The following is a 56,222-nucleotide window of genomic DNA, read 5'->3' on the forward strand; positions in this document are numbered from 1 at the left end:
CAACTTCTTTTTGCATTAATAAACCGCAAACCGCCGGAATATAGTGGGTTACCCCTTCCGTTGAAGCGTGAGCACGGTGTGCCGTTCCAAAAGCGTCGTTAACAAACAACTCCGCCAACCCGGCTAGCTCCCTGGCAAAGGAAGGGTCGTTTTTCTCCTCTTCTCCATGGAAGCGGACATTTTCCAATAAGAGGACTTGCCCATCTTGCAGCTTACTAACTGGCTCCAGGGCCGAATCCCCAATACAGTCCTTTGCGAAAACAACCTCTTGCGCTAACAAATCACTAAGATGTTTGGCAACAGGTGCTAAAGAGTACTTGGGATTAACCTGGCCTTTTGGACGCCCCAGATGGGAAGCAAGAATAACTCTTGCTCCTTCCCTGACTAAATACAAAATCGTTGGCAAGGAGGCTTTAACACGCTTATCGTTGGTAATTTCCCCCTGTTCATTTAACGGAACATTGAAGTCCACTCGAACAAGTACTCGTTTTCCACGCACTTCTACGTCTTTTACACTCTTTTTATTCATGCCAAAATCCCCTTTCACTTGACCCAAGGGTTCGGGGCCGTAATTTTTTCACCCTATAATCAGTCCCTTATTCCCGCTAAGATGTTCTGGGCATCAAGTGATTCTTAGCTTCAGATGGAGTTTGCCTAAGAGGAATACTTACTCCATCTGAAGCTAAGAAGAACTTATCCAGGGACGTAGCAGCCGTTATCTCATCCTCACCGCTAAAGTTGTTCTGTGTAGTTTGCGGTTCGGCGAAAGCAACCTGCGCCGTTATGCTTTTCTTTGCTGCAGGCGGCTTGGGCGAAACCCTCACCCGGGTTTCGTCACTGGATACTTTCGTACTTTCAAGAAGAGTCTTTACGGCTGGTGAAGTCATCGGATAAACTCCAGTTCATCTGTAGCACCAGATAAATATGTATTAGTATACCAAAAGTTCCTACTCTTATGAACTTTAATTAGCCTATTTTGTATCATTCTCTAAATAAATCCAGTTTCCTGCCATAAAACAATGTCCATTTACGATGACTATATAGAAACTGCCCTTGACCGGTAACCTTTCACTAAATTAATCTTCCCAATCCTTGCTTCGTTCAACAGCCTTCTGCCACCCTCGGTAGAGTTTAATTCTCCTCTCCTCTGACATATCCGGTTTAAAGCAGCGATCCATTCTCCAGCTTGAGCAAATTTCCCCTTGATTCTTCCAAAAGCCTACTCCCAGGCCGGCTAGATAGGCCGCTCCCAAGGCAGTAGTCTCGATAACTTCAGGTCGTTCTACCTTCACTCCTAAGAGGTCTGCTTGGAACTGCATTAATAAATTATTGGCTACTGCACCTCCATCGACTCTCAATGTCTGAAGGGTTATCTGGGCATCCTTTTCCATTGCGTCCAAAACATCTTTTGTCTGATAAGCCATTGCTTCCAAGGTTGCTCGAATCAGATGGGCCTGCTCAGTCCCCCGAGTCAAGCCAAAAATTGCTCCTCGAGCACGCATATTCCAGTGTGGGGCGCCAAGTCCCGTAAAAGCCGGAACTACATAGACCCCATCAGTATCCTCAACTGTACTTGCCATATACTCAGAATCCTGAGCTTTTTCTATCATCTTCAGTCCATCTCTCAGCCATTGGATTCCAGCCCCGGCGATAAAAACACTGCCCTCCAAAGCATACTCAACCTTTCCGTTCAATCCCCAAGCTATGGTTGTAAGCAGGCCGCTTTGGGATACAACAGCCCGTTCTCCTGTGTTCATCAGCATAAAACAGCCCGTTCCATAGGTATTCTTAGCCATCCCCGGTTCAAAACACATTTGCCCAAACAGAGCCGCCTGTTGATCGCCGGCTATTCCGGAAATAGGAATTGAGGCATCGCCGAATAAACTGATTTCCGCTTTCCCGTATATCCAACTTGAGGGCTTAACTTCCGGGAGCATGCTTCTGGGGATGCCCAGCTCAGCGAGAATTTCCTCAGACCAAGCTAAGTCATAAATATTAAACAATAAGGTCCGAGAAGCGTTAGAATAATCCGTCACATGAACTTGGCCCTTCGTCAATTTCCAGATTAGCCAAGTATCTATAGTGCCGAACAAAAGCTCTCCCTGATTTGCTTTTTCTCTGGCTCCCTCAACTTGATCCAATATCCATTTAACTTTTGTTCCTGAAAAATAGGCATCTAAAACTAACCCGGTCTTCGAGCGGATGAATTCTTCCCATCCTTTAGCTTTCAGATCTTCTACAATCTCTGTTGTACGGCGACACTGCCAGACAATTGCCGGAGAAATCGGTTTTCCTGTGGCCTTATCCCATACAACCACTGTCTCTCGTTGATTAGTGATCCCAATACCGGCAATATCCCCGGGGGAGACTCCTGTCTTGGCTAAGAGTTCTGCGATAACCCCGTATTGTGTACTCCAAATTTCCTCTGCATCTTGCTCCACCCACCCTGGTTTCGGATAAAATTGAGTAAATTCCTTTTGTGAAATTCCAACCGGTTTACTCTCATGGTTAAACAAAATTGCCCGACAACTCGTAGTACCTTGATCTAAGGCTAAGATATAGGTTCTTGGCATTCCAATCTTCTCCCCCTTTTTGCAGGCAGTACTTGGCCTAAAGAGCAAACAGCCATTTAATATGGCTGCTTATTCCTTAATTATACTATACTTCATGCTTCAGCGAGTCGTCGATTGCCTGTTTGGACATACAAAAGTGTTTCAGCCACATTTACAAGATGATCCCCCATGCGTTCAATGGTTCGGGCAATCACCAGGCACAAACCCAATTGGCCATCAGGGCATCTGGCTTGACTCCCTTTGACTAGGGCTGATTTAAAATTGTCGTAAGCTTCATCTAATACATCGTCTTCATCTGCCAAGTCCATCAGGATTTCTTTATCCCCCTTTAAGATCTCCACCGTGTGCTCGATCATCCGGAGTAGTTGCTTGGCCATCTGTTGAATATCCCCCGGCCAATTACGCTCTGGCTTTAGCTCACTCAGTTCAGCCAGATCACAAGCGTAATCAGCAGAACGTTCAAGTTCCTGGGCCATTCGCTGAAATCCTAAAATCCACCTTAAGTCTTGGCTTCTTAATTGCTGCAAACTCATAATATCAAAACTTTGATTGACGATGTTATCCCGCAGTTGATCAATCACATCATCCTTTTTTTGCCAATCCTGCACTGTACCTCCATTTTCCAAGGCCTCAATCGCAGCACATAAATGCCTTTGGACAGCTTCTGCCAACTCCACTGTCATTACACGCAAATTCAGCAAAACCCGATCATAACCTGATGTTCTAAGCATTCCTATGAATCACACCTCTTTCTGTAAAGCCTACTTGATGCCAAACTCCTGCGTGCAAAGTAGCAGAGAATTCGATTAGATTATTATATAGAGCCTTATACGGAGTGGAAACCTTCTATTCTGTTTATTACAAAAATTTTCCGACAATTACTCTTAGGGTTTTGTTGCTTTCAGCTTAATTTTGCGCCTCTGCGGTGGGAAAAGCGCGCTGAATCTTTCCTTTCACCATTAATACCCATTCTCAGTCTACAAAAATTCCGGGCTTAATCCATAAGCTTGCATAAACACCCAAACGGGATGCTTCGTTGCTATCCCTGAACCATGCTCGATTTGAACCTGGCATCCTCCGCATTCCGTTGCCATACTTTGAAACTCCCCAATACGGACACCCTCTTGAACTCGCTGAAACAAAGGTTCTCCAATTTGCCTGGCTATATCATACTTTTCCTGTTTGTATCCATAACTGCCGGATAGACCACAACATCCAGTGTCTAAATCCGACACACGTACCCCCGGAATCAACCGCAATAGGCGAACTGAGGGGGTTCCAATTCCTTGCGCCTTCAAATGACAGGGAGCATGATAGCCCAGGGAGACAGGAATCTCTTGAAAGTCTTGCTTTAGTCCTCCCCCCTCCTGCAGTTCCCACAAAAACTCAAAAAGATCATAAGCTTGACGGCCTATGAGTTCTGACCCTGAGACCTCTAAATTCGGATATTCCTCCTTTAACGCTAAGCCGCAGCTCGTACAGCCGGTAATAACAGGTACCCCTGATTGCAAATACGGATTCATGAGAGCCAAGTTTTTTTTGGCATTTCCCCTAGCTTCGTTAAACTTACCATTAGCCTGCAGAGGCACTCCACAACAGTGAAAGTTAGGCATGATCACATCATACCCATTGTGTTCTAAGACTTTAATCACGGCCTGCCCTGTCAAACTGTCATTGTAGTTGATAAAACACCCGGGAAAGAAAACCACTGCTTTTGATAGCCTATGGTTTGGCACGAGCTTATTATTCCTTATCCCTTTAAATTTTGCCTGATACGGCGGCAACGGGGCCCTTCGACTAATTCCCAGAATTTTCTCCATTAGGACTCTCACTAAGTATACTTTTAGTAAGCCATTAGTAAGACCCGGCCAGATCGTTCCTAGGCGTCCTAGGTATTCGGCTCTGCCCAAAACAAGGTCACGAACCTGCAGTCGGGTTGTTCCGCTTTTCTGAGCGGCCAAAGAGGCCTTTTCCCGAGCTCTTAAAATAATTTCTGTAATTTTAACTCCGGAGGGGCAGGTCACTTCACAGGTTTTGCAATTCGAACAATAGCTTAAACACTTGGGATCTATGTCAATACCCTCCAGCCGGAAACGCTCTGCATCAGGCCCAACACTTTTGGGCCCTGAAAAAAGAGGCTGCACCATCGCCACCGGGCATTGGGAGGTACAGGCGCTGCACTTAATACAGGCATCTAAATTTTTAACGGAATCCAGTTTATTCATTTGACCTGCATCCTTTCTATACCTGCTCTCCTGCGAACCATCCTGATGCCAGAGAGACTCCTCCTCCGCAGCGCTCCACCCACGGATCCCAATGGGCCAGCATTCGACCGATAATCCGAACATTTTCTAAAAGGACTTCTTTAGAAGCGGAATCAATGGGCCTCAACTGATTATCGGTTTCAACCCCCATCCGGGCATAAGGCTGTTCCCCTAAAAACTCTGAATTTGTCCATCCTGATGGAACAAATGGCGGCAACCCAAACACCATCTCTTTAGCTGCTTCAAGGGTCACCTCAATTCCCCCCCCAAATATCCCACCAGTGGCCAGCACAAAAACACGAGCGGAAAACTCCGAATCCTTCCCTTTACTGTTTACAATAATTTTATGACACTGCTTACCCTTAAGCTCAACCTTCTTGACACCTGAGCCCACTAGTAACTCTCCACCTAAAGCCTTAAATTTTTGGACTAACCCCCGGTAAAGATAATATCCGCCGTCAGACGGCGGGAAGGCAGTCATTTCTATCACCGAAAAGGGCAAATTGGACTGGACCTCTCTTAATGGTTGGGAAAATACACTTGTCAGTCCCGGAAAAATAACCACTGCTTTGTCCGGTTCAAATGAGTCCAGAGACTTCCAGACACCCTTCAGAGTCTCGATCCCGGAAGCAGTACGCCAATACTTCCCACAGTCCATCCCTGTAATTGGTTTTCCGAGAGTATACCAGGCTTCAAATGCCTCTACTCGAAAGGGATGCAGCACTACCTCTGCTTGAGGATAAGCCTTTAACAAGTTACTTTTGGCAACCTCCGGAAAAAAGTCCTTCATTCCTTCAAGAGCCATTAAAATAATTTTATGAGTTTCCGAGAGAGCCTGGGTGTTCAGCCCGCGAGGAATAAGTCCCGCTTTTCTGGGGGATCCCAAAGGGGTCAAAACAAACTGCGGCTCCCTCCAATTTCCCCAATAGTCCGGAAAGAGAGTCTGGAAATATTCCGCAGCGCTGCGAACCACCCTTTCTCCCAATAAAGCATAAGGATGACTTTTCTGATTCATGAGTCTCTCTGCATCCCCCAAATCGATTACACCGGAACTATAGGTCAAGCTTCCAACTCCTTCAGAAACAATCAATACCTTTTTGCCTCTTTCAGCAGCCCGTATTCCTGCTAAAAGGCCGGCTAAACCTCCACCAATAATAATGCCATCCCACACTTGAATTCCTCCTTCAAATATCCCTAATCCCATTGAGCTGAAGTATACTTGTATAGATGGCCCGGGTTAACTCTGTTTCACGCAATTGCTGACCCCAAAGAATCGGCCGTATTCCCTTCCAACGTTGATTGATAAATCGTTTTAATTCATCTTGTAAGGGATCAAATTTGGCATGTTCCAATCCCAACAACGGCAAAGCACGATAGGTACAGAAAGCTCCCTGGCATGTTCCCATTCCCAGTCTGGTCTTGCGCCTTATGTCCGCCAAGTGGTGAGCGTCGGCATCCAAGGCCACCTTTTCAACCTCTGCAACAGATACCATTTCACACTCACAAAGCATCTGCCCTTTGCTGGGGTCATTTTGGATTTCTAATAACACTGCCCCAGCATCCTCTCCAAGCCGCTCAAGCATCTTCTCGGCTGCTGCACAGGGCAAAAGTTGGAGGGCTTGTTTTTTAAGATCCTCTGAAATCTCTGATAGCAATTTCTCCTGAGCAGTAGAGCAGGGCCTTAGATTTCCGAACCGTTTCGCGACCCAATCTGCAACCTTCTCTGCCATCAAACGATAGGTGGTAAACTTCCCTCCGACAATACTGATCAGCCCTTGCACCTGATCATGGATTTCATGATCAATGAGCGCAAAGTTTCTGCTGACCTCTCGCCCCTCATCCATCTTTCCTGAAACCTCACTATCTTCACGATGAAGAGGCCGCACTCCGGCAAAGGCCCGTATTACTCTACGCTCCATAATCTTAGGAAGCAGCTCCTCTCCCATCATTAATAAACGTCTGATTTCTTCCTCCTTAGGCTGATTTTCCCTTGGAGAACCTACGATTTCCGAGGTTGTACCTAAAATTGTAATAGTTTCATGTGGAACAAAAATATCTCCATCACTAGGTGGATGCAAGCGATTGATCACACGTTGAAAGAGCCGCTGATTGAAGGCTAACAAGGTCCCCTTGTCACAGATGACGTCTAAGTGGACACCGATTGAACCAGCTATCTCTGAAGCCCAGGCCCCGCCTGCATTGACTACCACTTGACAGCCAATTAATAATTCTTCCTGATTTAAAAGATTCTTGGCGGCTACCCCTACAATCCGCTTGTTTTCCAGAATAAGCCTTTCCACCCGGTGATAGGTCTTATAGTCTCCTCCATAACGTTTTGCCGATTTGGCATTGGCCCAAACAAGCTTAAATCCATCTACTGTAGCATCGGGCACTTCGAAAACTCTTAAAATATTCCTCTTCAGCAAGGGCTCTTTCCAATAGGCCTCTGACAAAGATATTTCTCGCAGGGGAATCCCGGCATTGGCACATCCTCTAAGCCACTGCTCTACATAGTCGGGATCATCCTCCTCAGATTGCACAAACCACCCTCCCGTATCCGAAATGCAGTGGGCTGCTATCTTTTTGAGGATAATATTCTCAGAGATACACTCCGCAGCAGACAGCGGATCCTTAACGGCATAACGTGCTCCACTGTGTAATAAGCCATGAAAACGGGAGCTTGTTCCGTGGGCTAAGTCCCCTTGCTCCAGTAATAGTGCAGAAATCCCTCGCATACTCAAATCCCGCAGAACCCCTACTCCCGTCGCACCGCCACCGACAATTACAACCTGATAATCCTGCATATTCTCTCCCCCATATTAAACAAAAAGCCACCGGCGGAACCGTCTAAGACGCTTCCTCCAGTGGCTTCTCTTTTTCTCGCTTTTAAGGCCTCTTTGAAAGCATTTTTATTCAAACTTATCCATCCAGTTCTTCCATCTTCTTAGTACCTTTATCTTGTACAAAATAGCCAAACATCTTTAACCTCAGGGAATATCCACGGTTAGGCAGAGGGTTCGCTTAACGACCCAGAATCGTACATACCTTTTTATCAATCAACAATCCAACTTCTTCTTTTAAAGCGAACTTTGGGCCCTCAAAACGATTAAGATGATCAACTATAATTGTTCTGCCTTGAACAAGTACCTCAGCCCTGGCAGTATTGCCTAAGATATAAAAATTCTCTAAGGTTCCGTATAGCTTTATCCCCTCTGCATTCCCAATTTGAGGGAATTGATCTTTGCTGACTAACAAAATATGCTCCGGGCGAATGCAGATTTCAGTCTCCTTATCTCCTATACCAACTAGGGAACTGGGCAGGAAATTATAGGTTCCTATAAATTGAGCCACAAATTTATTAGCAGGCCTGCGATAAATTTCTTCAGGGGTACCATACTGCATGACTTCCCCGGCGTTGATAACTACGATTCGGTCTGACATAACTAAGGCTTCTAATTGATCATGGGTCACAAAAATCGTAGTAATTCCCATCTTCTTTTGAACATCCCGAATCAGGATTCTAGCGCTCTCCCTTACCTTTGCATCAACGGCACTCAAGGGTTCATCTAAGAGCAGCAAATCTGGCTTAACCACCAGAGCTCGAGCCAAGGCTACCCTTTGTTGCTGCCCTCCCGACATTTGGTGGGGATAGTTGTTTTCCTTACCCGAAATACTGAGAATATCCATAATTTCTTCGACTTGTTTTCTGATATCTTGGGTAGGTATCTTTTTAATTTTAAGCCCAAAGGCAATATTTTCAAAGGCCGTCATGTTAGGAAAAAGGGCATATGATTGAAAAACCATACCAATATTCTGTTCCTTCTTATTCTGCCCTTCAATAATCTCCCGACCATTAACAATAACCTTTCCGCCATCGCCACGTTCTAAGCCAGCAACGATTCTAAGGAGGGTTGTTTTTCCGCATCCACTGGGACCTAATAGCGTGACAAATTCCCCTTTTTCGATTTCCAGTTCAATTCCTTTCAAGACCTGACGACCCTGAAAACTCTTATCAATGTTGACGACCTGAACATAGCTCACTAATCATACCCCCACACCCTAAACTCGTTCCTCTTTCTATAAAGACCTAGTCATCCCTTAAGTCTACTGAACTCCAATTTAATTGAGTTTGCTAAAATCCTTTACAGCCTTAACGCAGAATAAAAATTCGAAAATCTCAATGCCCTTGTCAGGTTATTATAATGAACTGGTTTATCTAGCCTCAGTCTTCTGTCCTCTGACCTCAGTCTCCCGCCGAAAAGCCAGCCAAATCAAGATCAACGACATCAACAAAATAACCATAAAGTACGATGCTACTAAGGCATTGGCCAAGTGACCGTCAACTTTTTGCATTTTATATAAATATATCTGAATGGTCTCATAGTTGTCACCTACTAATAAATTAGCCAGTACAAATTCTCCAAACAACACTGAGACAGAAATCAAAGCCGCTGAAATAACCCCTCTCAAAACATTGGGAAAAATAATTTTAATAAAGGTCTCTAGTTTGCCACAGCCCAGCATCATAGCAGCCTCGGTCAGAGCCTTAACATTAATGGTTCTAAAACTATTTTTAGTCGCCTGATACATAAACGGTAAAATCAAGACAAAATAAGAACCAATCAGAATCCAGGGAGTATTGGTAATCTGCAACGGCCCTCTCGAATACATTTGAATTAACCCAATGGCTAGAATAACTCCCGGCATGGCAAAGGGTAAAATCGACAAAATTTCAAAGAGCTTCTCAAGACGTGGATAATAAACAATCGCCAGGTACATTGACGGTATGATAATCAATATTGATAATATTACGGTGGCAAAACTCACGTTGATGGTTCTTAATAAAGCATGCCCAAACTCCGGGCTGCTGAAGAGCAGCTTATAATAGGACAATGTATACCCCTCAGGCAAAATTGTGGTGCTCCACCTAGTTGCTACTGAGAATAGAAGAGTAGCCACGATGGGGAAAAACAGATAGGCAAAGATTAGTCCTAAAACTATTTTAGAAATTATCCCTCGTTTCATTGCCCAATCCCTCCGCCTTGCTTCTTCAGCTTCTCATTAATAATAATCGACACTACCAAAAAGCCCGCCATAATAACTGCTAGAGCACTGGCTAAAGAGGGCTCGGGGAAAATGTCTCCCGTAACTAAATTGGCTATGGTAATAGAAACCAGGCTGTTGTTGGAGTTTGTTAGCGCATAGGCCGTAGCATAGGCTCCCAGGGAATTAGCAAAAAGCAGGGTAAAACTCCCTAACATTGAGGGCAACAAAATAGGCAGCCCAATTTTGCGCCAGAAGTGAAATCGACTGGCCCCCAAGATCTGAGCTGCTTCCTGAATATCCTGTCTGAGTGCATAAACCGCAGGATACATCAGCATAAAGGCTAAAGGAACACTGAAATATATATACACTAGGACAATCCCTGTCCAACTGAATAGGTTAAAACCCGTTCCATAGAGATCAAGCCCCATTTTTTCCTTCATTAAGACCGTCACCAGTCCATTAACTCCTAATAAAACAATATAGGCAAAGGCTAAAGGCACACCAGAAAAATTGGAGGTCATGTTAACTAATGTTAAAAGCTTTTCTCGCCAAGCCTCACCTACTGAGCGCAGGGCAAGAGCACCCGCGGTTCCGATAAATAAACCGATAATGCCAACTGCTACAGAAACTAGTAAACTGTTTTTTAAGGAAATGACATAATATTTGCTGTGAAAAATTTGAGTATAGCTTTGAAAATTCAATCCCTCCGAGTTATGTATACTGCTGTAAATGATATACCCCATGGGCAGGATTTCGAAGGCTAAAGCAAAAACAATTAAAGGAATAAACGGAACCCACAGGATTCCACCACGCCGCAACTCTTGACCGAGCTGAGTTACAGGGTTGTTTTTCATTAGTTAGGCCTCCTTGTCGCCGACTTTGCCGGATAAATATAGGCGAAAGGCCTGATTGGGGGGTATCACGGAATGAATAACTCCCAGTCAGGCTCCTTCCTTTTAAAGTGCAGGACAGTGACATCAACTATTGGGAAACGATGACATTATTTCTCCATAAATCCGGAATTGTCTTCATATTCTTTTCCCAAGCGGCGAAATCCTTAATTGGTTTGGCAGAGGCGTATTGTTCCTTAGACACCATCATTTTAGCAATATCCTCAGGAATTTGGACTTTTTCTCGAATCGGACGAGCAAAACCCTTAGCCAAGAGAATTTGACCCTCATCACTTAAGAGGTAATCCTGGAAGGCTTTTGCCGCATTGGGATGAGGTGCGTACTTATTAATTATGGAAACGTAGGCACTAGCTACTGTCCCATCGCTGGGGATAACAACCTGGTAATTTTCCTTATCCGCTAAGCGAGAGCGATAGCCAAGAGCGTTGAAATCCCAAAGGATTCCTACCGGAATCTCACCTTTTTGGAAAATACTAAAAATATTATCACTGGGTTTAAGGTTTCCTGATTTAGCGAGCTTGGCGAAATATTCCACACCTGGAGTCAAATTGTTCTCATCCCCGCCATTAGCAAAAGCAGCTGCTAAGATCGCAGCTTGAGATTGGGCTGCTTTTAGCACATCTCCAGTGACAACTGCTCCTTTATATTCCGGCTTAAGTAAATCAGCCCAGCTATGAGGAACTTCTTTAACAAGCTTAGTGTTTACTAAGAAGGCAATTGTACCTACATACTCTCCTGTCCAAAGACCGTCTTTATCTTTAGCCCAATCCGGGATCTCTTCCCACTTGGGACCTTTGTGGGGTTGGACAACATCTCGTGCTATAGCTACATTACCAAAGGTAATTCCTACATCTCCAATATCAGCCACCGGGCTGCCCTTTTCAGCATCGAACTTAGCAATTTCCTCAGCACTTGTCATATCAGTGTCAGAGTGAGTAACCTCGTATTCCTTGGTAAAATTACTCCAAATCTCACCTAGATTCGCCCAGGCATCAGGCATTCCATAAGAAACGATCTTTCCTTCTTTCTTAACAGCATCCTTTAACGCTTGTCCAGTCAGTTCCTTTGCCGGTTCTTTAACGGGTTCAGCTGTTGGCTTTGAACCACAGCCTGTTAAAAAACTACCCATTAAAAGTGTACCAATCATAGTGAACGCAAGGGCTTTTCTCGTTCTCTGAAACATGTCTTTCCTCCCCCAAAAATATTTTAGCAACTTGACCTTTGAACACAAGACCTGCTCAATCTTTCCCAGATCCAGCGAGAAAGTCTCACCTCCTCTTACGCATTTGTATGCAGCTTAATTCAGGTATATCCATTCACTGTCCCTAAAGTCAATTTCATGGGATTCCTCTCCATCTGACCTCAGGGTCAATCATGAAGGCCCTAAGTTCTTTCACTCTGAACGCAAATGTGAAAACCGCTCCGGATAATTTGTAATTGCTATATCTGTACCTGAAACAATGGCACGTTCAATTTCCCATTCCTCGTTGACAGTCCACGTATTTACTCCGATTCCTCGCAAATTACATTCTCTCACTAATTCAGGGCTTATAAAGGCATAGTGGGGATGCAGATGACTGGCTCCCATATCCTGAGCATATAGCCAAGGCGAGATTAGCCCACACTCATAAAGTAAACCCGTTTTAAGATCGGGAAAGTCCTTAATCACTTCGACAATGGTTCTATGTTCAAACGAAGAAATTATACTTTGTTTTGTCACATTATATTTTTCCAGCAGGCCTGCTACCTGAGCGACAATTCCTGGGTATTCTATCAGGCCTGTTTTGATCTCGACATTTATGATAAGAGACTTATCTTGGAGCATCTCCAGTAATTCCTCTAAGGTTGGAATTGGGGCATAGGTCTTAAAGCCAACTCCAAAATTAAGGCTCTTTAGTTCCTTGAGTGAGTAATCTTTAACCCAACCAGTACCATCACTGGTTCGATCAACCCGTTCATCATGAATGACGACAACTTCTCGGTCCCGCGACAATTGCACATCGAATTCGAAGCCATCCACTCCCAGCTCAAGCCCTTTGTCAAAGGAAATCAACGTATTTTCCGGAGCTGTGCCCGCAGCCCCTCGATGACCTAAAATCTTCATCTAACCTCTCCTAACGGCCCGCTATGGCATTATGATCATAACATATCCTTGTTAGTTTATCGTTAATATATAGTAACATTTATGTAAAAATGGAAATATTGTTCTAAGCTCTTAGACAATTCCCATCACAACTTTAGCAATATTGACTGTATGTTCATCCATTTGATACAAGAGATATATTGAATCTAAGGTAGCATAGCGATAAATTTCTTCGATTTTTAGGTTGCCTTCTTGGCTGTTCGGTTGTGGGCATTGGGCGAGAAAATTAAACTGTAAGTCTCTCTGGATTCGGGAGGTTTCCGGATGCTCACGTATTACTTCCGCCGCGATTTGAGAATCCCATAGTGTGAGAGCCTGCATTACCTTAGCAAAGTTACAGCTTACACGTTGATATAGCTCATCAAGATGTTTCCAGTTTTCTGCAGGAACTTTCATGGTTTCACGAGGCAATTTCTTAGCTAAAAGCGCCATGGCCATCACTGCATCTCCGATATACTCAAATTCCTTAGCAATAAACTGGATTTTCATACTCTCTTCAGCTTGCTCATCTGTAAGTCCTCTCTGAGAAAGGACAGCCAGAAAACGCATAGTATGTCGGTAATACCAATCCACTCCCTCTTCAACCTCGGAGATCTCTTCCACCAAATTATCACTATTGGCGAGGAGAATAGCAGGAATTTTTTGCATCATTCTTGCGCCAATGAAATCACCTAAAGCTCGCATTTCACCGTTAGCCTGTTTAAGGGCTACAGCCGGAACTTCTATCGACACCTCATCGATTACTTGAAACTTTAAAGGGCTATCTTTGTCCCCTCGATCCGGAACCATACGCTTCAGGCCTTTGGCTATAAGGCCATTGAGGGGGTAGAAAATTATTACCATCAAGACTGCAAATAATAAATGAGCATTGGCAACCTGTCGCTGTAAATTCCCCGTTGTCCATTGGATGAGCTGAGAAAATTGTGTCAAAAATGGATACATTAGCACTGCTGCCAATACCTTATAACCTGTGTTCGCTAAAGCTGTGCGTTTGGCGTCCATTTTTTGAGCCGTTAAACTCGTCAACAAGGTTGTCACCGTTCCCCCTATATGAGCTCCAATGACCAAAGGGACAATCGCCTGCAGTTCTAATAGACCTTGCCCGGCAAGAGACATCATAATCGCAAAAACTGCCGTACTGCTCTGGATTATAGTCGTTAAGATCAGTCCTACAAGGATTGCCAGAAAGGGATGACTTCCCAATTGAGCAAGAAAGCCAAAGACTTCCGGAATATTTCGCAGGGGAGCTGAAGCGTTTGACATATTAGACATCCCTACAAAGATCAAGCCAAAACCTATCAGAGAATGTCCTAAATGCCTCCACTGCTTCTTACCTGAAAAATAAAGAACAAAGCCAATAAAGATGGCCCCCAGAGCTATATCGAGAATTTGAAAGGCTATGAGTTGAATAGAGATTGAGGTTCCTACAGCCGAGCCTAAAACCATTCCTAATGCCTGGCCAAGATTCATCATTCCCGCATTGACGAACTCCACAACCAATACTGTGGTGGCTGCACTGCTTTGAAAAGCAACTGTCATAACTATACCCAGCAGAACAGCCATAAAGGGCTTCTTCGTCAGTGATTGAAGAATTTGCTTAAGTCGATGTGCAGCAAACTTTTGCAAGGCATCTGAGGTTGTCTGTACCCCATACATAAAAAGACCCAACCCGCCCAAGAAAACTAAAATTGTACCCATCCAACCTATAAGCTTTCAACTCCTTATGTCATCCCAAAATTAAAATTTCCTAATTCACTTTAAGTCAGCTATTCCTGAAGGATAATTTCATTTCTAAATACTATGAAAAAAAGCCACAAATAAACCTGCCTAAAACAGATTAATTTGCGGCTTTCTCTATAACTCCAGCCTTAAATATCAAGTTCAGAATTGACTGACATTAGCTGCTTTATCCGATGACTACCAGCCGTAAGACTCCCATCTTCTATAAGTACGAAAGCATCCAGCGGATGCTATCGCCGAACCGCAAACTACACAGAACAACTTTAGCGGTGAGGATGAGATAACGGCTGCTACGTCCCTGGATAAGTTCTTCTAAGCTTCAGATGGAGTAAGTATTCCTCTTAGGCAAACTCCATCTGAAGCTAAGAATCACTTGATATAATATACGCATTCTCATAAATTAGCAATTAATTTTTCGGGGGCATTCCCCCCGTATTCCTGACCTCTTAATTTGAAACTAAGTCCTTCTAATATCTCTTCCTCACCGAAGTTGCTCCAATACCTAACTCATCTCGATACTTGGCAACTGTGCGTCGAGAAATTTCCATGTCCCTAGCCTTGAGCATTTCCGCTAGTTTCTGATCGGAATATGGAGATTTAGGATTTTCCGAAGCGATGATGTCACGCAGAACGAGTTTAATCACATCCGTGGTTACCCCGGAGTCATTATTATTACCTCTACCCATACTGTTGGCAAAGAAGAATTTGAATTCGAAAACCCCTCGGGGAGTTTGGACATATTTGTGAGCAGTTGCTCTGCTGACTGTTGACTCATGAACTCCAATTTCTTCAGCAATATCTCTTAGGGTGAGGGGTCTTAGATGACGAATCCCATTACGAAGGAAATCACTTTGCCACTTGACAATAGCGTCTGCGACTTTATAAAGAGTGAGACGCCGCTGTTCTATGCTACGAATGAGCCAGGCAGCTGCATTTAGTTTTTGTTCCACGAATTTACGTGTGTCACTTCCCTCCTCCTGAGATAAGGCATCTCGGTAAGCCTTATTCACTCCTAAACGAGGGACAGTGATATCATTAACCAGGATGATAAACTCTCCTTCAATCTCTTCAATGACTACATCCGGAACGATATAGCGTACTTCACCGGGGCCAGAAAAGCGAAGTCCAGGCTTTGGATCCAGCTTTCGGATAACATCAGCTAACTCTTGAACCCTACTTAAAGAAATTTTTAAGGAATGAGCAATTCGTTGCAGCCGTCCTACCGCTAAATCTTCCAGATGTTTAATAAACTCTGGTAGTTCAGGTGGACAGTCGGGCAGAATTGGTAATTGGAGCAATAAGCATTCCTCTAAATTCCGAGCCCCTACACCCAAGGGATCCAGACTCTGAACTGCCGCCAATGCTTTTTCCGCCTCACCCTGTGAAACCTTCATTTCACGAGCTACATCCTCGATAGAGACTGTGAGATATCCCTTTTCATTCAAGTTCCCAACAATATACTCGGCGACATCTAAAGAACATGTGACTTTTTGGACATGCAGTTGTTCAAGCAAATGCTCTAACAGAGTAGGCGCAGCTGCCACAAAAGGATCAAACCGTTGTTTGTCCTCGGTGATCACTCTTTCTTGGCGCACCCTATTTTCATCCTGATCATGGACATAGTCCTGCCAGTCTACTTCCCATTTATCAGTGGCCGGGCTTTCCTCCACTACCGCAGGGGGCTCCGCTTCAACCTTACTGTCCACACTTTCCTCTAGATTCTCCAGTAAAGGATTCTCTAAAAGCTGTTCCTCAACATACGTGGAAAGGTCAAGTGCGGACAACTGCAAAATAGTAATTGCTTGCCGCAACTCTGGAGTCATAATGAGTTTTTGAGTTTGCTCGAGACTCAGACCATATCCTAACCGCACCTTATTCCCCCCTATACTGATTTGAAAATAATCCTTACTAAATCTTAAGTTCCTATTTTCTGGTTCCTGATTCGATCTGCTAGCTCATCAATTTTTCGCATACGATGATTGACACCAGACTTTCCCACCTTTGGTCTTAACATATCTCCCAGTTCCTTTAGGCTGGCTTCAGAGTATGCTAAGCGGAGCTCGGCTATTTCCCGCAAAGTAGGCGGCAAAGACTGCAGCCCTACCGTATCTGCAATGAATTGAATGTTCTCCAATTGACGTACCGCAGCATCGACAATTTTATCGAGATTAGCAGTCTCACAATTAACGAGACGGTTTACTTGATTTCGCACATCTTTAAGAACTCGGACATTTTCAAATTCCAGGAGGGCATGATGTGCTCCAATAAAGCCCAAGAAATCCACAATATGTTCACTCTCTTTGAGATAAACAACATACCAATTCTTTCGCATACTTACTTTGGCACCTAATTTAAATCTATTGATCAGTTGACATAATTCTTGGGCATGTTGTTCATCATTACTGACAATTTCAAGATGATAGGTACCTTCAGGATTATTGATAGATCCCCCCGCTAAGAAGGCTCCTCTCAAATAGGCCTTTTGATCACAACGCTTTTTGATAAGACTCGGCGTAATTCCCAGGTAAATCTGCCCCTGATTATCAAGCAGCCCTAAGTTCTGAAGGTCTTCTAACCCCCGGGGATGGATTCTGACCAGATATGAGTTGTTCTTTCTCAGCCTTAGCTTACGTCGTACCACAACGTCCACCTGGCGTTTTAGCACATCCTTGGCTAAGCGATAGATCTTACGAGCTACGGGAGCACTCTCCGTGATCACATTTAAGGTGAATTGTTGATTTGAACTAATTTGGAGTGTTCCATCCATGCGAACCAAAGCGGCTAATTCCGCTAAATCACAGCAAGGTTTCTCGCTGCCTAAACGAGCAAGCTCTTCTTTCGTAACAGCACTAAAGGACACAATCTCTAGCCCCCTTAATCGTGGTACGATCTTCGAAATTCTTTATTCAGTACGAATGGAATTCGAGATCGATAATCACACTAGGGTTTATCCGATGACTACCAGCCGTAAGACTCCTATAAGTGGGAGATAACGGCTGCTACGTCCCTGGATAAGTTCTTCTAAGCTTCAGATGGAGTAAGTATTCCTCTTAGGCAAACTCCATCTGAAGCTAAGAATCACTTGATCCTAGCAGTTCAACAAACTTCTTAAAATACTAAGTATCTTCTATAACTCTTTTCGGAGCTTTCGAGTGAGCAAATATGAATCGATCAGAGCAATACGCTCTCCCATTGGTTTTAGGCGGAAAAGCAGCCGGATTAGTTCCCTTGCCAACCGATCCGAATCGTGACGCACCACATTTCTCTCTTGCACTAAATTTGCTTCAAAATATTTGGCTCCTAAATGGTGAACCATTTTGGGATCAGCCATAACCGGAGCAGCTTCTTCCTGACTATAGCGCTTTAAAAGTGGGGCGGTTATTTCGCCACGTGAAGCAAGGACTGCATCGACAAAGCCTGAACCACAGTGGTCTATTATTGCTTGAAGATGATCCGAGACTTTGTAGCCATCCGTCTCCCCTTTTTCTGTCATAACATTACATACATAAACACAAGGAGCGCTGGCTTCCCTGATTTTTTCTCTGAGCCCTAAGACTAATAGGTTAGGCAAAACACTGGTATAGAGACTTCCCGGCCCTAAAACTATAAGGTCTGCTTCTTCAATTGCCTTTAAAGCGTCAGGCAAAGGAGCACAATTGCTGGGTTCCAGGTAAACCCTCTTTATTTTTCCTTCAGTAGTTCGGATGGTAGTTTCCCCAACAACACGAGTTCCGTCTTCCAAATCAGCCGTTAAAACGACTTGTTCTAAGGTGGTAGGAAACACCTTTCCACGAATAGCAAAGACTTTGCTGACTTGTTCAATTCCTTTTTGAAAATCACCAAAAGTATCCGTTAACCCTGCTAAAAGCAAATTCCCTAAACTATGACCCTCTAGAGCTCCACTTTCAAAACGATAGGAAAAGAGCGTATTCATAGTATCCTCTGTCTCTGCCAAAGCTACCATGCAATTGCGCACATCCCCCGGCGGCTGGATTCCTAATTCGTCACGCAGCTTTCCTGAACTTCCTCCATCATCAGATACCGTAACAATTGCGGTGAGATTGCAAGTGTATTTCTTTAGGCCACGCAAGAGAGCAGAAAGCCCCGTTCCGCCGCCAACCACTACAATTCTAGGTCCTCTGCGTAAATGATGTCTTGAATAGATCCTATCCACAATTCTAACTTCGTTCTCAGGGATTACAGTAGAGATTATCGAATAAAGCATTCGTTTAAAACCAACGATGATAGCAATAATCCCTAAAGCGCTGATAATTGCCCCTGTTGGCACGGTAGTATGCTTGGTACTGCCCGTCAAACGATAAATAACTTCTCGAAATTGCAGCTCGGCATAGCCGATAGCCACTCCGTCGTTCATGACGGAAAAGCCTGTTGCAAAAAGGAAAATCCCCAACACTGCGAGAATGAACCACCTTTTTACCTTCAAATCAGGGTAGAGCCATTTTAAGTAACGATATATCTGATCGTATTTTTTGGGGTTCATCGCGTTTTTCCACGCTTTTGGTTCTTTGTGGCATCCCGGTGAGTTACCCTGATCGAATAATCACGTTCTATTAAAAAACTCCCTACTCTTTCCGCAATAGCAACGGAGCGATGTTGTCCACCCGTACAACCAATCCCAATAACCAAGTGGGTCTTTCCTTCTTTAATATAATTAGGCAGAATGTATTCTAATAAATCCAAGTATTTTTCCATAAATTCTCTGGCCATTTGATTGCCAAAGACATACTCTCGAACGGATTCATGTTCTCCTGTAAAAGGGCGTAATGCTTCAACGTAAAACGGGTTTGGCAGAAACCGCACATCCATGACTAGATCAGCATCCATTGGTATTCCATATTTAAAGCCAAAAGATATAACTGAAACAGCCATCTGTCCCAAACCCTGGGCTTTGCAGAACAGCTCTGCAACTTGACTGCGAAGTTGTTGGGCACTTAAGTTCGTTGTATCGATAATGTTGTCTGCTCGAATTCTTAATTCTTCCAATTGCTGACGTTCTGCCTGAATCCCATCTAATACTCGTCCCTGAGGAGAAAGGGGATGCCTGCGCCTTGATTCCTTATAACGACGAATTAAAGTTTCATCTGAGGCATCCAGGAAGAGTACTTCCAGCCGAAAGCCTTCCTTTTCTAAATTATTTAATGCTTCACTAAGAGAGGAAAAAAACTCTCCGCCGCGCAAATCACAGACGATCGCTGCTTTAGAGACCTTTCCCCTAGACTGAGCACAAAGCTCTGCAAACTTAACCAGAAAGGTAGGGGGTAAATTATCCACACAGAAAAATCCTTGGTCTTCAAGACTTTGCATCGCTTGAGTTCGACCTGCTCCTGATAAACCAGTAATAACAATTAGTTCAAGTCCTTGTTTATTCATTCATTTCACCTCCTCTTATTATATTATGGCTGCTCCTTTACCGATAAAACTTTTCCAGCTTGCTCTTGAGCAATATTTAGGGCCTCCTCAGGAGTGATATTACCTGTCAAAACATTATTCCACGCCTCATTTTGCAAAGGAATCAGCTTCCATTCCTGACTGTTTCCCTCCAAAGACCAGGCCTTGGCTAGTGCTTTACTTGCCTGAGGAAAGACACCTTTTTGAGCTTCTGGACGTCCGTAAAAGCTCATGTTAGCGGGAAGAAGACTTCCGGCATTCAGCATTGCTTCTTCAGCTTCCGGGGTGAGCAATGCTTTTTCAACGCTTTGAATCGCAGGGATCATTCCGGGGGTGGATTTAATGGCTGAATTCGCAATCCCCAGTGTAGTTCCAATGAGACCTTGCCCTTGTCCCCCCGTCAAATCGGAGAGAGGAATACTTCCCCACGGTACATTTAGTTGAGTCAAATACTTGGCCAGACTTGCACCTGCTATTAAATACGGCGTCTGTCCATTAGCAAATGCCGCAGTCGCCGTTGGGTCAATGCGTAAAAGCTTGGCGTTTTTCCAGGTTAAGAGTTGTTGAATAAACAGCAAATTATTCGGATCGTTTAAGCTGATATTTTCCGAGTTGAGCAACCGCCCCCCCTGCCCATTCCACCATACAGCTAGGGTTGCAGTATCCGGAGAGACCATCGAGACCCCCTTAGCTGCGAATATGTCTGTGAGAGCAGCCGGGGCTTCAGTAAGATCTGTTCTAAAATAAAGCAAAGGGATATCTGTCAGCCAGGGAAGAGCATACTCCACCCCTCCGAACCTAAAAGCAGCCAGGGTTGCCGGGTAGGCCTCTGAATCAGTATGAGCAGCCGGAGCTAAAGCCCCTTTACTATAGAGCTCATGAATAATCTCCCTTGAAGCAATGAATATCTCTGGCCCTTCCCCTCCTGCTTCCGCTTGGTAGGAGAAAGCTGCAAAGTTTGCCGCAGAAACATAGTTTAGTTTAACGATAACCTCGGGATTTGTCTGTTCAACGGCTTGAAGCTGCCCTTTTAATGCCTCTGCCTCAGCCCCTTGCAAAGAATGCCAAACATCGACAACCACCGGGGCAGGACCTCCGGGTTGTCCTGTCTGAGGGGCCGAAGAACAACCGGTTACAAGTATTATGCTTACAATTACTATGAGTAAAAACCTTCGGGAAGTCATAATAGCACCCCATTCACGATCCTTCATATCGGCAGGCTGTGCCTTTGCCATGTTGATAATAAAAAAGATACCAGCAAGACTCAGCGGCGGCCTCATCATCACGCTGTAAATCCGACATAAAATGTACAACTGCAGTGTTGCGATTCCACTGCCGACGGTCCATCTTCTTAACCTCAGGAATTATCGGCTCCCAACAAGCATCCTTGCGAATAGTTTCTTGGATTCTTTTCCATTGATCTGTTTTTTCCATCTCTAAAGTGTCTCTATCCTGCAAATAGTCCGGAATGACACTCGGGCGTTCCCACAAGTAAAAATCAAACTTCAGTGAATCACGGATTTTAGGCCAGGAAATAAAATCTATCCTGTCGTTAACTCCAACCTCTAGTTGGCAGTGGAGAAATTCCCAAAGTTTATCAAAAAGAGCCTTGCCTTGCCACTGACGGCAAAACCACTCCTGCTGATGCCAAAATTCCGCAAACTCGTGATAAAAATCAAAGGGGGTAGGAAAAAGTTTCAGAACCTCTCGTAAGGTATACCTGAATTTTCCTGAATTATAATATTTGTCCAGAATACTTTCCAGGCGATGTAATTGGAGTAGTTCATTGTGGGATAAGACAGCAGTCTCTAAAATTGTATAAGGAGGATCGGGCATAAACAAGAGCCCATAACTACCGCTTTGCTGACGGAGGCCCGATCCTTTAAGAACTTTGAGAAAGCCTAACTGGAGCATATCCGGTTCTACCTTATAGACATCATTAAAGGATGTCCGAAAGTCTATCCAGTTTTCGGCGGGAAGCCCTGCGATAAGATCCAGGTGGAGAGGTATTCCTATAGACTTCATTTCAATAATATATTTTTTCCAGTCCTCAAAGGCTTGAGGACGTGAAACTATCTTAAGAGTTGGCTCGTGGGTTGATTGTACTCCGATTTCTAACTGGACTAATCCCCGGGGGTAATTCCTGAAATAATCCATCCATTCGGCATCAAATAGATCTCCTGCCATTTCGCAGTGCACACGAATCTCTTCAGCATCAGCGAAAGCCGCACTTTCCTCACGCACAATGTCTAAAATCTTTAGAGCATGTCGCTTATTAGCATTAAACGTTCGGTCAACAAACTTTACGGTTCGGGCACCATTTTTTAAAAGTTGACGAAACATCCTGCGAAAGTTTTCAGGTTCTAAAAATCGAACTCCTTGGAATGTCGAGGATAGGCAATATTGACAATTAAAGGGGCATCCCCTTGTCGTCTCTACATAGACCAGACGTCCCGTAAAGTCTTCATCCTTGGCATAGGGAAAAGGCAAGTCATTTAAGCTTAAGGGCTTAACCGGCGAAGAATTAAGCATAATTCCCTCTCCCTTTCTCCAAGCAATACCAGGAACATGGGAGGGATCTATGTTATTTTGCCATGCCTTAAGCAGCTCTAAAAATATTTTTTCCCCTTCGCCAATAACCAGAGCATCCACCTCCGAATGCTCTGTCAGAAACTCTTCTGCCTCGAAGGATACCTCCGGGCCACCGAGTACAAACCGCACATTTGGACAAATCGGATGAAGCCTTCTAATCACGGCTATAGTCTCTTTGAGATTCCATATATAGCATGAAAAGCCGACAACATCAGCCTTAGCTTCAAAAATTTCTCCCGCTATACGATCCAGATTATCATTAATGCTAAATTCTTTAATTAAAACATTGGGATACTCTGTACAAACATCTTCTCGCAAGTAGCGTAGAGCCAAATTCGTATGGATGTATTTCGCATTGAGGGCAACTAAAAGAATACGCAAAATTCGGAACCCCCTTCGCCTTAAGTATAGCGGTTTAAGCCCGCCAATGCAATTGTTATGCCAGATTGATCTTCTTTTGTACTTATTTGAACTAGCTAAACTAAACAAGTTTTAGCCCTTCTTAATAAGATTTACTAATAGTAAATTTAAAAGAAAGATGCTTCAATTTAAGCACCTTTCTTCCTGTAACCTTTTCTTACTATATAAAGTCTGAATCAATTTAATGGTTAAATCCACCGGGGAAAAGTATGGGGGCAACCTGTGGCGTAATCACTCCAAAGGAATACCCTTGCTCTTTTAGGTAATGAACAATTCTCGGCAGTGCATCAATCGTTGTGGTTTTGCTTTTTGAATCATGCATCAAGATAATAGCTCGTGTTTTCCCCGGGACTTGGGCCTTAATATTATTTACAAGTTGGTCTGCCGGCACAGTTGGTGCAGCAGCGTCCCCACTGCTCACATTCCAATCGTAGACTAGGTAATCCTCAGAATCTATCAAATTATAATAATTAACACTAAAATGCCCTTGGGTCCCGCCAGGTGCACGGATAATTTGAGGGCGAACTCCAATTGTTTTAAAGATAGTTTCTTCTGATTGTTTAATCTCTGCTAAAAAAGCATCCGGACTTTGATAAACCAGGCTGTAATCATGAGAATAACTGTGATTTCCAATACCTTGCCCTTGTGTATATTCATCCTTTAAAAGCTCCGGATAGCGTTCAACTTGCCGCCCTAAAACAAAAAACGTGGCTTTAATCTCTTCCTCTTGAAGGATTTTAAGAATACGAGGGGTAGTTTCGGGATAAGGGCCATCGTCAAAGGTGAGATAAACAATCTTCTCCGGTTCAGCATTAAAATCTCTCAGGCGCATTGCTAACCCGGGAGCACTCGGCGGAGTTCCGTCCAAACCATAAAAAGGATGAATTGGAGTATTAGCAGGGGATTTTTCAGGGGGTAAAAGATTAGGCTTCTCATCACTTTTTTTATCGGGTACAGGTGAGGCTTTAGGATCAGAGCTGGGTTCTGTTTTAGGATCATCCTCTGCTTGTGGGGGTTTCGGTGTGGATATTTCTTCTTTCTTATTTGTTATGTCGGTATTGGGAGGGACTTCAGGCGTTTCTGATAAAGAAACAGTTTCTTTAATCAGTTTTTCGGATTGACATCCGCTCAGGTATATACTTGTTAGGAGCATTAAAGCAATTAAAGGCACTCTCCAAATTCGCCAATGTTTTATTAACATCCTTATTTCTCACTTTCATAGGGTATAGCAGACTGATCCAAACACCGTCTACTTCGATTTCTTGACAGGTACCCTTGAGGCGAAGAAAGAGCCATTAGCACTACAGCAAAACCCAAAAAACTTACTTTCTAAAGGTGAGACTTATCTGATTTGTCATTTTGACAAAACTCAGGTGGAGTTCTATCTCCACCTACATCAAATCATTCTATAATCAATAGTATTCAGCAATCTCGAATTAGAAAACATATTTGCCAATTAACTAATAATCCTTTTTCTTCTAAAAAATCACATCTATTCCAATGTCGTCAAGGGTTTGACAGCCGGTCAGAACCATTGCCTGTTTTAATTCATTGGTCATTCTCCTTAACACCAAGGCTACTCCCTCGGCCCCTCCGCCGTAACCAGCAATAATTAGAGGTCTTCCAATCATAACCGCATCCGCACCTAAAGCCAACATCTTGAGAACATCAACCCCAGTTCTGACCCCTCCATCAACGATCACCGGAATTCGTCCCGCCACCGCCGCCGCAATCTCGGGTAATACTTCTGCCGTGCCCGGAGTATAGTCAAGAACCCTTCCGCCATGATTTGAGACAACAATAGCGGCAGCACCAACTTCAATCGCTATTTCAGCTTCATCCACAGTCATAATCCCTTTAAGAATAAAAGGCAGGGAAGTGTTAGCAATAATAGTCTTCATCTCTTCTTTAGTCTTCGGGCTCACCGGGATGGTGACTAATCCTGCCGCATCTACGTCCATACCAACTGCAATAACTCCGGCCTCTTCCGCAAGACGCAAATAGCTAAACACTTCTTCTTGTTCTCTGGGTTTCATAAAGGGAATGCCTAAGCCTTGAGCCTTGGAGACAACACCAATTCCAGCCTTATACATGGCTGGGTCAGGTGCGTCGCCGGTGGATCCCAGGGTTCCCGAACTAAGGCAGCCTTGAATCATGGCTTCCGCCCATTCCTCTTCATTTAAAGCTCCACCCATGTTGAAATTATTACCTGTTATTGGAGCCCCAAGGATTGGAGTTTTTAATTCCTGACCAAAAAGTTTAAGCTGGGTATTGGGTTTTTTAACACCATGAAGTGTCCTCAAATTAATTCGGTAGCCGGCCAGTGCTTCTACATTACTTTTAAAGGACATCCCCGTGCCCATACCCCCCATACCAGGAACCTCTCCCGCACAGGCTTTACCATTACACTGGGGACAAACTCGGCAAAATCCCTTTAGCTTTTCTCTTGCGGTTTCGCGAACTGATTTAATGTTCATACGTAATCCTCCATTCAAGTCCTCTGCTTAATTACCCATATTCAGCACAAATCCTTCCATAGCCTCTGAAACTCCGTCTTCCTCATTGGTGAAGGTCACAAATATCGTTTCAAATACTGTCCGGTATGGGATTCCGGCAGAGCAGCAACTTCTTCCGGTGTGCCGGCAATCAGCACTTCACCGCCTCGATTGCCACCCTCAGGGCCCAGGTCAATGAGCCAATCTGCCGTTTTGATGACATCTAGATTGTGTTCGATGACAAGTACTGTGTCCCCCCCGTCAACTAAACGGTGAAGTACATGCAGAAGTTTATCTATATCTGCAGTGTGTAAACCTGTTGTCGGTTCATCCAGGATATAAATTGTTTTTCCCGTACTGCGTCGGCTCAGTTCAGTTGCTAGCTTAATACGTTGGGCCTCTCCGCCGGAGAGAGTGGTTGCGGGCTGCCCCAACCGAATATAGCCAAGTCCAACATCTTGAAGGGTCTGTAGTTTTCGGGCGATTTTTGGGACAACTTGAAAAAAGTCCACCGCTTCATCCACAGTCATATTAAGGACTTGGGAAATGTTCTTACCTTTATATCGTACTTCTAGGGTCTCTCGATTATATCGTTTTCCTTCACATACTTCACAAGGGACATAGACATCCGGTAGGAAATGCATTTCTATTTTAATAATCCCATCTCCCCGGCAAGCCTCACAACGTCCTCCCTTAACATTAAAACTAAAACGTCCTTGTTTGTAGCCACGCATCTTGGCTTCAGGAGTTACAGAAAAGAGTTCGCGGATAAAGTCAAAAACCCCTGTATAAGTCGCAGGATTTGAACGGGGTGTCCTCCCGATGGGAGATTGGTCAATATCAATTACCTTGTCCAAATATTCCAAGCCTTGTAACTGGTCATGGGCACCGGGACGAACCCTGGCCCGCCCAAATTTAGATGCCAATCCCTTAAAAATTATCTCATTGACTAAAGTACTTTTACCAGATCCCGAGACCCCAGTCACACAGGTTAACAAGCCCAGGGGGATGCGTGCATGGACATTCTTCAAGTTATTTTCTCGAGCACCCACCACCTCCAGCCATTTACCGTTAGGTTGGCGCCGCTCTTGTGGTATAGAGATCTTCTTGGCTCCACTCAAGTACAGCCCGGTCATGGAATCCTTATTGGCTTTAATTTCCTCTATAGTCCCTTCAGCTACCACTCGTCCGCCATGGGCCCCTGCCCCGGGGCCGATATCAATAATGTGATCTGCAGCAACCATCGTATCTTCATCATGCTCGACTACAATTAAGGTATTTCCCAGGTCACGCAGTCTCTTAAGGGTTGCCAGCAGTCGGGCATTATCCCTTTGGTGGAGACCAATGCTAGGCTCATCCAAAACATAGAGAACACCCATCAAGCTTGAGCCAATTTGAGTCGCCAAACGAATGCGCTGAGCTTCTCCACCTGAGAGAGAGCCCGCCGAACGGGCCATGGTCAGATAATCTAATCCTACATTCATTAAGAAACCAAGCCGTTCTTTAATTTCTTTCAGAATTTGGTGAGCAATAGTTTCTTCTTTAGGAGTCAGCACGAGGGTGTTCACAAAGTTAATTGCCTCCGTGATGGAGAGGCGTGACAAATCATCAATAGAGATTCCGCCCACCTTTACAGCCAGTGCTTCAGGTTTCAGACGCTTCCCAAGGCACTCCGGACAAGGGTGCTCGCTCATATATCCTTCAATTTCAGCTCGCACCATATCCGAGGTGGATTCACGATAGCGACGCTCAAATAAAGGAACCAGTCCCTCAAAGTTGGTACTATAGGTTTTTAATTGATCAAAAATATTTTGATACTGAAAGGTGATTGGGGTATCTGTTCCATAAAGAAGCCCCTTCCATTGAACTTCATTTAAATCTTGCAAAGGTGTATCCATTTCAAATTTCAGGTTCTGAGCAACTGCCTCCATCATTTTAGGGTAGTAGGTGGATGTTGACTTAGCCCAAGGTGCTATTGCCCCCGCAGCAAGAGATAAAGATCGATCCGGAATAAGCAGATCAATATCCACAACCAAATTAGCCCCCAAGCCCGTGCACGCCGGACATGCTCCGTAAGGACTGTTGAATGAAAAAAGCCGGGGCGAGATCTCGTCAAGGGCAATTCCGCAATCTGGGCAAGCAAAGTTCTCGCTAAAGCGCAGCTCTTCACCATCGATAATGTCAGCAATGACGTTACCTTCTCCAAGTTTAAGGGCTGTTTCTAAGGAATCAGCCAAACGTTCTGCACTTTCCGGTTTTAAAGATATTCGATCGACCACAACTTCAATAGAGTGCTTTTTATTTTTTGCCAAAGTTATTTCTTCACTGAGGTCTCTGGCCTCTCCATCCACTCGCACACGAACATAGCCGGCTTTCCGAATATCTTCCAAGACCTTTTGATGTTCCCCTTTTTTCCCTTTGATCAGTGGGGCCAAAATCTGCAACTTAGTTTGTTCAGGAAGATTGATCAATTGATCAACCATTTGCTGAATTGTCTGCTGAGAAATAGCTCGGCCACATTTGGGACAATGGGGATGCCCGATGCGAGCATAAAGTAAGCGCAAGTAATCAGAGACTTCTGTTGCGGTTCCTACTGTCGAACGGGGGTTACGATTAGTTGTCTTTTGATCAATGGAGATTGCCGGAGAAAGTCCTTCGATAGAATCCACATCCGGCTTGTCCATCTGACCCAGGAACTGACGAGCATACGCAGAGAGAGATTCTACATATCGCCTCTGCCCCTCAGCATAAATCGTATCAAAGGCTAGAGAAGATTTTCCCGAACCTGACAATCCGGTGATAACCACCAGTTTATTGCGAGGAATATCGATATCAATGTTTTTCAAATTATGAGCCCGTGCACCACGCACGCGTAAATAGTCATGGGTCATGGTTTTCCTCCTAATGACCAAACAAATTTTCGGTATTAACCGAACATATACGAACTTATTATAAAGTATTCGATATTAATATACAACCATTCCAATTCCTATTTCTTGCGCTTTTGGGAAGATCCCTTCCTCTGAGCTTTTTGGTCATAGCGAGTATTTCTTTTACTTCCCCCTTGTTGACTGGTCATTTTATAGTTATTCTCTTCTCCCTTAAGTTCTATCATAGCATCTCTGATTTCGGCCGCTCTCTCAAAATCCAAATCTCTAGCAGCAAGCCTCATTTCTGCTTCAAGACTGTTAAGGAGCTGGGCAATTTCTTCAGGAGGCAGCTTTTTCCCATAAGTTTGTTTCATTTCAGCAACCTTTGTTGCCTCGGGGACATTATGAATGGCCTTACGAATAGTTTGGGGAGTAATTCCCCTTTTTTCGTTCCAAGCCATTTGGATAGCCCGACGTCGATTCGTCTCATCGAGAGCATTCTGCATAGAATGTGTGATTTTGTCGCCATACATGATAACTTTGCCTTCTGAATTTCGAGCCGCCCGACCTATGGTCTGAATAAGAGAGCGATCCGATCTTAGGAAACCTTCTTTATCGGCATCGAGAATTGCTACGAGAGAAACTTCCGGTAAGTCTAACCCTTCTCGCAATAGGTTAATCCCGACAACGACATCAATCTCCCCTAACCGAAGTTCACGGAGAATTTCCACACGTTCAAGGGTCTTAATATCAGAATGAAGATACTTTACCTTGATTTCTAAATTTATAAAGTAATCTGTAAGATCCTCAGCCATTTTTTTGGTTAGAGTTGTTACGAGGACTCGTTCATCTTTGGCAATCCGCCTCCGGATTTCCCCCAGCAAGTCATCAATCTGCCCTTTAGTAGGACGAACAATCACTTCCGGATCTAATAACCCTGTAGGCCGAATGATCTGCTCTACGACAGTCGGGCAATGTGCTAATTCATAGGGTCCAGGTGTGGCACTGACATAAATACTTTGTTTGATTCTTCGCTCAAATTCCTTGAACGTTAACGGTCTGTTATCCAGTGCGGATGGTAAACGAAAACCGTAATCTACCAGTGTTGTCTTACGGGATCGGTCTCCTTCATACATTCCTCTTACCTGAGGAAGGGATACATGGGACTCATCGACAAATAATACAAAATCATCCGGGAAATAATCAAGTAAGGTATAAGGAGTCTCTCCGGCCTCACGAAAAGTTAAGTGACGAGAGTAATTTTCTATGCCGTTACAAAAACCCATCTCCCTTAGCATTTCCAGATCGTAGCGAGTTCTTTGTTCCAGACGTTGTGCTTCTAGGAGCTTATTTTCAGAATTTAAGCTCTTCAGCCGTTCTTCCAGCTCTATCTCAATATTCTCTGCCGCTAGCATCACCTTATCTTGAGCGGTTACATAGTGTGAGTTTGGGAAAATTGAAACATGGTACCTTTCACCTAAGATTTCCCCGGTAAGCATATTAATCTCGTAAATGTGCTCGATTTCATCACCAAACATATCTACACGGAGCACTTTTTCACTGGATGAAGCAGGATAAATCTCGACGATATCCCCCCGTACCCGAAAGGTTCCTCGTGTAAAGGCTATATCATTGCGGTCATATTGAATCGCTATTAACTTGCGTAGAATCTCATTACGGTCGACAACTTGTCCCTGGCGCAGGGAAAGCACCAAATCTCGGTAATCCTCAGGAGAACCTAAACCATAGATGCAGGAAACACTGGCGACCACAATTACATCCCTGCGTTCAAGCAGTGCTGCAGTTGCTGAGTGACGAAGCTTTTCAATCTCTTCATTAATAGAAGCATCCTTTTCAATAAAAGTGTCACTCGAAGGTACATAAGCCTCTGGTTGGTAATAATCATAATAACTCACAAAGTACTCCACTGCATTCTCGGGAAAATACTCCTTGAACTCACTATAGAGTTGAGCTGCTAAGGTTTTGTTATGAGCTAAAATTAAGGTCGGCCTTTGTACCTTAGTAATAATATTGGCCATTGTGTAAGTCTTGCCTGATCCCGTAACTCCCAATAACGTCTGGTGGTTCAAGCCTGACTTTAAGCCTTTTGCCAGTTCTTCAATCGCTTGGGGCTGATCCCCGCCAGGTTTATAGGGGGCATGTATTTGAAATTCCACGCTCCGCTCTTCCTTTCAGATGAACTCTATCTTAACTACTTTCACTACTGTTTATTTTACATCTACCCTTGCGCTTATTCAAATAGATGTGCCAAGTATATCCTGCCCATAATATCCACTTAATGGTTAGTCTTTCTTAAATTCATTAAACACAAAACTGTGGACAGGTGCATCGTTTTTACGATAAACACCTGCCCACTAATACTTCACTTATTTCTTTTCTTATTTCTTATCCTTCCCTTCCTCTTCTTGACCTTTCGAATCTTCTTTTGCTTGTTCTGCCTGTTGCTTTAACATTTCCGGTGGAACTGTCTTAGTTTGTTCATTAACAGTTTTTTCTGTACCCATGACTTTTCCATTGGCATCAAGATAATCTCTTGTTGTTTCGGTTTTTACACGTTCTGTGACTTTATCTACTCCCGGAGGAACCCCACTCTGCTTATCTCCGGATTGCCCATTTTCTTTCTTAGCATCCCCTTGCTCTTGACCTTTAGCTTCTTGACCTTTCTTTTCTTCCCCTCCCGTTTCTTTAGACTCTTGCTTAGATGACTCGTCTTTTTTCTTTTGCTCTTGTTCAGCACTCTGTAGTGTCTTAGCATAACTTTTCTGAATAACTGCCAGATTTGCCGGAGTTACTGCTTTAACTGCTACAATTTTTGCCGGTATTTCACCTTGCTCGCTGGTAAGGGAATCTTCAATTTCCAAGGGTTCTTTATTAATTATCTTTTGCGCCCATTGATAAGCATTAGCCCCCTGCAAATAGGGAGAAGTGTCAACATCTCCTGTTTGAGAACCTTTAGCCATTCTATCTAGTGATGGAACATTAGCTTGTCCACCGATTAAGCTGATTTTTTTATCCAATTGATTTTGTTTGAGTACCTCGCTTACCTGGGCAGCCAAGCTTTCATTATGCGCTAAGATTGCTTGCACATTGTCGGGATTCTTCTGTAAAAATTCTACCAAGCTTGTCCTCGCTACCGATTCCGATCCCTTGGGACTTGAAATGGTATGTAAGGAAATCTTCGGGTACTTGCTTAGAATAGCTTTATTTCCCGATAAAAGTTCTTGAGAACCACTTTCATTAGGATCTCCTTGGAGTATAACAACTTGACCCTCTGTGACTTTACCTACCAATGTCTGAGCCATTAACTCGCCAACCTTTTCCTGATCCGGAATGATTATCCCTTCCGGTTTTACACCTGATGGCAGCTGAGTCAAGGCTAAGATGGGAATCTCCTGGGCTTGGGACTTTTGTAAAGTGCTTTCATCTCCACCTTGATAGATTAGAATTTTAGCATCTTCTAGAACGGATTCTGCTTCTGATCCACTCTTTATATACTTTACTGTAACATCTTCTTTCTTAGCTAAATCGTCGATGCCTTTAGTAATTAGCAGTTTGTTGGGATCATTCTCGTTTAACGAAACTGCAATTATTGTTTCGTCCTCTGCGGCTTTTGATGAAGTTTTATTTTTATTTTTTCCTAAAAGATCTTGTAGACTACAACCAGTTATGGTTAAACTAAGACAAAGAGGAATTAAGATAATTAAGAATCGCAATCTCTTGAACATTTGACACACTCCTTTCGGGGTTCTTAAGCAATTCTTTAAATTAGTTTCCCCTTGTCTATATAAATAATCCCAGAGAAAAATTCCCTTTATACTAATTTCTTTAATGAAGGAGGGCTTCTGTTTGACAATTAAATTGGAACATGTTTTAAAACGCGTACAAGCTCTTCCTCCCTTACCCACCTCTGCTCTGCGCGTCATAGCGCTAACTAAGAATCCAGGTACCACTGTCAAAGAGCTAGAAACGGTTATTGGTAAGGATCCTTCCCTCACAGCGGGTATTTTACGACAAGCGAACTCTGCCTACTATGGGTACGCCAGACGAATCTCTTCTCTTCAGGAAGCAATTGTCATGCTTGGTTTTCAGGTAACCCAAGGGTTAGCGATGGCCTCTGCCGTCGCGCCTTTATTAAAAGACAACCTAGTAGGGTATGAGATTGAACAAGAGGGGCTTTGGAAGCATTCGATGCTTACTGCTATGACTGCTAAGCGATTATGCCAATATCGGAAATTCCCTTTTGGGGATGTTGCTTTTACTGCAGGCTTGCTTCATGATATTGGGAAATTAGTTATCTCCATTTATGTTCAGGAAGTTGGACCTTTTCTTGTCGAGAAGGTAAAAGAAGCCAAACTATCCTATTTTGAACTTGAAGAGAAAGTAATAGGGTATAACCACGCCACAGTTGGCGGCTTTTTGGCTAGGACTTGGTTTTTACCCGAAGATCTAGTTTCTGCTATATCCTATCACCATACTCCGGAAAATACCCCCAGTTATCCTGAGCTCGCCTGTGTTATTCATGTTGCTAATGGTCTTGCCAACTTACTGGGCATCGGTGGCGGTGTAGACAGTTTGTTAAATCCAATTCATCAGGTTGCCCTGGATAAAATTTCTCTTACAGAGTCTGATCTTGAAAAACTAATGGCAGACATGGGAGAATTCCTGGTCGATCCTACTCTATTTAGCTAATTTAACTAACCCCAATCAGCCTTTGACATGTAAATCAATTAAAATCTGATTTAGCACCGTTTCACGAAACCTATCAACTTGATCAAAATCAACAGCATCCATATATATACCCTTAAGCTGAGACCTATACGTCTGCCATGACGCTAAGGTCTCTTTTAGTGTTTTACTCAAAGGTCGTTCTAATCCCTGGTCTTGCAGATTTTCCGGATTTCCTTGCCAGATTGCCAAATGCCTCTCCGGAAAAGCAATTCCAATCACTTCATCCGGGTTGAGAGGGTGCAAGACAATTTCAATTAGTTGCCCCAATTGTTGAGCCTCTCGTAGTACCCAATCTAAGGCGTCAAGAGTCTCATCCCCCTCTAAGCGGATCTGATCAAAATCCGTTAGGAAATGAGGCGCTAGATTCAACCACCCTTCTGCAGTCAAGCCATGAAGAAAGAAGGGGTTTATGACGCTTTTCTGAAGCAGTTTTAGAGCATTTTCAGCTAGAGGCCAAGGACCTGTATGCTCTTTTTTTACCTTGAGCTGAGCGGAGTTTCTCAAGATCCAAGAGATATTCTCTTTTTCTATAGGCCTCTTTGTGGCCCGGGCTTCTATTAATGACCCAAGTTCCGAAGCTAACTCGTCTTCCAGGGACATTTGCAGCCCTTGAAGCTGCTTTTCGAGCTCAATAATTGAAGAACGCTGTTTTTCCAACTTCTCTTCATCACAAAACTTACTAAAGTCTGTAAACTTCTCAACTACACCGGGAGCCTGCCAACGCAGGGGAGAAACTTCCATGGCATCGATCATTGCTAATCCTATCTGAGGCATAACGAAACCTGCCATCGAATCCGGATCTCGCACTGACCGCAGAAAATCAATGTCATATCCTCGATCCAATAGTTCCAGGCCAATCACCTTAATGAGTGTCGATTTACCGGTTCCAGGACCGCCTAAAAGGACATAAGCACGTTTCCAAGTCGGCATCATGTTTGGTAATAAGGATATGTACCCTCTAGTGGTCAGTCCTTCGGCAAAGTAATGTCGCACCCCAGTCTTATTTCTCATGCTTGTTACCCCCGTCGTTTTTTTCGGTCAGCGTAGTCTATGCAATTAAAGTTAGGAAGGCCACAAAAACGTGGTTCGATATTCGATATTCGTGGTTCGAATTATGTATAATTTTAAGGCACGCTCCATTTAATGGAGCGTGCCTTAAAAAGGTTAGGTCTGCTTGTTTTATTTTATTTTTCCTTGTAAGGTCTGCAGAGCTTTGCGTAGTTGAGAATCAAAATTTTTGTCCTGGGGGGTAATAGTAGCTTGTTCTCCCTTCCCTAGCTCAACCACTATATCTGGGTCAATCCCCTTTTTATGAATGTCCAGCTTATTAGGAGTTAAGTATTTGGCAGTTGTCAATTTAACACTGGTTCCTCCGTCTAGGGGGAAGATTGTTTGAACAATCCCTTTGCCAAAAGTTTTCACCCCTACTAAAGTTGCCGTCCCTTTATCTTTAATGGCTCCTGCAACAATCTCGGAAGCGGAGGCACTCTCTTCATTAACAAGTACCACCATAGGTATTCCCAGATAGGTTCCTGTAGACATCTTTGTATCGACATTCCCTTGCTTATCAACAATGTAGACAACCGGCCCTTCGGGGATGAAGTAACTGGCAACTTGTACAGCAGCGTTAAGCTCCCCACCGTGGTTATATCTCATATCTAATATAAGACCTTTAAATTTTTTAATCTCCATAGTATCGAAAGTTTCTTTCAGTTCTTTCCCTGTATCTGAACCGAACTGAGTTATACTGACATAAGCAATATCCGGATTTCCCGGCAATGCTAGACCGTCAACGGTTGGAACGGTTATGTTTTCCCTGGTTAAGCTCACGGTGAAGGTCTTATTGGCACTCTCCCTGTATAAAGCTAATTCTACCTTTGTACCAGGCTCTCCCCTCATTAGCCCAACAGCTTTATCTTGTTCCATCCCTGCAGTATCGGCATCGTCTATCTTACTGACAACATCCCCCGATTGAATCCCTGCCCGGCTTGCCGGTGAATTTTTGATCGGACGCAGGACTACCAGCTTTTTAGGATCTTTAAGGCTTAGGACAATTCCTATCCCCCCAAACTTTCCTTCAAGCATTTGAAACAATTCTTGGTTCTCCTGGGCATTCATGTACGTCGAATATGGATCTCCTAAGATCTCTACGATACCTTTTGTTGCACCTTCCACAAGCTGATCTGTCGTTACATTTTCTAAGTAATCCTTGCGAATAAGCTGCACAACATGTACTAGCCGCCCAACATTATTGACGTTAGTAATTACTACACCACTTACCAAAGTGGTCACTAATACAGAGAAAATCAGGAAGACGACTCCTACATGTTTGGCTATTCGTTTCATGTTCCACTCTTGCAATCCACTAAACTCCTTCCCTCTCTTGCACTAGTCCTTAGGCGCTGGTCTTTGCACATAAGTTCAACTTGGCATCCACTCTCTTTGGAAAGGCACAGCCAAGTTTCTAAGACTTGCTCTATTATATGCTTATCCCTCACTAGAAATACTGCTTATCTCTTTAATTAGGAAAATACTGTAAAGGATCTGTGGTGTTTCCGCCTACCCTAACTTCAAAATGCAAATGTGCTCCTGTACTCCATCCAGTTGAGCCCACGGCTCCAATTGCTTCATTGGCCTCAACAGATTGGCCCTCCTTTACATCTATTCGTGACTGATGTCCATAGAGGGTAGATATTCCACTTCCATGGTCAATAATCGTCATATTTCCATAGGCCGTATTCCAACCAGCCATAATGACTACCCCAGCACCTGCCGCATTAATCTTTGCCCCGGTAGGGGCAACAATATCTGTTCCCGTATGTAAGCTGCGTTTTTTGGTAATGGGATGAATCCTCCAGCCATAGGGGCTGCTAATTTCATAATATCCCGGCACCGGCCAAATTGAAATTGTCCCATTTAAGTTACCTGTTCCCTTTCCCGACTGGGCAGCTTGTAATTTCCTTATCTTCTCCGACAGAGATTTAGACTCGGATTCCAATCGCTCCAGCTCATCAAAAGCAGCCTGTTGGGCTTTTAGACTATCATCTAAGGCATTGCGTTGTTTTGATTTTTTCCCCTCAAGATCAGCGCTTACCGAAGCTGCCTGCGCTTCAAGATCAGCAGCCTGATCTCTTTTAGCCTGTAATTCATTCTTTTTTTGGGCAATTTGTGCTTTCTGGGATTCAATATCTGCAAGTAGCTGCCGATCATTGTCGACTAGCTTAGAGAAGTATTCCATCCGAGTAATAAAGTCACTAAGATTCGAAGACTGAAAAAGAAGTTCCAAATGGCTAATCTGACCGCTCTCATATATCCCTCGCGCCCGTTTACCTAGGGCAACCCTCCGCTCGTCAAGCTCCTTCTGCTTTTGATCGAGTTGCTCCTGCGCTAAGGAGACTTGGTTTTGGGCTTGGACAAAGGCAATCTTCTTCTGATTAAGGGCCTGCTGAGCCGTATCAATCTCAGCTTGTAATTGATTCAATTGAGCTTTTATATTATCTGTTGTATAAGTAATCTTGTTTAGTTGACCCTGAGCCTGATCTTTCTGTTTTTCAATATCATTCTGTTGCTGAATACTCTCCCCCAGTTGATCAGCCCTTGAAGGCAATGCCGCCGTCCCAAGCAAAAGAAGGCTTACTATGAGGACTGGAATAACTTTCTTCCTGAACAAACGACCCCTCCGTCCTTAAGTTTACTAGTTAGGTTAGTGCCAACATCAATCTGTTGATCAAAAAGTCATTAAAAACCTGCCCCCACATAATAGTGGGGGCTTAAACACAAACGCTACTCTCTTCTTAAGCACGCAGAAACTTCTGTAAAGAAAATACACTTCCTATCGCACCCATGGCCATTCCCGCTAGTAATAATCCTACAGATACTTGACGAAAAAGGACTTCATTTTGCACTACCGGCAAAAAGGTTAAGGTTGATTGGACATACACTGTAATCCAATTGTAGCCAACTCCAACAATGATAGCAGCTAGTGTTCCTCCCACCAAGCCTAGTGCTAGCCCTTCAATCAGAAAAGGCCATCGTATAAAACCATTGCTTGCGCCTACTAATTTCATAATCTGAATTTCTCTTCGACGAGAAAAAACATTGATTTTAACATTAATAGAAATCAATACTACTGCTGCAGCTCCAAAGGCAGCCACCACACCAAAACCAATCCACCTCAGCCACTGGGTAAATTTAAGTAGTTGATCTACAAATTCCTGGCCATATCGAATTTTGTATAACCCCGGGTTAGTTTCCAACGACCGAGCCAGATCTTTAACGTTCTGAGGATCCGTTGCTTTGACGGTTAACTTATCCGGAAAAGGATTGGTTCCTCCTACATCAGAAACAATACTGCTTTGGGTTCCTCCAATAGTTTTTCCAAAGTCCTCAAGGGCTTGTTCCTTTGTTACCAAGGACACTGACTCTACTCCAGGCATTTGTTCAATCTGGCTTTTCAAGTCTTGAACTTCTTCAGGTGTATAGCTCATTTGAACAAATGCACCAATTTCCAACTCAGATTCAAAAGATTTTGCCATATTTGCAGCGTTTGCTAAGAAAAAAATTGAGTAACCCAAGATCACCAACGAAACCATTACAGTTATAACAGACGCCAGGCTTAGCCAGGGATTGCGCCTCATGGAGTTAAATGTCTCGCGAAAAATATAGCCAGAGGAATTAAACATCGTAGCCGTATCCCCCCTGTTCCTCGTCGCGAGCAACTCTGCCATTTTCTATTGCAATAACACGCTTTTGCATTTTGTTAACAATAGCTCTGGCGTGAGTAGCCATAACAACAGTCGTACCTCGTTTATTAATTTCATATAACAAATCCATAATGTCCCAAGCGGTTTCCGGATCCAGGTTGCCGGTGGGTTCATCAGCAACCAGTAAAGCCGGATTATTAATAATCGCCCTGGCTACACAGACTCGCTGTTGTTCACCCCCGGATAGTTCGTGGGGATAGGCTTTCTCTTTTGCCTTAAGACCAACAAGATCTATCGTTGCCATAGTACGATTTCTTACCTCACGTTTAGGAACTCCAATGACCTCAAGAGCAAAAGCTACGTTTTCAAACACCGTTTTGTTCGGCAATAGCTTAAAGTCTTGAAAGATTACTCCAATACTGCGCCTTAAATATGGCACTTCCCGCTCTTTCATTCTCACAAGGTTTCGACTGTTAATTTGGACTTGTCCGCGGGTAGGTATTTCCTCTCGATATAATAACTTAATCAACGTTGATTTACCCGCCCCACTGGGCCCCACCAGAAAAACAAAGTTCCCTTTGCCAATTTTCAGATTGACATCGACAAGGGCTCTGGCACCATTCGAATAAATCTTGGAAACATTGGTTAATTGAATCATGTTTTCCTCCTTGATTATACGCCACGCCCTATTTTCTCTATAACTCTTATTTTATTCGACACTTGCCGCCGTTTTCCTGTTTAACCGCCTAAACATTATTATGTTTTGCAAGTCCTTAGCTTTTAGGAATACAAAGAGACCAACACTCTGAAAAGAATGTTAGTCTCGATCATATCTTACTTAATAGCTTTTTAAACGTCAAAGTCCTCTGTGTTAATTATTTCTGTTTTTTAAGTAGAACTTCCTGAACTGCTTTAATTAAGGCATCCTTGGTTAACCCATATTTTTCAAGAAGTTCAGTAGGTTTCCCTGATTCTCCAAAAGTGTCTTTGAGACCTACACGCACCATAGGCGTTGGCTCTTTTTCAGCAAGAACCTCTGCGACCGCACTACCCAGTCCGCCGATAATGTTATGTTCCTCTGCCGTGACAACAGCTTTGGTAGTTTTAGCAACCCTAATGATTGTTTCTTCATCTAAGGGCTTCACAGAAGCTACGTTAACAACACTCACACTGATCCCTTGGGCAGCTAGTTCATCGGCTGCCTCGAGAGCCATAGAAACCATTACCCCATTAGCCATAATTGCTGCATCTGTGCCTTCTCTTAGGACATTTGCTTTACCAATCTCAAACTGATAATCCTCGCCAAAAAGTAAAGGTACATCTAAACGCCCCATCCGAATGTAAACAGGGCCATAATACTTGGCAGCTGCCAGAATCACTTGGCGAGTTTCCTCTCCGTCTGCAGGTACTAAAACAACCATGTTGGGAACAGCCCGCATAATTGCCACATCTTCAATTGCTTGATGAGACCCGCCGTCTTCACCTACTGTTATTCCGGAATGAGTTGCTGCTATCTTTACATTAAGTTTAGGATAAGCAATCGAGTTACGGATTTGCTCAAATGCCCGCCCCACAGCAAAAATCGCAAAAGTACTCGCAAAGGGAATTTTACCTGCTGCAGCTAATCCTGCTGCTGTCCCGAGTAAATTTGCTTCGGCAATTCCCATGTTGAAGAAACGCTCCGGATATTTTTTGCCAAAGTCAGCAGTCTTTGTTGACTTTGATAGGTCTGCATCTAAAACAACAACTTTAGGATTTTCCGCTCCTAAGACCAATAGTGTTTTACCGTAGGCTTCCCGTGTCGCTACCTTATCAGCCAAGGTTTTCCGCCTCCTCTCGAAGTTCTTTAAGAGCCTGCTCTGCTTGTTCAAGGGAAGGAGCGTTGCCATGCCAGCCAGCTTGATCTTCCATGAAAGAAACCCCTTTGCCCTTCACAGTTTTGGCAATAATCATAGTTGGTTTACCTTTAACTTGCTTGGCCTCAGCAAATCCGGCGAGCAAAGCATCAATATCGTGCCCGTCAACTTCAATTACATGCCAACAAAATGCCTGCCACTTCTGGACGAGGGGAGCCGAACACATAACACTATCGGTCTTGCCGTCGATTTGCAGACCATTATAGTCTAAAATAGCCGTTAAGTTATCCAGCTTGTAATGTGCTGCTGCCATAGCTGCTTCCCAGATTTGTCCTTCGGCCATTTCGCCATCGCCTAATACAGCATACACTCGATAGTCTTTTCCATCTAATTTACCTGCTAAGGCCATTCCATTAGCAGCGGATAGTCCTTGCCCTAAGGAGCCTGTAGACATATCTACCCCAGGAGTCTTTTTCATATCGGGATGTCCTTGCAGCATATGTCCCGTTTGGCGAAGTCCCTGCAATTCCTCTTTGGGAAAATACCCTTTTTCCGCCAGGGCTGAATAAAGTACAGGAGCTGCATGTCCTTTGGAAAGGACAAAACGATCTCGATCCTCCCAGTGGGGATCCTTGGGATTAAGCCGCATTTCGTTAAAGAATAATGTCGCTACAATATCAGCAGCAGATAAGCTTCCACCTGGATGCCCTGATTTGGCAGCAGCAAGCATGGATATTATATCTTGACGTATAACATTCGCCACTCGCTTTAGTTCAAGTGCAGTCATACACAATTCCCTCCTTTAACCGATCTTTTAATCTTACTTGTTATTAAAAATGTTTATTGTACAGTTTTAGTCTTCTGAAGAAAGGCAGCAATAAATTCGTCAATTTCACCGTCCATTACAGCCGAAACATTGCCGGTTTCCACATTAGTACGATGGTCTTTGACTAAGCTATAGGGATGGAAGACATAGGATCTTATTTGGCTACCCCAAGCAATTTCTTGTTGCTCACCTCGAATTTCGGAAATCTCAGCTTCCTGCTCTTTCCGCTTAAGCTCCAGCAACTTTGCCTGTAAGACCCGCATGGCCGCAGCTTTATTCTGAGTCTGGGAGCGTTCACTCTGGCATTGAACTACAACCCCACTTGGCAGGTGTGTAATTCTGATGGCAGAATCCGTCTTATTAACGTGCTGACCGCCTGCCCCGCCTGAGCGATAGGTATCTACCCTTAAATCCTCTGAATCAATAGCAATCTCCTCATTATCCTCAGCTACCTCAGGGATTACGTCCACGGAAGCAAAGGATGTATGACGGCGTCCAGATGCATCAAAGGGCGAAATCCTGACTAAACGATGTACGCCTTTTTCAGATTTAGAATACCCATAGGCATTTTCACCGCTAATTGAGAGAGTTGCGCTTTTAATCCCAGCTTCTTCACCAATTAAAAGGTCTAGGGTTTCCACCTTATACCCATGACGCTCAGCCCAACGAATATATAGACGGTAAAGCATTTGTACCCAATCTTGAGCTTCTGTCCCCCCGGCTCCGGCATGAAGGGTTAAAATGGAATTGTTTCGATCGTATGGCCCGGAAAGCAATAACTCCAATTCCAAAGCTTCAAACTTTTGCATAAGGGTTTTTATTCCTTGCTCAATCTCTGATTCCAAACTAATATCGTCTTCCTCTGTGGCCAGTTGCCAGAGAGTAGCTGTCTCCTCAAGTTCTTGCTCAAGGCCTTCATACAATTTAACCTTATTCTGATGTAAGGATAATTCCTGCATGATTTTCTGAGCATTCACCGGATCATCCCATAAATCCGGTCGGTGGAATTCTGTTTCTAGAGCACTTATCTTGTCACAACGCTTAGCAACGTCAAAGAGAAACCCTCAAATCTGCCAAAGACAGTGATAATGTTTCTAGATCCTTTTTCCAATCAGAAAGCACCCTATTCACCCTTTCCAAAATCCATTAACCTTCCAAGCTATGGTCCGTTTACTTCTTTTTCTTAGCTCCGCAACACTTCTTATATTTCAGCCCACTTCCACAGGAACAAAGGTCATTGCGCCCAATTTGTTCTCCAGTGTGTATAGGTTGGCTTGGTTCGCCTTCATAGCGATTTTCTGTTACATTACGAGGCTGTTCAGCTACTTCTTCTCGAACTTGTGGACTCACTCTCATAATATAGCGGATAATATCATCTTGTATGGATTCAATCATCGCTTGGAACATTTCATAACCTTCACGTCTATATTCAACGAGGGGGTTTTTCTGTCCATAGGCACGCAGCCCAATTCCCTCTCTCAGCATATCCATAGCGTCAAGATGATCCATCCATTTGCTATCAACCACTTGCAGCATCACTGCTCGCTCAACTTCTCGCATTAAATCCGAGCCAAACAACTCTTCCCGGCTCTTATAAAGAGCTTTTGCTTTGTCTACCAACATCTCTTCAATTTCTTCTGCGGATAGATCAGCTAACTCTTCAGGGGATAAGTGAATCCCCGGCAGAAAGAAACCTTCTGCGTATTCGACTAAGCTGGTTAAATCCCATTCTTCGGGAAATGTACTTTCACCACTAAACATAGTGATAGTATTAGAAGCCGCCTTCTCTATCATATCCATAATATTGTCATGGAGATTTTCTCCCATGAGTACAGCACGCCGCTGAGCATAAATGACCTCACGCTGCTGATTCATGACATCATCATAATCCAATACATGTTTCCTGATTTCAAAGTTGCGATTCTCAACTCGACGTTGAGCGGTTTCAATGGAGCGGGAGATCATTTTGGACGTAATAGGTACGGAGTCATCCATCCCTAGTTTATCCATGATTCCCATGATATTATCTGCCCCAAACAACCGCATTAAGTCATCTTCTAATGAAATGAAGAATTGGGTTGAGCCGGGGTCCCCTTGACGTCCCGCACGCCCTCTCAATTGGTTGTCGATCCGTCTGGACTCGTGGCGCTCTGTCCCGATTATATGCAATCCACCTAAGTCACTCACTCCATCACCAAGAATAATATCTGTTCCGCGACCAGCCATGTTTGTAGCAATGGTTACCATTCCTGCCTGCCCGGCTTGAGAAACAATTTCGGCTTCTTTTTCATGAAATTTAGCGTTGAGAACTTGGTGAGGTACCCCACGTCTCCCCAGCATTGTACTTAAATGCTCTGATTTTTCAACAGATACAGTTCCTACTAAAAGTGGTTGTCCCTTAGCATGGCGTTCAATGATATCCTCAACAACCGCCAAGAACTTACCTTCTTCCGTACGGTAAATAACATCTGAATCGTCTTTACGCAGCATAGGCCTGTTTGTTGGGATTTCTACAACATCCAGTTTATAGATCTTGCGGAATTCCGGTTCTTCTGTCATAGCCGTTCCTGTCATACCAGAAAGTTTTTCATACATTCTAAAGTAATTCTGGAAGGTGATGGTGGCTAAGGTCTGAGATTCTTTTTCAATCTTTACGCCCTCTTTAGCCTCTATCGCTTGATGCAGGCCTTCACTATACCGGCGTCCAAACATTAAGCGACCGGTGAACTCATCGACAATAATAACTTCTCCATCTTTGACGACGTAATCACGATCTCGTTTAAACAACATATGTGCTTTCAAAGCCTGGTTGACATGATGAGCCAGCTCTGTATGAATGTCTTCATACAGATTATCAACGCCTAACATACTCTCAACTCGACTGACGCCTTTTTCTGTGAGAGTTACAACCCGTTCTTTTTCAATGATTTTATAGTCATCCTCGTTCTTTAAGCGTGGAATAATCATGGCTACTCTGAAATATAACTCCGTAGGCTTGTCTGCTTCACCGGAAATAATCAGAGGGGTGCGCGCCTCATCAATGAGAATCGAATCTACTTCATCCACAATGGCATAATGTAGATGACGCTGGACTAAGGCTTCAGGCCTTGTCACCATATTATCTCTCAGATAGTCAAAGCCAAATTCATTATTAGTTCCGTAGGTAATATCTGAGGCATAACTGTCTCGCCGTTGCTCATAGTTTAGGCCATGGACTATGAGGCCAACGGATAAACCTAAAAACTTATAAATCCGTCCCATCATTTCACTGTCACGACGAGCTAAGTAGTCATTGACAGTAATAACGTGAACCCCTTTTCCAGTTAAGGCATTCAAATAAGCCGGCAAAGTAGCTACGAGGGTTTTTCCTTCCCCTGTACGCATCTCGGCAATCCGGCCATCATTGAGTACCATTCCCCCAATTAACTGAACATCATAGTGCCGCTGATTAAGAACCCTGCGGCCAGCCTCTCGTACAACCGCAAAGGCCTCCGGCAATAAGCTGTTGAGACTTTCTCCTCGTTCCAAACGACCTCGAAATTCTGCAGTCTTACCCGTCAATTCATCATCGCTCAATGCTTGGATCGCTGGTTCAAAGCTATTAATCACTGCAACACGTTTTTGATACTTTCGTATTTCGCGTGCATTATCATCAAAAAAATCTAAAAGCCCCATTATGTCCACCTTTCTTAATTTTATATATTCATTAATTCTAACATCCTTGGGATACGTCTGCAACCAAGCATGCCGAATTGGCCATGGGATATTTTTCCTATGTATGTCTGAAAAACCGTATAAGACCGATACTTGCCTCGTATAAGCACATAGAGAGGCCCGCCTAAGCGGGCCTCTCGCTTGAATATCAAAAGCGACAGATCTCTCCGGGTACAACATCTGATTACCCGGGTTCTCTTATTATGTCTGAGGTTGCAGCAATCCATAATCTCCATTGTTACGCAGGTAGACAACATTCATTTCTTGGCTTTCCGAATTTGTAAACACAAAGAATGAATGCCCTACCAGATTCATTTGCATAATAGCTTCTTCTACAGACATTGGCTTTGCTGAAAACTTCTTATGTCGAACAATCTCTTCACGCGGTTCTTCCGCAGCTGTTGACTGCTTAGGATCATGATCCTTCAATGCTTTTGTGCGCATCCGCCTATTAATGCGAGTCCGATATTTATCAATTTGACGTTCTAACTTCTCAACGACCATGTCAATAGACGAATACATGTCTTCAGTCTCTTCTTCGCCTCGTAAAATTATGCCATTGAGCAGAGCTGTAACTTCCACCCGATGACGGTCGCGCTCGACAAGTAAGGTTACTTGAACGTCCATAAACTCATCCGAGTATTTGGCCAATTTACCCACACGTTTCATTACGTACTCTTTAAGGGCGTCTGTAAGTTCGATATGTTTTCCACGAATATTAATGTTCATAAATTCAACCCCCTTCTATGCTGGTATATAAGTAATATTCCCGATTTACATAAAAAATCCTGCTTAATATTAATATATTGTTTCTAACTTGATTTTTTTCTACGAATTCCCCAAAGAGAGAATCGCCGATTGCCATCAACGATTCTCCCTTAAAACAATATCCTCTTTATGGATTAGCGGACTGTTACATTAGATGCTTGTTCTCCACGCGGCCCTTGCATAACATCGAACTCCACATTTTGTCCCTCTTCAAGGGTACGAAATCCATCACCAACGACAGATTGAAAATGCACAAAAATATCTTGCCCATTTTCTTGCTCAATAAATCCGTAACCCTTTTGTTTACTAAACCATTTAACTTTACCTAACACTTAAAAAAACCCTCCTTGAATTGTCAAAGTTCAGAGGCTAACCGCCTCTACTCGACTATTACAAAGAGGATACCCAACATTACATAACTTTAAACCTGCAGTCGTCCTCCTTTTTCACACTGCAAAGAGTGTCAAAACAACCGTACCCACAGCACGCCAACGCAGCCCAGCCCGAGAAGCGCCTTTCTACAAAGCGACTACATCCTCTCTTCTGCTAAGGCCCAAGGAGCTTGTTAGTAATGACTTTATTGACCACCAACGGCCACCCCAGAGGAGCGGTTTCTGCAAAGCGGATGCTTTAGTGAAGCCGCGGTACAGACGAGCGCTGACGGTTCGCGCCCTAGTAGCGCGCCACTGGAACTTGTCCATGGATGGACTGATGCCGTGGTGCCAAGGACGGCAAGGAGCGGCGCACATACATCATGGCCCTGAGGTTTGGCGTGCTCGCGAACCGTCCAGCTCGTCAGCGGCGTAACGAGCAGACGCGTGCAGAAACCGCTCCTCCCAAAAGCTGGGCATATAAAAAACGCTCCCCTTCCCCAAGAAAGAGAGCGCCAAAACGCGTGTACAAAAAGCTTATAATATTTTACTTAAAAAGGCCTGAGTTCTTGGATTCTTTGGATTCTCAAACACCTCGTTCGGTTTTCCCTCTTCCATGATAATCCCTTCATCCATAAAAATCACTCTATCTCCCACTTCACGGGCAAATCCCATCTCATGGGTTACAACGACCATAGTCATTCCTTCCCGAGCTAGATCCTTCATAACGGATAAGACCTCTCCCACCATTTCCGGGTCAAGAGCAGAGGTAGCCTCATCGAAAAGCATAATCTTAGGTTTCATGGCTAGTGCTCGAGCAATAGCAACCCGTTGCTGCTGTCCACCAGAAAGACGATCCGGATATTCATCAGCTTTATCATACAAACCGACTTTAGCTAAAAGCTCCATACCATTCTTCCGGGCTTCCGCCTTATTGGTTTTGCGTACGACTTCAGGCGCAAGGATAATATTTTCAAGAGCAGTCATATGGGGAAAGAGGTTAAAGCGTTGAAAAACCATGCCGACCTCTCGACGAATCGCATTCACATTGACATCAGAGTTCAGGGGAATTCCATCTACGGTTATTTCTCCTCTGGTCGGCTCTTCTAATTTGTTTAAGCAACGCAAGAACGTGCTCTTGCCGGAACCACTGGGTCCAATGACGACGACAACTTCCTTTTCTTTAATATGGCAATTAATCCCTTTAAGAACTTCTAGCTTCCCAAAATATTTGTGCAAATCCTTAACCAAGATCATTCTTACCCAACCTCCTTTCCATATAGGCAACCCATTGAGCAATTAACTGAGTCATTACCAGATAATATAAGGCTACCGCTAAATACATAGGAAGGGGTTGATAAGTTCGTCCCACGATAATCTTTCCCGTATAAAAAAGCTCTTGAATCGCAATTATGGATAATAATGAAGAATCTTTAAGCAATGCAATAAACTCATTGCCCAAAGGAGGAATTGTTCGTTTAAAAGCTTGGGGAAGGATAACATAGCGCAATGCTTGAGCTTGTGTCATTCCTAACGACCTGGCTGCCTCAGTTTGGCCCCGGTCAATAGACTGAATACCTGCTCTAAAAATTTCTGCAATATAGGCCCCTGAGTTAAGTCCCATAGCTAATATACCCGCTGTATACTGGTAATTATCAGGCATCGTCTGCCATTTAAGCAGCATCGGAATTCCAAAATAAACCAAGAATATTTGAACCAATAAAGGAGTTCCTCGAAAGAAATCTATATAAGCAATTGCTCCCGCACGAACCACCTTCCGTTTGGATAGCCGTGCCAAAGCCATAAATAGACCAATGATAACCCCAATAGCAACCGCACCTGCCGTAAGCTCTAAAGTTAGCAGTGCCCCTTTAGCAAGAATAGGCATATTATCTACAACCACATGCCAGTTCATTCCCATATTATCCTCCTATCAATTAATCTATTTTTGCAACTATCATAAATGAAGTGAATAGCTTCATTTGAAACACCTTTTTGCCACTTCATATAACATCGCTAAAATTATATATTTTACTGCAATTTTTTACAAGTAGAAACATTTTAGTAATATCTATCAGAAGAGGCTTTTGTGTTGTTAAGGATGCTCATCTGCCTCAGAAGTTCTTTACTAATTATTAAAAATAAATTTTTAGGTTGAAGAAAAAGTATAACTGCAATTGTAGAAGCGCACCCTGTGTTTGGATGAACAAAAATTGATTATACCCATCATAAGAACAATATTCAAGAAGTAATTTATCCCTTGTTAGTAACGAATTTGCTTTAGATGACAGCCTTAATAACATTTTAACCAACCAGGTTAGTCATAAACTAACTCCAAGAAAACTAAAGGAAGGCACTATATATTCAAGTGCCTTCCTTTAATTAAACAAATCAGTTAAAATTGATCCTTAAAATTTGGGAGCATCTTCTTTGAACCACTTCTTGTAAATCTCATTGTATTTACCGCTATCCATGAGTTTTTTCAATGAAGCATTCATTTTATCCGCTAATTCCTTATTGTCAAGCTTCATAGCTATACCATAATACTCTTCTCCTGAGTCTGCGTTTACAGATTCAATTTGGGCATTAGGGTTTTGAGCTTGGAACCAAAGTACAACCGGAGAATCAGCAACAACTGCATCAACACCACCGCTGATTAAGGCATTCATAGCGTCCGGGGTAGTGTCATACTTGTTAGTTTCCATACCTTTTTCTTCAACGGCATATTGTCCTGTAGTATTGAGCTGAACCCCAATTTTCTTCCCTTTTAGGTCATTCAAGGACTTGAAATTAGCACCCTTTTTCATGGCGATGTATTGGCCACTTAAAAAGTATTTGTTACTGAATTGGACACTTTTTGCTCGTTCCTCGGTAATTGTCATAGCAGAAATAACACAATCATACTTTCCTGCTTGTAAAGCTGGAATTAAGCCATCAAATGCAGCTGTCTCAATATTAACTTTTGTATAACCCATATCTGCGCCGAGAGCCTGGATAAGCTCAATATCAAATCCCGTAGCTTTTTGGCTTTCATCCATAAACTCAAAGGGTGCATAGGCGATATCGGATCCAACTCTTAAAACCTTTTCTTCGGGAGCAGGATTAGACGATGGAGCAGGTGTGCCGGTACTTCCGCAACCAGCGAGTGTCAAAAGACTTAAACTAAGTAGTCCCGTTAAGATAAAACGAAATTTTGACTTAAACATTTATATTCCCCCTCTTTTGGATGACCTAGCATACTCACCTGAAAGCTTTTTCGAAAAGCTTTATTGTTATGCATCAGCTCGTCCTTCTTTCTTTCGATTATACTTATTTGCGAATAATTATACAACCCTTTTTTCGTCTTTATCTAAGATCCGATTATTTATCCAGTCACTTTATCCCCTTAAGTTACACACAGGCTCCTGTGGATAATGTGGATAAGTATTGTATTTTGCCTATTTGACGGGAAAATCGGTGTGCATAACCCTGTTAATACTCAAATTAAATTTAAGATCTCTTATAATTAAACTTATTTAATCTAACTCATGAAGAAGTATTGTGATTGAACGAATGCTACCAGCTTAATTTGGCAGGTCAAAGCTTATAACATTCTCTTCCAATTAATTCATCTATGCAACCTGACCAAAAATAAAATAAAAAGCACTGGTCGACTCATAGCCGACCAATGCTTGTCAATTCTAAGTATGAAATATTAATGCTTAAGATTAATATTGATCGCGAGCTGGGCGATGATGCTGATAGCACTCACGGCAGTATACTGGACGATCAGATGTAGGTTGGAAAGGTACTTGTGTCTCAACTCCGCAGTCCCCACAAACGACCGTAAACATTTCACGTGATCTTCCTTCTTGGGAATTACGGTTTTGTTTGCGAATGTTGCGGCATTCACGGCAACGCTGAGGTTCATTTTCGAAACCTTTCTCAGCATAGAATTCTTGCTCCCCAACTGTGAAAATAAAAGTCACTCCGCAGTCTTTACACACTAGATCTTTGTCTTCAAAGGCCATGAAAGATATTCCCCTTACGTAAAAAAATGTAATAGGCGGTGCCCATCCATTTACAATTATAACTCTTATCATACAAAGGCACAAGTCTTTTTTCTAGCCCTTTTCAAGGCCTGCAGCCAAACACAAGCCATAGACAGCTTCCACTCCGCTTGTCCTTAAAACCTCTGCAACGGCTTCAAATGTTGCTCCTGTAGTGGTTACATCATCGATTAACCAAACACTTCGGCCTTTCAGGTACCCGGGCTTACTCACCACAAAAGTACCTTCTAAATTGCGCAGTCGTTCCTGACGAGAAAGCAAAACTTGAGAAGATCTTTGTTCAATTCGTTCAACACCCCTAAGAATCGGCAAACCTAATTCCCAATGCAAGGCAGAAGCTATTACCTCCGCCTGATTGTAACCTCGTTCAGCTAATCGTGCCTTATGCATTGGTACTGCAACTAAACCATCCACTGCTGGAAGTTGTCTAATGGCCCATTCTGAAAAAGGGCGGGAAATCTTGCTAATAAGTCGAGGATGTGTATTGTATTTAACTGTGTGAATAAAATCCTTCAACCCTCCCGAATAGTGCCCCCAAGCAGTAATTTGATCTAATTGTTTGGGTCCTCTGCCGGACACACAATCAGAGCAATAAGTCTTCTCAGTTAAAACCAGCTTTCCACACCCTCTACAACGTCCCAATTCAGGACGAAGGAGGTCTGCCCTGCAACTTGGGCAAATAGGGCCATGCTTATCTCCGCAGAAGACACAAATCTGTTCAGCTTCATACCATAGAGTTCGCGTGGCTTTAACCAGTTCTTCGAATATGCCCTTCAATCCTTCCGCCTTCTTTCTTCGGATTGATACGCAGGTCTAAAGTACAGTAAGCCAAAGGAATTATCAAAGTTGGATCAACCCCAATTCTAAGGCTAATTTATTCTGTTCCTTAATCCAGCTCACCGCAGTCTTTATAGCCGGTGTCATGTTCTTCGATACAAAAACCGCTTCTCCGCCTGAGTATTCTGCAGACCTTCCTACCCTTCCCGCCATCTGAACCAATGCGCGCTCATCAAAGACTGGATGGTCTGCCCCGAAAACTACCACTTGGATCCCGGGCAGGGTAATTCCTCTTTCTAAGATGGTTGTACTTACAAAAATATCATATTGGCCTTTCTTCAAATTTTTAAGTTTTGGACCACGCTCAGAATCCGAGCTGTAACTTCCTTCAACACTCCAATATGGAAACTGTTTTTTCAAACTCTTAATCCAGGGAGCTACCCAGGAAATTTTGGGCACAAAAATAAGCAATGGGCCGCTTCTCCTTAATAATTCGAGCCTTTCTATTAGAAAACTTGTACACACATTGCCTTCGAAAGAACCACTGTACTTAGCCCAAATCGGAACGGGCAGAGGCTTTCTATGATGCCTAGCCGGTAATCGAATAAGCAACATTTCACCTTTCCGAACAGATGTCAGGGCTTCAGTTGAAGGGGTTGCCGTCAGATATAGCAATTTACCACCTGGGCGCAGGGCATGGTTTAACCCCCAGTCTAATGCTCTATTTCCTCGATAGGGAAAGGCATCCATTTCATCAAGAAAAATAATATCAAAGCATTGCCAAAATCGTAGTACCTGATGGGTTGTTGCTAATACCATATTTCCTAACTGGAATCTATTTGAAGTGTTACCCGTCAATACTTGAACTGGATAATCAGGAAAGTCCCTTTGGAATCTTGGCGCTATATCGTATATGACATCTTGTCGTGGTGCAGCAAACAGGATGGATTTCCCCTGTTCTAAGGCTCCAGCAGCTGATGGGAAACAAACCTCCGTTTTACCCGCTCCACAGGCCGCCCATAAAAGTGCTTTATCAGAGGTTCCTCCAATGAATTCTGCTACCTGTTCACTAGCTAAGTTTTGTGCCTCTGTCAGCCTCCAATGAGGCTGAAATAGCACTTTAGCCGAGCTATTCATAAACAAACGCTGATCTCTATAAAGCACATCTAGAGATGTACTCGGCCCAATACTCCCACAACTTCCACAGGTTGCAGCTAAGCCATAAAAGCTGGGCCACTCTTCTACATCCTTTTCCCCACACCGCTGACATTGCCATCCCTTGGAATTTCTCTTCACTGAGGGAACCCATAGCGCTGTTCCCTGGAGCACATTATTATGCACAAGATCTATGATCTCCCGATCTCTCAGCTTAAAGTCTTTGGCCAAACCTCGTAAATCTCTTACTGAAAGTTGCTTACCTCTGACCAGTTGATTGATTGCATACCAAGTTTCGTTACCGTTTCCAACCTCCCTTCCAAGCGTCATGGAGTCTTCAGCCGAGGAAGATCTTTCCGGCACTTTCCATTTCAAATCTAAACCAGAGCTGTACTCATTTAAGACTTTAGAGATACGTTTTTTTATGATCTCCAGATTCTCGCCACAAAAATCCCTTGCCTGTCCCCTAGTCAATTGTTCAGCAGCCCATTGAATTATTGCTAATGGCAAAGGGTCACTGAGATAGCAAACTACTCTCGAATCAAAGATAGCCCTTTCTTCAAAAGGCCTAAATCTCAGTATATACTTATCTTCTATGGTAAGAAAAAAGAGCATATAAACCCCTCACCCATGAATATTACTACGCATCATTTAGCCATTTATTTAAGCCTGTTTATTCTAATGGAAACCTACCAATCACAATGTCAGAAAACCTATTCTGTAGGGATTTTATGTATTGTCGATCTTGCTCCAGAGACCAATCCGAGTAAATTTGCACCTCTAAAAATATCGGTATTTGAAAGCGCTTCTGGAGCATGGGCAACACTCCCTTAAGAAGCCAAAGACGATTCTCAATCTCTGTATTAAACAATTCCATTTCCATCATCAGGGATACCGATTGATTTTTATTACCCATTCGTTCCAGCCATGTACTTATTGACATCTGTAATTTTTCCGGCATCACCCACTCATAACGGGCGCTGAACATCCACAAAAAAACTGCCAGAAAAAGTATAACTCCTAACATTAATGTCATTTTACTCTCCTCCTGCTTACAACTTATGTTTTGGCAGGAGTTGTGTGAGTTGTCTTTGTCGGGCGTTATCTGCCAGCAGCTTTATATGTTCCGTTGGCAAAAAATCCTTGTGTCCTGGCCATAGCTTACGATCTAAACTATTAAGTCTGGCTGCTCTTCTCTCAATAGTAAGGGGTACGTTCTCCACCCAATGATAAAGGGTTATGGACATTTCTGGTTGGGTGTCTCGATTAAGTTCGGCTGCTGCCCAAACAGCAGACTGAGCCCATTCATAGGCCTTAATCTCAAATGGTTGCCAGTAAATCACGTTATTTATGGTATCTAACCCGAAATCCAGCTCCCCTTGTTTGAGCAAATGCTCGGCCAACTCTTGGCGGATCTTAACTTGAGTTTGATCCCATTTTAAACTCGTGGTCCATAACTCAATACTTGTATTAGGATCCAACCTTTTACACCGGACAGCTTGCAAGTTCCATATTTGGTTTCTCTCTACTAGTTTAGAATCTAAAAGGATGCCTCCCAAAACCAGACAAAAGCTTAGGCTTAAGCCAATTATTCCTATCGTTTTTAGAAAAACAACGGACTTGTGCCGGGTTAGACGCTGAGCACTAACACGATTTTTTGAGTTATAGAGGGTTCCGACTAACAACCAAAATAAAACGCCTAAAGCGCCAAAGGAAAAATCCGCATCTAATAAACTGTGCATAACTAAAAAAATCAAGACCGTAAAAATTTTAAATTTTACTTTTAACTTTTCTAGTTCTTTCTCTGAGAGGGTGTTGAAATTAGTTTTAGCCCAAGTCTTCCCTAGCGCAGCCAGGGAAAAAATCCCCCAAATTCCTATGCCAATAATCCCCCATACTCCTTGGTTCAACAGTACATGAATGAAACTGGAATGTGGATCTGCTGTCCAATAGGGAAAATGCTGAACTGTTGGAAAAGCCCACCATCCCCCGGCTTGGGGAAGACCCCCAGAATTCCAGGCTAATACAATTCCATCTTTGAAATAAACAATCCTTTCTTGCCAACTCGAAGAAGTAAAACCCCAGGCGATTAAGTTTTCCCAGGCTGATTTATAATAGAGAGGAACAAAGAAAAGTCCGGCAACCCCCAGCACCACAATCCATAATTCTTTAAAGTATCTGTGAACTATTCTTTGTTCCTTAAAGTTATGGATTAAACCATTTCTGCTTGAGGTCTTGAGCCTTATCAAGACCTGCTGTAATCCGAAAACTAATAAAAACAATCCTACCCCCGCTCGTGACCCCGTGCCCAATAAGGATATAAATAAAAATAAGACAACGGGTTTCTTTCGCTGAGATATTAAGAGAACCGCTCCCAAAAATGCTGCGGTAGCGTTAGGGTAACCAAAGACTGAGCTCAGGCGCCCCCCTACTTTACTTACCCAGGGCAGCCAACCAATGAAGGCAACACCAACCGCTAGCCATTCAATATAGTTTAAAAGATGCTTTTTAGCGGTATCATCTAAAGCAATCTCCATTCCCAGCCGATAGCAGAGCCAGAGGACCACCCAATGCAACCCTTCAAATATGCCCTCTAAGAATTTAACAGGATGTAGAAGCCCTAATAATGAAAGGAAAACTAATCCTAAAAGCATAGCATCCGTCGGGCTTAGGCTCAGGTACTGCTCAGCTATGTACTTACCCCTTCTATTTATTCTTTTAAATAGGTTATATAAAGAAAGGATGAATCCCAATACTATCCATTCTTGAGGGTAATAAAGGCCATGGGCAATTAAACTTAGTCCTAAAAAAAGAGCCAGGAAGCGTACTGTGTTGCTCCTAGCTCTGATGTCTTGTTGTAAAGATGCACCAATCACTGATTCGAAGGCTTCTTCTCGAGGAAGAATTTAAGAGTTCCTTCTGCCGCCAATTCTTCTCCTACATAGGCTACACCCCTAGCAACTCCATATGTCTTCCTCAACTTGATAAGCTCAACCACCAAACGCAGTTGATCTCCCGGTATGACTTGTCTCTTAAACTTAACATCATCTAACCCGGCGAACAAGCCTAAGTAACCGTCATATTCCGGCTTTTTGAGAATAGCTACAGTTCCGACTTGAGCGAGTGCTTCTATGATCAAAACTCCAGGCATAATAGGATGCCCAGGAAAGTGCCCCTGAAAGAAGGAGTCATTTATGGTGACATTCTTAATTCCTACAGCCTTTTTTCCTTCTTCTAATTCAATGATCCGATCAACCAGAAGAAAGGGGTAACGATGTGGAATAATATTCTGGATTTCTTGGCTTTCTAACACTGAAATTCCTCCTAATTTTCGAACGTTGAACATCAAGGTTGACTTGCAGTTATCCTCCATGATGTCATATGATTAAGGTAATCTACTTGAATTTTACTACATGCAAACAGTATAACGAAGTTTAGGGCTGAAGGGAAGACACAAGGGTATGAAAAAAAAGTCCAAGATTCTACATATTATTGGTGGTGGAGAAATAGGCGGAGCGGAGAAGCATGTATTGTCCGTACTCAAAAACTTAGATCGAACTTGTTTTGATCCTCACCTTATCTGCCTTACTAATGGCCCTTTTTCAGACATTGTCAAAGAAAATCATATCCCCGTATCTACTTTCCCAATGCGCTTTCCAATTGATCTTACCCCTTTGCCTTCCTTAATCGGTTGGTTAAAAAGGAATTCTATCGACCTAATTCATACCCATGGTTCTCGAGCTAATCTTCTGGGACGCCTTAGTGCTAAGTGGTTAAGCCTTCCCTGCCTGACCACCATTCACAGCTCCCTAGCTCACGATTATCTCACTCCCTGGTCTGCACGAATAGCTCTTGGTCTTGATCGTTTAACTCTGCCTCTAACATCAGGAATCATTACTGTTTCCGACTATCTAGGAAGAGAAGTTGAATTACGGGGCGGACGAAATCTAAAAACTATTTATAATGGTTATTCATCTATTTCCTTTAACAATCCTGAATCAGATCGTCTTAACTTTCGTAATAAATGGGGTATTCCTAAGGAGGCTCTTGTTCTCGGAACAATCGGTCGTCTTCATCCGACAAAAGGACAAATTTATCTAATTCAGGCAGCTACTCAATTACTCTTAAAATTTCCAAACCTGCACCTATTAATTATAGGAGACGGACCTTTAAGAGGAGATCTCGCTTCAGAGCTTCAACGACTTACTATTCCCCACACCTTTACCGGCTATCTGCCGACAGCATATCAAGCTCTTCCGGCCATGGATTTGTTTGTCCTCCCCTCTATCAGTGAGGGCATGGGTCTGGTTCTACTCGAAGCAATGCAAGCTGGGATCCCAATTGTAGCAAGTGCTGTCGGGGGAATCCCCGAAGTCATCCGCAACGGCAAAGAAGGACTGCTCTTTTCCGCTGGGAATGTAACAGATTTAACAAACAAATGCTTATCAATTTTCGAAAACCAAGCTTTAGCCCAATCCCTAGTTCAAGCAGGTCAGAACCGCTGGCCCATGTTTTCCATAGATAGTATGATCAAAGAAACTGAACAAGTATACACTCATGTCTTAAACCAAGCAAACATGCCCCTAAAACCGTAACTTTTCAGGTATACCTTAGTCGAAAGAACAGTATTGTCAATGATGCAAAACACAATCAGTTCTATCAATGCTTAAAAGGTTGAGCTTATGAGCTCAACCTTTCAGACCGTAGACAAAAAGGTGCCTTATGCCAAGTGCAAGGCACCTTTTTTGATTTTAGTAAAAAACAGGAAATCAAAAAAGAATCTATAACGAT

The 56,222-nt window shown here is 43.4% G+C and carries 46 protein-coding genes (1 of these 46 running past the window's edge); 2 read left to right on the plus strand and 44 right to left on the minus strand.

Annotated features, from left to right (window positions below):
• The 24 genes from BLS16_RS04355 to BLS16_RS04470 form a co-directional block, all read right to left on the minus strand.
• Positions 1–529: the 5' end (the start) of a phosphoglycerate kinase gene (locus tag BLS16_RS04355; RefSeq protein WP_092330389.1), read on the minus strand. It extends 656 nt beyond the left edge of the window; the window shows 529 of its 1,185 coding nt (coding positions 1–529); it begins with the start codon at positions 527–529; its stop codon lies off the left edge, out of view.
• A gap of 76 nt (positions 530–605) precedes the next feature.
• Positions 606–887, minus strand: coding sequence for a hypothetical protein (locus BLS16_RS04360; RefSeq protein WP_092330392.1), 282 nt, complete (start codon positions 885–887; stop codon positions 606–608).
• Positions 888–1,076: 189 nt separating this feature from the next.
• Positions 1,077–2,573 (minus strand): glycerol kinase GlpK, encoded by a 1,497-nt coding sequence (gene glpK, locus BLS16_RS04365; protein WP_092330394.1) that lies wholly within the window; start codon positions 2,571–2,573, stop codon positions 1,077–1,079.
• Between the two features lie 92 nt (positions 2,574–2,665).
• Positions 2,666–3,304, minus strand: coding sequence for a phosphate signaling complex PhoU family protein (locus BLS16_RS04370; RefSeq protein WP_092330397.1), 639 nt, complete (start codon positions 3,302–3,304; stop codon positions 2,666–2,668).
• 246 nt (positions 3,305–3,550) lie between these two features.
• Positions 3,551–4,798: an anaerobic glycerol-3-phosphate dehydrogenase subunit C gene (locus tag BLS16_RS04375; protein WP_092330399.1), complete on the minus strand. Its 1,248-nt coding sequence runs from the start codon at positions 4,796–4,798 to the stop codon at positions 3,551–3,553.
• A 16-nt stretch (positions 4,799–4,814) separates the two neighbouring features.
• A complete protein-coding gene (glpB, locus tag BLS16_RS04380) occupies positions 4,815–6,008 on the minus strand; it encodes an anaerobic glycerol-3-phosphate dehydrogenase subunit GlpB (protein ID WP_092330402.1) in 1,194 nt (397 codons plus the stop codon).
• A 13-nt stretch (positions 6,009–6,021) separates the two neighbouring features.
• Entirely contained in the window at positions 6,022–7,641 is a 1,620-nt protein-coding gene (gene glpA / locus BLS16_RS04385; RefSeq protein WP_092330405.1) for an anaerobic glycerol-3-phosphate dehydrogenase subunit GlpA, read from the minus strand.
• Positions 7,642–7,858: 217 nt separating this feature from the next.
• Positions 7,859–8,878 carry an ABC transporter ATP-binding protein gene (locus tag BLS16_RS04390; RefSeq protein WP_092330408.1) on the minus strand — a complete coding sequence of 340 codons (1,020 nt, stop codon included), beginning with the start codon at positions 8,876–8,878 and terminating at the stop codon, positions 7,859–7,861.
• Between the two features lie 171 nt (positions 8,879–9,049).
• Complete coding sequence (locus BLS16_RS04395) at positions 9,050–9,862, minus strand: ABC transporter permease (protein ID WP_092330410.1); 813 nt, start codon at positions 9,860–9,862, stop codon at positions 9,050–9,052.
• The gene (locus tag BLS16_RS04400) at positions 9,859–10,737 is read right to left on the minus strand and encodes an ABC transporter permease (protein ID WP_092330412.1); all 879 of its coding nucleotides are present in this window, start codon (positions 10,735–10,737) and stop codon (positions 9,859–9,861) included. The genes BLS16_RS04395 and BLS16_RS04400 overlap by 4 nt, the downstream gene beginning before the upstream one ends.
• Before the next feature lie 127 nt (positions 10,738–10,864).
• The gene (locus BLS16_RS04405) at positions 10,865–11,977 is read right to left on the minus strand and encodes an extracellular solute-binding protein (protein WP_092330415.1); all 1,113 of its coding nucleotides are present in this window, start codon (positions 11,975–11,977) and stop codon (positions 10,865–10,867) included.
• 210 nt (positions 11,978–12,187) lie between these two features.
• On the minus strand, positions 12,188–12,898 hold the full coding sequence (locus tag BLS16_RS04410; RefSeq protein ID WP_092330418.1) for a glycerophosphodiester phosphodiesterase: 711 nt from the start codon (positions 12,896–12,898) through the stop codon (positions 12,188–12,190).
• A 111-nt stretch (positions 12,899–13,009) separates the two neighbouring features.
• Positions 13,010–14,635: a Na/Pi cotransporter family protein gene (locus BLS16_RS04415; protein ID WP_092330420.1), complete on the minus strand. Its 1,626-nt coding sequence runs from the start codon at positions 14,633–14,635 to the stop codon at positions 13,010–13,012.
• 509 nt (positions 14,636–15,144) lie between these two features.
• Positions 15,145–16,548 carry an RNA polymerase factor sigma-54 gene (gene rpoN / locus BLS16_RS04420; protein WP_092330423.1) on the minus strand — a complete coding sequence of 468 codons (1,404 nt, stop codon included), beginning with the start codon at positions 16,546–16,548 and terminating at the stop codon, positions 15,145–15,147.
• 44 nt (positions 16,549–16,592) lie between these two features.
• Positions 16,593–17,537 (minus strand): DNA-binding protein WhiA, encoded by a 945-nt coding sequence (gene whiA / locus BLS16_RS04425; protein ID WP_092330426.1) that lies wholly within the window; start codon positions 17,535–17,537, stop codon positions 16,593–16,595.
• Between the two features lie 267 nt (positions 17,538–17,804).
• Complete coding sequence (locus tag BLS16_RS04430) at positions 17,805–19,178, minus strand: gluconeogenesis factor YvcK family protein (protein WP_092330428.1); 1,374 nt, start codon at positions 19,176–19,178, stop codon at positions 17,805–17,807.
• Positions 19,175–20,068, minus strand: coding sequence for an RNase adapter RapZ (gene rapZ, locus BLS16_RS04435; RefSeq protein ID WP_092330431.1), 894 nt, complete (start codon positions 20,066–20,068; stop codon positions 19,175–19,177). The genes BLS16_RS04430 and rapZ overlap by 4 nt, the downstream gene beginning before the upstream one ends.
• A 23-nt stretch (positions 20,069–20,091) precedes the next feature.
• Positions 20,092–21,321, minus strand: a complete 1,230-nt coding sequence (locus tag BLS16_RS04440; protein WP_242876187.1) for an extracellular solute-binding protein — start codon at positions 21,319–21,321, stop codon at positions 20,092–20,094.
• Positions 21,284–23,059 carry a B12-binding domain-containing radical SAM protein gene (locus tag BLS16_RS04445; protein ID WP_092330436.1) on the minus strand — a complete coding sequence of 592 codons (1,776 nt, stop codon included), beginning with the start codon at positions 23,057–23,059 and terminating at the stop codon, positions 21,284–21,286. The genes BLS16_RS04440 and BLS16_RS04445 overlap by 38 nt, the downstream gene beginning before the upstream one ends.
• A gap of 220 nt (positions 23,060–23,279) precedes the next feature.
• On the minus strand, positions 23,280–24,299 hold the full coding sequence (locus BLS16_RS04450) for a polysaccharide deacetylase family protein (RefSeq protein ID WP_092330439.1): 1,020 nt from the start codon (positions 24,297–24,299) through the stop codon (positions 23,280–23,282).
• Positions 24,300–24,576: 277 nt separating this feature from the next.
• Positions 24,577–25,575 (minus strand): alpha-hydroxy-acid oxidizing protein, encoded by a 999-nt coding sequence (locus BLS16_RS04455; protein ID WP_092330441.1) that lies wholly within the window; start codon positions 25,573–25,575, stop codon positions 24,577–24,579.
• A 95-nt stretch (positions 25,576–25,670) separates the two neighbouring features.
• Positions 25,671–28,484 carry an excinuclease ABC subunit UvrA gene (gene uvrA, locus BLS16_RS04460; protein WP_092330444.1) on the minus strand — a complete coding sequence of 938 codons (2,814 nt, stop codon included), beginning with the start codon at positions 28,482–28,484 and terminating at the stop codon, positions 25,671–25,673.
• 98 nt (positions 28,485–28,582) lie between these two features.
• On the minus strand, positions 28,583–30,640 hold the full coding sequence (gene uvrB, locus BLS16_RS04465; protein ID WP_092330447.1) for an excinuclease ABC subunit UvrB: 2,058 nt from the start codon (positions 30,638–30,640) through the stop codon (positions 28,583–28,585).
• Between the two features lie 222 nt (positions 30,641–30,862).
• Entirely contained in the window at positions 30,863–32,209 is a 1,347-nt protein-coding gene (locus tag BLS16_RS04470) for a sugar ABC transporter substrate-binding protein (protein ID WP_092330449.1), read from the minus strand.
• A 121-nt stretch (positions 32,210–32,330) separates the two neighbouring features.
• Here BLS16_RS04470 and BLS16_RS04475 point away from each other — a divergent pair, with 121 nt between their 5' ends.
• Positions 32,331–33,173 (plus strand): HDOD domain-containing protein, encoded by an 843-nt coding sequence (locus BLS16_RS04475; protein ID WP_092330452.1) that lies wholly within the window; start codon positions 32,331–32,333, stop codon positions 33,171–33,173.
• Between the two features lie 15 nt (positions 33,174–33,188).
• On the opposite strand, the gene BLS16_RS04480 is transcribed toward BLS16_RS04475, so the two are convergent.
• The 20 genes from BLS16_RS04480 to fabZ all read right to left on the minus strand — a co-directional run bounded on the left by BLS16_RS04480 (position 33,189) and on the right by fabZ (position 54,744).
• Positions 33,189–34,223 (minus strand): hypothetical protein, encoded by a 1,035-nt coding sequence (locus BLS16_RS04480; RefSeq protein ID WP_092330454.1) that lies wholly within the window; start codon positions 34,221–34,223, stop codon positions 33,189–33,191.
• Between the two features lie 168 nt (positions 34,224–34,391).
• Positions 34,392–35,573 carry a S41 family peptidase gene (locus BLS16_RS04485; RefSeq protein ID WP_242876188.1) on the minus strand — a complete coding sequence of 394 codons (1,182 nt, stop codon included), beginning with the start codon at positions 35,571–35,573 and terminating at the stop codon, positions 34,392–34,394.
• A gap of 157 nt (positions 35,574–35,730) precedes the next feature.
• The gene (locus tag BLS16_RS04490) at positions 35,731–36,882 is read right to left on the minus strand and encodes a murein hydrolase activator EnvC family protein (protein ID WP_092330457.1); all 1,152 of its coding nucleotides are present in this window, start codon (positions 36,880–36,882) and stop codon (positions 35,731–35,733) included.
• Positions 36,883–37,006: 124 nt separating this feature from the next.
• Positions 37,007–37,894, minus strand: coding sequence for a permease-like cell division protein FtsX (gene ftsX, locus BLS16_RS04495; RefSeq protein ID WP_092330459.1), 888 nt, complete (start codon positions 37,892–37,894; stop codon positions 37,007–37,009).
• Positions 37,887–38,573: a cell division ATP-binding protein FtsE gene (gene ftsE / locus BLS16_RS04500; protein WP_092330462.1), complete on the minus strand. Its 687-nt coding sequence runs from the start codon at positions 38,571–38,573 to the stop codon at positions 37,887–37,889. The genes ftsX and ftsE overlap by 8 nt, the downstream gene beginning before the upstream one ends.
• A gap of 217 nt (positions 38,574–38,790) precedes the next feature.
• Positions 38,791–39,735, minus strand: coding sequence for a transketolase family protein (locus BLS16_RS04505; protein WP_092330465.1), 945 nt, complete (start codon positions 39,733–39,735; stop codon positions 38,791–38,793).
• Positions 39,728–40,558 carry a transketolase gene (locus BLS16_RS04510; protein ID WP_092330467.1) on the minus strand — a complete coding sequence of 277 codons (831 nt, stop codon included), beginning with the start codon at positions 40,556–40,558 and terminating at the stop codon, positions 39,728–39,730. Before BLS16_RS04510 ends, BLS16_RS04505 begins: the two co-directional genes overlap by 8 nt.
• A 53-nt stretch (positions 40,559–40,611) precedes the next feature.
• Positions 40,612–41,719, minus strand: a protein-coding gene (gene prfB, locus BLS16_RS04515) for a peptide chain release factor 2 (protein ID WP_143015500.1) whose coding sequence is annotated in 2 segments (ribosomal slippage) — positions 40,612–41,649 and positions 41,651–41,719 — 1,107 coding nt in all. Because the reading frame shifts where the segments join, the coding sequence is not laid out codon by codon here.
• A gap of 48 nt (positions 41,720–41,767) precedes the next feature.
• Positions 41,768–44,272, minus strand: coding sequence for a preprotein translocase subunit SecA (gene secA / locus BLS16_RS04520; RefSeq protein WP_092330472.1), 2,505 nt, complete (start codon positions 44,270–44,272; stop codon positions 41,768–41,770).
• 240 nt (positions 44,273–44,512) lie between these two features.
• A complete protein-coding gene (gene hpf / locus BLS16_RS04525; protein WP_092330475.1) occupies positions 44,513–45,040 on the minus strand; it encodes a ribosome hibernation-promoting factor, HPF/YfiA family in 528 nt (175 codons plus the stop codon).
• Positions 45,041–45,213: 173 nt separating this feature from the next.
• Entirely contained in the window at positions 45,214–45,411 is a 198-nt protein-coding gene (locus tag BLS16_RS04530) for a cold-shock protein (RefSeq protein ID WP_014905244.1), read from the minus strand.
• Between the two features lie 576 nt (positions 45,412–45,987).
• Positions 45,988–46,707, minus strand: coding sequence for an amino acid ABC transporter ATP-binding protein (locus BLS16_RS04535; protein WP_092330477.1), 720 nt, complete (start codon positions 46,705–46,707; stop codon positions 45,988–45,990).
• Entirely contained in the window at positions 46,694–47,371 is a 678-nt protein-coding gene (locus BLS16_RS04540) for an amino acid ABC transporter permease (RefSeq protein ID WP_092330480.1), read from the minus strand. Before BLS16_RS04540 ends, BLS16_RS04535 begins: the two co-directional genes overlap by 14 nt.
• A gap of 487 nt (positions 47,372–47,858) precedes the next feature.
• Positions 47,859–48,656 carry a basic amino acid ABC transporter substrate-binding protein gene (locus BLS16_RS04545; protein ID WP_092330482.1) on the minus strand — a complete coding sequence of 266 codons (798 nt, stop codon included), beginning with the start codon at positions 48,654–48,656 and terminating at the stop codon, positions 47,859–47,861.
• Between the two features lie 501 nt (positions 48,657–49,157).
• On the minus strand, positions 49,158–49,460 hold the full coding sequence (locus BLS16_RS04550) for a zinc-ribbon domain containing protein (protein ID WP_014905249.1): 303 nt from the start codon (positions 49,458–49,460) through the stop codon (positions 49,158–49,160).
• A 93-nt stretch (positions 49,461–49,553) separates the two neighbouring features.
• Positions 49,554–50,276 (minus strand): ComF family protein, encoded by a 723-nt coding sequence (locus BLS16_RS04555; RefSeq protein ID WP_092330485.1) that lies wholly within the window; start codon positions 50,274–50,276, stop codon positions 49,554–49,556.
• A gap of 63 nt (positions 50,277–50,339) precedes the next feature.
• A complete protein-coding gene (locus BLS16_RS04560; protein ID WP_092330488.1) occupies positions 50,340–52,046 on the minus strand; it encodes a helicase-related protein in 1,707 nt (568 codons plus the stop codon).
• A gap of 58 nt (positions 52,047–52,104) precedes the next feature.
• The gene (locus BLS16_RS04565; protein ID WP_092330490.1) at positions 52,105–52,467 is read right to left on the minus strand and encodes a hypothetical protein; all 363 of its coding nucleotides are present in this window, start codon (positions 52,465–52,467) and stop codon (positions 52,105–52,107) included.
• A gap of 16 nt (positions 52,468–52,483) precedes the next feature.
• Complete coding sequence (locus tag BLS16_RS04570; protein WP_092330493.1) at positions 52,484–54,307, minus strand: hypothetical protein; 1,824 nt, start codon at positions 54,305–54,307, stop codon at positions 52,484–52,486.
• Positions 54,304–54,744 (minus strand): 3-hydroxyacyl-ACP dehydratase FabZ, encoded by a 441-nt coding sequence (gene fabZ, locus BLS16_RS04575; RefSeq protein WP_092330495.1) that lies wholly within the window; start codon positions 54,742–54,744, stop codon positions 54,304–54,306. Before fabZ ends, BLS16_RS04570 begins: the two co-directional genes overlap by 4 nt.
• Before the next feature lie 148 nt (positions 54,745–54,892).
• Here fabZ and BLS16_RS04580 point away from each other — a divergent pair, with 148 nt between their 5' ends.
• Positions 54,893–56,026, plus strand: coding sequence for a glycosyltransferase (locus tag BLS16_RS04580; RefSeq protein WP_092330498.1), 1,134 nt, complete (start codon positions 54,893–54,895; stop codon positions 56,024–56,026).
• Positions 56,027–56,222 lie beyond the last annotated feature (196 nt).

Origin of the sequence: Desulfosporosinus hippei DSM 8344 (assembly GCF_900100785.1) — a bacterium.
Lineage (GTDB): Bacteria > Bacillota > Desulfitobacteriia > Desulfitobacteriales > Desulfitobacteriaceae > Desulfosporosinus > Desulfosporosinus hippei.

Bases quoted from the DNA above. Each gene is read 5' to 3' on its own strand.
- BLS16_RS04405 (WP_092330415.1), bottom strand. From the start codon at position 11,977: ATGTTTCAGAGAACGAGAAAAGCCCTTGCGTTCACTATGATTGGTACA.
- BLS16_RS04480 (WP_092330454.1), bottom strand. From the start codon at position 34,223: ATGAGAAATAAGACTGGGGTGCGACATTACTTTGCCGAAGGACTGACC.
- rapZ (WP_092330431.1), bottom strand. From the start codon at position 20,068: ATGAATAAACAAGGACTTGAACTAATTGTTATTACTGGTTTATCAGGA.
- BLS16_RS04540 (WP_092330480.1), bottom strand. From the start codon at position 47,371: ATGGGAATGAACTGGCATGTGGTTGTAGATAATATGCCTATTCTTGCT.
- BLS16_RS04415 (WP_092330420.1), bottom strand. From the start codon at position 14,635: ATGGGTACAATTTTAGTTTTCTTGGGCGGGTTGGGTCTTTTTATGTAT.
- hpf (WP_092330475.1), bottom strand. From the start codon at position 45,040: ATGAACATTAATATTCGTGGAAAACATATCGAACTTACAGACGCCCTT.
- BLS16_RS04560 (WP_092330488.1), bottom strand. From the start codon at position 52,046: ATGCTCTTTTTTCTTACCATAGAAGATAAGTATATACTGAGATTTAGG.
- BLS16_RS04395 (WP_092330410.1), bottom strand. From the start codon at position 9,862: ATGAAACGAGGGATAATTTCTAAAATAGTTTTAGGACTAATCTTTGCC.
- BLS16_RS04550 (WP_014905249.1), bottom strand. From the start codon at position 49,460: ATGGCCTTTGAAGACAAAGATCTAGTGTGTAAAGACTGCGGAGTGACT.
- BLS16_RS04430 (WP_092330428.1), bottom strand. From the start codon at position 19,178: ATGAACCCCAAAAAATACGATCAGATATATCGTTACTTAAAATGGCTC.
- ftsX (WP_092330459.1), bottom strand. From the start codon at position 37,894: ATGTTTAATTCCTCTGGCTATATTTTTCGCGAGACATTTAACTCCATG.
- BLS16_RS04360 (WP_092330392.1), bottom strand. From the start codon at position 887: ATGACTTCACCAGCCGTAAAGACTCTTCTTGAAAGTACGAAAGTATCC.
- BLS16_RS04410 (WP_092330418.1), bottom strand. From the start codon at position 12,898: ATGAAGATTTTAGGTCATCGAGGGGCTGCGGGCACAGCTCCGGAAAAT.
- BLS16_RS04510 (WP_092330467.1), bottom strand. From the start codon at position 40,558: ATGACTGCACTTGAACTAAAGCGAGTGGCGAATGTTATACGTCAAGAT.
- BLS16_RS04580 (WP_092330498.1), top strand. From the start codon at position 54,893: ATGAAAAAAAAGTCCAAGATTCTACATATTATTGGTGGTGGAGAAATA.
- glpK (WP_092330394.1), bottom strand. From the start codon at position 2,573: ATGCCAAGAACCTATATCTTAGCCTTAGATCAAGGTACTACGAGTTGT.
- ftsE (WP_092330462.1), bottom strand. From the start codon at position 38,573: ATGATTCAATTAACCAATGTTTCCAAGATTTATTCGAATGGTGCCAGA.
- BLS16_RS04535 (WP_092330477.1), bottom strand. From the start codon at position 46,707: ATGATCTTGGTTAAGGATTTGCACAAATATTTTGGGAAGCTAGAAGTT.
- BLS16_RS04455 (WP_092330441.1), bottom strand. From the start codon at position 25,575: ATGAACATTAAATCAGTTCGCGAAACCGCAAGAGAAAAGCTAAAGGGA.
- BLS16_RS04400 (WP_092330412.1), bottom strand. From the start codon at position 10,737: ATGAAAAACAACCCTGTAACTCAGCTCGGTCAAGAGTTGCGGCGTGGT.
- BLS16_RS04470 (WP_092330449.1), bottom strand. From the start codon at position 32,209: ATGTTCAAGAGATTGCGATTCTTAATTATCTTAATTCCTCTTTGTCTT.
- secA (WP_092330472.1), bottom strand. From the start codon at position 44,272: ATGGGGCTTTTAGATTTTTTTGATGATAATGCACGCGAAATACGAAAG.
- BLS16_RS04440 (WP_242876187.1), bottom strand. From the start codon at position 21,321: ATGGCAAAGGCACAGCCTGCCGATATGAAGGATCGTGAATGGGGTGCT.
- BLS16_RS04450 (WP_092330439.1), bottom strand. From the start codon at position 24,299: ATGTTAATAAAACATTGGCGAATTTGGAGAGTGCCTTTAATTGCTTTA.
- BLS16_RS04565 (WP_092330490.1), bottom strand. From the start codon at position 52,467: ATGACATTAATGTTAGGAGTTATACTTTTTCTGGCAGTTTTTTTGTGG.
- BLS16_RS04375 (WP_092330399.1), bottom strand. From the start codon at position 4,798: ATGAATAAACTGGATTCCGTTAAAAATTTAGATGCCTGTATTAAGTGC.
- glpA (WP_092330405.1), bottom strand. From the start codon at position 7,641: ATGCAGGATTATCAGGTTGTAATTGTCGGTGGCGGTGCGACGGGAGTA.
- BLS16_RS04545 (WP_092330482.1), bottom strand. From the start codon at position 48,656: ATGTTTAAGTCAAAATTTCGTTTTATCTTAACGGGACTACTTAGTTTA.
- uvrA (WP_092330444.1), bottom strand. From the start codon at position 28,484: ATGACCCATGACTATTTACGCGTGCGTGGTGCACGGGCTCATAATTTG.
- BLS16_RS04370 (WP_092330397.1), bottom strand. From the start codon at position 3,304: ATGCTTAGAACATCAGGTTATGATCGGGTTTTGCTGAATTTGCGTGTA.